Source organism: Streptomyces sp. NPDC006207 (assembly GCF_040613835.1).
In the GTDB taxonomy this organism is placed as follows: Bacteria; Actinomycetota; Actinomycetes; order Streptomycetales; family Streptomycetaceae; genus Actinacidiphila.
Genome location: NZ_JBEXSX010000059.1, coordinates 1 through 56,595 on the forward strand (window position 1 = coordinate 1; position 56,595 = coordinate 56,595).

General features: G+C 74.0%; 51 protein-coding genes (1 of these 51 only partly in view). 20 read left to right on the top strand and 31 right to left on the bottom strand.

Annotated features, from left to right (window positions below; translation table 11 throughout):
• Positions 1-170 precede the first annotated feature (170 nt).
• The gene (locus tag ABZ312_RS34440; protein ID WP_500439439.1) at positions 171-1,430 is read right to left on the bottom strand and encodes an IS110 family RNA-guided transposase; all 1,260 of its coding nucleotides are present in this window, start codon (positions 1,428-1,430) and stop codon (positions 171-173) included.
• Between the two features lie 329 nt (positions 1,431-1,759).
• On the opposite strand from ABZ312_RS34440, the gene ABZ312_RS34445 reads away from it, so the two are divergent.
• Positions 1,760-2,314 carry an FHA domain-containing protein gene (locus ABZ312_RS34445; RefSeq protein ID WP_499514617.1) on the top strand — a complete coding sequence of 185 codons (555 nt, stop codon included), beginning with the start codon at positions 1,760-1,762 and terminating at the stop codon, positions 2,312-2,314.
• Between the two features lie 28 nt (positions 2,315-2,342).
• On the opposite strand, the gene ABZ312_RS34450 is transcribed toward ABZ312_RS34445, so the two are convergent.
• The 5 genes from ABZ312_RS34450 to glgX form a co-directional block, all read right to left on the bottom strand.
• Positions 2,343-2,879 (bottom strand): hypothetical protein, encoded by a 537-nt coding sequence (locus tag ABZ312_RS34450; protein WP_500439440.1) that lies wholly within the window; start codon positions 2,877-2,879, stop codon positions 2,343-2,345.
• 44 nt (positions 2,880-2,923) lie between these two features.
• Positions 2,924-3,406, bottom strand: a complete 483-nt coding sequence (locus ABZ312_RS34455; protein WP_500321787.1) for a VOC family protein — start codon at positions 3,404-3,406, stop codon at positions 2,924-2,926.
• Between the two features lie 76 nt (positions 3,407-3,482).
• Positions 3,483-3,854: a hypothetical protein gene (locus ABZ312_RS34460; RefSeq protein ID WP_500439441.1), complete on the bottom strand. Its 372-nt coding sequence runs from the start codon at positions 3,852-3,854 to the stop codon at positions 3,483-3,485.
• A 475-nt stretch (positions 3,855-4,329) separates the two neighbouring features.
• Positions 4,330-6,726: a malto-oligosyltrehalose synthase gene (gene treY / locus ABZ312_RS34465; RefSeq protein ID WP_500321786.1), complete on the bottom strand. Its 2,397-nt coding sequence runs from the start codon at positions 6,724-6,726 to the stop codon at positions 4,330-4,332.
• Positions 6,727-6,777: 51 nt separating this feature from the next.
• A complete protein-coding gene (gene glgX / locus ABZ312_RS34470; RefSeq protein ID WP_500358450.1) occupies positions 6,778-8,898 on the bottom strand; it encodes a glycogen debranching protein GlgX in 2,121 nt (706 codons plus the stop codon).
• Positions 8,899-9,241: 343 nt separating this feature from the next.
• Here glgX and ABZ312_RS34475 point away from each other — a divergent pair, with 343 nt between their 5' ends.
• From ABZ312_RS34475 to ABZ312_RS34490, 4 genes are all read left to right on the top strand, one after another.
• Positions 9,242-9,973, top strand: coding sequence for a Tat pathway signal sequence domain protein (locus ABZ312_RS34475; protein ID WP_500321784.1), 732 nt, complete (start codon positions 9,242-9,244; stop codon positions 9,971-9,973).
• Positions 9,974-9,992: 19 nt separating this feature from the next.
• Entirely contained in the window at positions 9,993-11,285 is a 1,293-nt protein-coding gene (locus ABZ312_RS34480; RefSeq protein WP_500321783.1) for a copper amine oxidase, read from the top strand.
• 124 nt (positions 11,286-11,409) lie between these two features.
• Entirely contained in the window at positions 11,410-12,657 is a 1,248-nt protein-coding gene (locus ABZ312_RS34485; RefSeq protein ID WP_499514625.1) for an SAV2148 family HEPN domain-containing protein, read from the top strand.
• 221 nt (positions 12,658-12,878) lie between these two features.
• A complete protein-coding gene (locus ABZ312_RS34490; RefSeq protein ID WP_500321782.1) occupies positions 12,879-13,592 on the top strand; it encodes a 3'-5' exonuclease in 714 nt (237 codons plus the stop codon).
• On the opposite strand, the gene ABZ312_RS34495 is transcribed toward ABZ312_RS34490, so the two are convergent.
• A complete protein-coding gene (locus ABZ312_RS34495; protein WP_500321781.1) occupies positions 13,573-15,204 on the bottom strand; it encodes a PQQ-binding-like beta-propeller repeat protein in 1,632 nt (543 codons plus the stop codon). The two genes, ABZ312_RS34490 and ABZ312_RS34495, sit on opposite strands and share 20 nt — an antisense overlap.
• A gap of 66 nt (positions 15,205-15,270) precedes the next feature.
• On the bottom strand, positions 15,271-16,131 hold the full coding sequence (locus ABZ312_RS34500; RefSeq protein ID WP_500321780.1) for a phosphotransferase enzyme family protein: 861 nt from the start codon (positions 16,129-16,131) through the stop codon (positions 15,271-15,273).
• Between the two features lie 33 nt (positions 16,132-16,164).
• On the opposite strand from ABZ312_RS34500, the gene ABZ312_RS34505 reads away from it, so the two are divergent.
• The 3 genes from ABZ312_RS34505 (at position 16,165) to ABZ312_RS34515 (ending at position 17,948) form a co-directional block, all read left to right on the top strand.
• Complete coding sequence (locus ABZ312_RS34505; protein WP_500321778.1) at positions 16,165-16,518, top strand: hypothetical protein; 354 nt, start codon at positions 16,165-16,167, stop codon at positions 16,516-16,518.
• Between the two features lie 165 nt (positions 16,519-16,683).
• Complete coding sequence (locus ABZ312_RS34510; RefSeq protein ID WP_500321777.1) at positions 16,684-17,583, top strand: hypothetical protein; 900 nt, start codon at positions 16,684-16,686, stop codon at positions 17,581-17,583.
• Positions 17,584-17,648: 65 nt separating this feature from the next.
• Entirely contained in the window at positions 17,649-17,948 is a 300-nt protein-coding gene (locus ABZ312_RS34515; RefSeq protein WP_500321776.1) for a YciI family protein, read from the top strand.
• A gap of 16 nt (positions 17,949-17,964) precedes the next feature.
• On the opposite strand, the gene ABZ312_RS34520 is transcribed toward ABZ312_RS34515, so the two are convergent.
• Positions 17,965-21,669 (bottom strand): CHAT domain-containing protein, encoded by a 3,705-nt coding sequence (locus ABZ312_RS34520; RefSeq protein ID WP_500439442.1) that lies wholly within the window; start codon positions 21,667-21,669, stop codon positions 17,965-17,967.
• Positions 21,670-21,889: 220 nt separating this feature from the next.
• On the opposite strand from ABZ312_RS34520, the gene ABZ312_RS34525 reads away from it, so the two are divergent.
• Positions 21,890-22,276, top strand: a complete 387-nt coding sequence (locus ABZ312_RS34525; protein WP_500359328.1) for a nuclear transport factor 2 family protein — start codon at positions 21,890-21,892, stop codon at positions 22,274-22,276.
• Between the two features lie 43 nt (positions 22,277-22,319).
• On the opposite strand, the gene ABZ312_RS34530 is transcribed toward ABZ312_RS34525, so the two are convergent.
• The 6 genes from ABZ312_RS34530 to ABZ312_RS34555 are packed head-to-tail and all read right to left on the bottom strand — an operon-like array spanning position 22,320 to position 29,330.
• Positions 22,320-23,396, bottom strand: a complete 1,077-nt coding sequence (locus tag ABZ312_RS34530; RefSeq protein WP_500321771.1) for a carboxylate-amine ligase — start codon at positions 23,394-23,396, stop codon at positions 22,320-22,322.
• A 45-nt stretch (positions 23,397-23,441) separates the two neighbouring features.
• Positions 23,442-24,734 carry a condensation domain-containing protein gene (locus ABZ312_RS34535; protein WP_500321769.1) on the bottom strand — a complete coding sequence of 431 codons (1,293 nt, stop codon included), beginning with the start codon at positions 24,732-24,734 and terminating at the stop codon, positions 23,442-23,444.
• A gap of 49 nt (positions 24,735-24,783) precedes the next feature.
• Positions 24,784-25,695: an NAD-dependent epimerase/dehydratase family protein gene (locus ABZ312_RS34540; RefSeq protein WP_500321767.1), complete on the bottom strand. Its 912-nt coding sequence runs from the start codon at positions 25,693-25,695 to the stop codon at positions 24,784-24,786.
• Entirely contained in the window at positions 25,692-26,840 is a 1,149-nt protein-coding gene (locus ABZ312_RS34545) for a GNAT family N-acetyltransferase (RefSeq protein ID WP_500439443.1), read from the bottom strand. Before ABZ312_RS34545 ends, ABZ312_RS34540 begins: the two co-directional genes overlap by 4 nt.
• Entirely contained in the window at positions 26,837-28,078 is a 1,242-nt protein-coding gene (locus tag ABZ312_RS34550; protein WP_500321763.1) for an aminotransferase class I/II-fold pyridoxal phosphate-dependent enzyme, read from the bottom strand. The genes ABZ312_RS34545 and ABZ312_RS34550 overlap by 4 nt, the downstream gene beginning before the upstream one ends.
• A gap of 16 nt (positions 28,079-28,094) precedes the next feature.
• Positions 28,095-29,330 carry a cytochrome P450 gene (locus ABZ312_RS34555; RefSeq protein WP_500321761.1) on the bottom strand — a complete coding sequence of 412 codons (1,236 nt, stop codon included), beginning with the start codon at positions 29,328-29,330 and terminating at the stop codon, positions 28,095-28,097.
• A 580-nt stretch (positions 29,331-29,910) separates the two neighbouring features.
• Here ABZ312_RS34555 and ABZ312_RS34560 point away from each other — a divergent pair.
• The 7 genes from ABZ312_RS34560 to ABZ312_RS34590 all read left to right on the top strand — a co-directional run bounded on the left by ABZ312_RS34560 (position 29,911) and on the right by ABZ312_RS34590 (position 35,867).
• On the top strand, positions 29,911-31,023 hold the full coding sequence (locus tag ABZ312_RS34560) for an LLM class flavin-dependent oxidoreductase (RefSeq protein ID WP_500439444.1): 1,113 nt from the start codon (positions 29,911-29,913) through the stop codon (positions 31,021-31,023).
• Positions 31,020-31,652, top strand: a complete 633-nt coding sequence (locus tag ABZ312_RS34565; RefSeq protein WP_500321759.1) for an FMN reductase — start codon at positions 31,020-31,022, stop codon at positions 31,650-31,652. The genes ABZ312_RS34560 and ABZ312_RS34565 overlap by 4 nt, the downstream gene beginning before the upstream one ends.
• A gap of 8 nt (positions 31,653-31,660) precedes the next feature.
• On the top strand, positions 31,661-31,984 hold the full coding sequence (locus ABZ312_RS34570) for a GNAT family N-acetyltransferase (RefSeq protein WP_500321757.1): 324 nt from the start codon (positions 31,661-31,663) through the stop codon (positions 31,982-31,984).
• 128 nt (positions 31,985-32,112) lie between these two features.
• A complete protein-coding gene (locus ABZ312_RS34575) occupies positions 32,113-33,102 on the top strand; it encodes a pirin family protein (protein ID WP_500321755.1) in 990 nt (329 codons plus the stop codon).
• Entirely contained in the window at positions 33,099-33,467 is a 369-nt protein-coding gene (locus ABZ312_RS34580) for a tetratricopeptide repeat protein (RefSeq protein ID WP_500321754.1), read from the top strand. Before ABZ312_RS34575 ends, ABZ312_RS34580 begins: the two co-directional genes overlap by 4 nt.
• Before the next feature lie 151 nt (positions 33,468-33,618).
• Positions 33,619-34,341, top strand: coding sequence for a VC0807 family protein (locus tag ABZ312_RS34585; RefSeq protein WP_500321753.1), 723 nt, complete (start codon positions 33,619-33,621; stop codon positions 34,339-34,341).
• Positions 34,342-34,460: 119 nt separating this feature from the next.
• Complete coding sequence (locus tag ABZ312_RS34590; protein ID WP_500439445.1) at positions 34,461-35,867, top strand: carboxylesterase family protein; 1,407 nt, start codon at positions 34,461-34,463, stop codon at positions 35,865-35,867.
• Positions 35,868-36,788: 921 nt separating this feature from the next.
• Here ABZ312_RS34590 and ABZ312_RS34595 read toward each other — a convergent pair.
• Positions 36,789-39,011, bottom strand: coding sequence for an MMPL family transporter (locus ABZ312_RS34595; RefSeq protein WP_500439454.1), 2,223 nt, complete (start codon positions 39,009-39,011; stop codon positions 36,789-36,791).
• 309 nt (positions 39,012-39,320) lie between these two features.
• Entirely contained in the window at positions 39,321-40,532 is a 1,212-nt protein-coding gene (locus tag ABZ312_RS34600; RefSeq protein ID WP_500321748.1) for a pyridoxal phosphate-dependent aminotransferase, read from the bottom strand.
• 104 nt (positions 40,533-40,636) lie between these two features.
• Between ABZ312_RS34600 and ABZ312_RS34605 the strand changes: the two genes are divergently transcribed.
• Both ABZ312_RS34605 and ABZ312_RS34610 read left to right on the top strand, forming a co-directional pair.
• Positions 40,637-41,251, top strand: coding sequence for a winged helix-turn-helix transcriptional regulator (locus ABZ312_RS34605; RefSeq protein ID WP_500321994.1), 615 nt, complete (start codon positions 40,637-40,639; stop codon positions 41,249-41,251).
• Between the two features lie 18 nt (positions 41,252-41,269).
• A complete protein-coding gene (locus ABZ312_RS34610) occupies positions 41,270-42,061 on the top strand; it encodes a class I SAM-dependent methyltransferase (protein ID WP_500439446.1) in 792 nt (263 codons plus the stop codon).
• On the opposite strand, the gene lepB is transcribed toward ABZ312_RS34610, so the two are convergent.
• Positions 42,058-42,729 carry a signal peptidase I gene (lepB, locus tag ABZ312_RS34615; RefSeq protein WP_500439448.1) on the bottom strand — a complete coding sequence of 224 codons (672 nt, stop codon included), beginning with the start codon at positions 42,727-42,729 and terminating at the stop codon, positions 42,058-42,060. The genes ABZ312_RS34610 and lepB overlap by 4 nt on opposite strands.
• Positions 42,730-42,840: 111 nt before the next feature.
• Here lepB and ABZ312_RS34620 point away from each other — a divergent pair, with 111 nt between their 5' ends.
• Both ABZ312_RS34620 and ABZ312_RS34625 read left to right on the top strand, forming a co-directional pair.
• Entirely contained in the window at positions 42,841-44,316 is a 1,476-nt protein-coding gene (locus ABZ312_RS34620; RefSeq protein WP_500439449.1) for a glycosyltransferase family 39 protein, read from the top strand.
• A 175-nt stretch (positions 44,317-44,491) separates the two neighbouring features.
• Positions 44,492-45,343, top strand: coding sequence for an LLM class flavin-dependent oxidoreductase (locus ABZ312_RS34625; protein WP_500321741.1), 852 nt, complete (start codon positions 44,492-44,494; stop codon positions 45,341-45,343).
• A 14-nt stretch (positions 45,344-45,357) separates the two neighbouring features.
• Here ABZ312_RS34625 and ABZ312_RS34630 read toward each other — a convergent pair whose 3' ends face one another.
• The 13 genes from ABZ312_RS34630 to ABZ312_RS34690 all read right to left on the bottom strand — a co-directional run.
• Positions 45,358-46,113 carry a sirohydrochlorin chelatase gene (locus ABZ312_RS34630; RefSeq protein WP_500321740.1) on the bottom strand — a complete coding sequence of 252 codons (756 nt, stop codon included), beginning with the start codon at positions 46,111-46,113 and terminating at the stop codon, positions 45,358-45,360.
• Position 46,114: 1 nt separating this feature from the next.
• Positions 46,115-47,008: an ABC transporter permease gene (locus ABZ312_RS34635; RefSeq protein ID WP_500439450.1), complete on the bottom strand. Its 894-nt coding sequence runs from the start codon at positions 47,006-47,008 to the stop codon at positions 46,115-46,117.
• Positions 46,995-47,789 carry an ABC transporter ATP-binding protein gene (locus ABZ312_RS34640; RefSeq protein ID WP_500321738.1) on the bottom strand — a complete coding sequence of 265 codons (795 nt, stop codon included), beginning with the start codon at positions 47,787-47,789 and terminating at the stop codon, positions 46,995-46,997. The genes ABZ312_RS34635 and ABZ312_RS34640 overlap by 14 nt, the downstream gene beginning before the upstream one ends.
• A 52-nt stretch (positions 47,790-47,841) precedes the next feature.
• A complete protein-coding gene (locus tag ABZ312_RS34645) occupies positions 47,842-48,969 on the bottom strand; it encodes an ABC transporter substrate-binding protein (RefSeq protein ID WP_500321737.1) in 1,128 nt (375 codons plus the stop codon).
• Between the two features lie 224 nt (positions 48,970-49,193).
• On the bottom strand, positions 49,194-50,543 hold the full coding sequence (locus ABZ312_RS34650; RefSeq protein ID WP_500321736.1) for a sulfate adenylyltransferase subunit 1: 1,350 nt from the start codon (positions 50,541-50,543) through the stop codon (positions 49,194-49,196).
• A 2-nt stretch (positions 50,544-50,545) separates the two neighbouring features.
• Positions 50,546-51,481 carry a sulfate adenylyltransferase subunit CysD gene (gene cysD, locus ABZ312_RS34655; protein WP_500321735.1) on the bottom strand — a complete coding sequence of 312 codons (936 nt, stop codon included), beginning with the start codon at positions 51,479-51,481 and terminating at the stop codon, positions 50,546-50,548.
• 118 nt (positions 51,482-51,599) lie between these two features.
• Positions 51,600-52,145, bottom strand: a complete 546-nt coding sequence (cysC, locus tag ABZ312_RS34660; protein ID WP_500321734.1) for an adenylyl-sulfate kinase — start codon at positions 52,143-52,145, stop codon at positions 51,600-51,602.
• 32 nt (positions 52,146-52,177) lie between these two features.
• Positions 52,178-52,885, bottom strand: a complete 708-nt coding sequence (locus ABZ312_RS34665; protein ID WP_500321733.1) for a phosphoadenylyl-sulfate reductase — start codon at positions 52,883-52,885, stop codon at positions 52,178-52,180.
• Positions 52,882-53,061 carry a hypothetical protein gene (locus ABZ312_RS34670; RefSeq protein WP_500321732.1) on the bottom strand — a complete coding sequence of 60 codons (180 nt, stop codon included), beginning with the start codon at positions 53,059-53,061 and terminating at the stop codon, positions 52,882-52,884. Before ABZ312_RS34670 ends, ABZ312_RS34665 begins: the two co-directional genes overlap by 4 nt.
• Complete coding sequence (locus tag ABZ312_RS34675) at positions 53,058-54,755, bottom strand: nitrite/sulfite reductase (RefSeq protein WP_500321730.1); 1,698 nt, start codon at positions 54,753-54,755, stop codon at positions 53,058-53,060. The genes ABZ312_RS34670 and ABZ312_RS34675 overlap by 4 nt, the downstream gene beginning before the upstream one ends.
• 169 nt (positions 54,756-54,924) lie before the next feature.
• Positions 54,925-55,008 carry a putative leader peptide gene (locus ABZ312_RS34680; RefSeq protein WP_322975673.1) on the bottom strand — a complete coding sequence of 28 codons (84 nt, stop codon included), beginning with the start codon at positions 55,006-55,008 and terminating at the stop codon, positions 54,925-54,927.
• A gap of 93 nt (positions 55,009-55,101) precedes the next feature.
• Complete coding sequence (locus ABZ312_RS34685) at positions 55,102-56,139, bottom strand: carbohydrate kinase family protein (RefSeq protein ID WP_500321729.1); 1,038 nt, start codon at positions 56,137-56,139, stop codon at positions 55,102-55,104.
• Positions 56,140-56,165: 26 nt separating this feature from the next.
• Positions 56,166-56,595, bottom strand: partial view of a GNAT family N-acetyltransferase gene (locus ABZ312_RS34690; protein ID WP_500321728.1) — the 3' portion only. It continues 149 nt past the right edge of the window; the window shows 430 of its 579 coding nt (coding positions 150-579); its start codon lies beyond the right edge, outside the window; its stop codon occupies positions 56,166-56,168.

Here is a 56,595-nt window from a genome sequence, read left to right on the forward strand (position 1 = left end):
GCCGTGATCCGCCTGGTCGGCGCGGTCCTAGCCGAGCAGAACGACGAGTGGACCGAGGCCCGCCGCTACATGGGCCGCGACCTGCTGGCCAAAGCGACCCCGGCTTGTGGCAACGTCATCCGTTCCCCAGCCGCTGCGCTACTGACACGAAAAGTTCAGAGTGTGTGAGGTCAGACTGCTGAGATGGGTTCAAAGCGGAGGGTTAGGCCGAGGCTGTTGGCTTCCTTGACCATGCGGCGCATGGCTCGTTCGGGGTTGCGCTTGGTGAAGTAGTCGGCGCCCAGTTCGCGGTAGGGAGCCTGGTCGTGGAGCACGTGCCAGATCGCGATGGCGAGCTTGTGCATGACGGCGACCAGGGCGCGTTTCGCGCCGGGGCGGGAGGCGACGCGGCGGTAGAACACGGCGAGGTAGGAGTCCTTGTTGCGGACTGCTGCCATGGCGGCGACTCCGAGCAGTCGCTTGAGGTTGGTGTTGCCGTGCCGGGTGCGCCCGGAGCGGTTCACGCCAGCGGACTCGCTCTGCCCCGGGCAGACCCCGATCCAGGAGGCGAGGTGGTGGGCGGTGGCGAACTGGGTCATGTCCCCGCCGGTCTCGGCGATGACGATCTCGGCCGCGAGGCGGCTGATGCCGGGGATGGTGTCCAGCAGGTCGAGGTCGCGCTCTTGGGCGGCCAGCAGTTCGGCGATCCGCACGTCGAACATCGCGACCGTCGCATTGAGGTGGTCGATCTGGTCGAGGTAGTGGCGGACCATGAACGCGTGGTGGGGCGTGAAGTCTCCGTCCAGGGCCTCGACCAGTTGTGGAATCTTGGTGCGGGCCTGGCGGACGGTGAGGTCAGCCAGCCGCTCCGGGTCGCGCTCGCCGGCGACCAGGGCTTCGAGGATCGCCCGGCCCGAGACGCCCACAACGTTCGACAGGACCGAGGTCAGCTTGAAGCCGGTGTCCTCCAGCTCCTTCTCCAGCCGCTGGGCCTCCGCGCCCGCCCGGACGACTTCGGTCCGACGGCGGGTCAGATCCCGCAGTTCCCGGACGGTGCGGGGCGGAACGAAGGAGCCCATCACCATGCCCGAGGCCCCCGCGCGGGCCAGGAACGCCGCGTCGCTCGGATCGGTCTTGCGGCCCCGGATGCCCTTCAGGTGGGAGGGGTTGACCAGCATCAGGTTCAGGTGCGGCTGCAGCAGGTAGTAGACGCTGCGCCAGTAGTCCGAGGTCGCTTCCATCACCACGACCTCGACCCGGCGTTCGACCAGCCAGGCCAGCAGGCGACGGATCTCGGCCTGGGTGGTGCCGAACCGTTCGGTCTCCAGGCTCCACCGGCCCGCATGCGTGGTGCTGGGGGTGCGCACGCAGGCGAGCAGGAACCGCTTGCCCAGGTCCACCCCTGCCGACCGCAGATGGATGATCTCGTCCTTCACGTCCAGCCGGGCCATGACCGGCTCCCTCCCACGCAGTGACACATGAACGCGACGGGTGGCCCGGAGGGGTCAACGGGACGGAACGGAGACTGACACACGTGCTCCGGGCGCCGGACGGCGGCCCTGGCACAAACCGTGGTTCCCTCAGCGACCCCCAAAACCATCCTGACTTACGAGCTCACCGGCATCGAAGTAGCACCGGTCTGGCCGGGACACCCAGGCCCATTTTCCCAGCCACGGGGTGATCAGTCAGTGACTCTGGGTTCCTGACTTGCACTGACAGCCGCGTCGCACGGGCCGCACCTTCTGGACACCCCGGCCTCCGCGGCCCGACAATCACGCAGGTGAGCTATGAGTTCCCCACGCACCCGGCGCGTCCCACGGACGCCGAACGCGAGCGCGCCATCGAGGTACTCCGTGAGGGGGCCGTCGACGGGCGGCTGTCGCACGACACCTTCGTGCGCCGCATGGGACTCGCGCTCAAGGCGCGCCACTCCGACGAGTTGGCCGCCCTCGTCGCCGACCTGCCGCCCGCACAGGGACGTTGGGCCCGGCTGACCGGTTCGATCGTCCGCGCCGTCACCAAGACGTCGGCCTTCCGCGCCCGTATGCGGCAGGCCTGGGCCGTCCAGCAGCTGCCGCCCCTGCTGCTGCCCGCCCCCGGGCCCTTCCCGGTGCGGATCGGCCGGGACCTGTCGTGCACCTTCCGGCTCAGCCACTCCTCGACGTCCCGTTTCCACGCCGAGCTCAGCCACGAGGGCGGGCTGTGGGTCCTGCGCGACCTCGGTTCGATGAACGGCACGTGGGTCAACGGCCACCGCGTCATGGGTGCCGCGGCCGTCCGCCCCGGTGACCAGGTCACCTTCGGCGCGATGAGCTTCCGCCTCACCACCGCCTGAGGCCGCGCCGGCTTCGGGCTTCCGGGCCTCAGGGCCGGAACAGCGGCTCGTACGGCTCGTGATCGTCGTCGTCCACGTACGGCAGGAAGTCCGGCGCCGTGCGCGCAGCCGTCGCCTGCAGCCGGGCGACGACCTCCTCGACCGGAGGGAGCGTCAGCCCGAGGGCCGCAGCCACCTCTTCGCGCTGCCGGTCCAGGTCCGGGTGGTCCTCGCGCACCTCGGCCTCCAGCTCCTCCAGGGGGAGTCCCGAGTCCACCTCCCGCCACCACATCGGGCAGGACATGATCAGCTCGACCGCTTCCGCCAGGTCCTCGCCGATCAGCGCCGCCTGCCCCTCGGAGTCCGCGTACACCACGGGCCGCCCGGCGTCGCCGGGCTCACCGCAGAGGAAGAACGTGCCGCCGGCGCCGTCGCCGGCTATGGGGCGCATCACGAGGCCCGAGGGCAGGCGCACGTCCTCGACCGGGTCGCGGCGGGTGATGTCGAAGTCACCGGGCCAGGCGAGGTGCTGTGCCGCGACCGGGTCGTTCTCGATGCGGATGAGCAGGGCTTCCGAGGCGTCCATGGCAGGACGTTAACAGCGGGGTCCGACAGTGAGGCCCGCGTCGCTCAGGCGGTGCGGGACCGGAGCAGCGGCTCGCGGCCGCCCGCGAGGCGCAGGACCTGCCCGCGGCACGGCGGCGGCCCCTCGTCGGCGGTCGCGAAGCGCAACTCGTGGCCGTCCGGGTCGTGCAGCTGCGCCAGGAGCCAGCCGCGGGCGGTGCGGACGACGGCGCCGCGCGGCTCGCCGAGCGCGTCCAGACGGGCGGCCAGCGCCTCCAGCGCGGGGAGGTCGGGGACGCCCAGCGAGAACCACGCGAAGCCCGCGGAGGCGGCGGCGAGGGCGGGGTCGTGGCGCAGGCACAGCACGGGTCCGCCGCCGGGGTGGGCCATGGCGATGCCGGCGAAGGCGCCGCCCTCCGTGAACTCCGCGATCCGGTGGTGGCCCAGCACCCGTTCGTACCACGCCTCCGAACGGGCCGGATCGCCGACGGGCAGCGTGACGTGGTGCACCCCGGCGAGACGCGGGATGAAGGGAATATCGGTATACATGCCGCATACCGTACAGCGCGCCCGGTCGTGCGACTCGGGGTCAGCAACGGCGTGCCGCACGGCGGTTGACGGCCCGTCAGTGGCTAGCGGCCGTGCCGCCGGGGTCGACGACGACGTCGTAGGCCGGCGTGGTCAGCGAGTGCAGGGGCGAGTCGAGCTTCTCCGTGCGCAGGATGCAGGTGCCCGGCGTCAGGTCGGCGATCGGCTGGTACCGGCCCGTGAACCAGGGCTCCGTCCCCGTCCAGTAGCCGGACCCCAGGCTGTGCTTGAGGACCCACCCGCCGGGCAGGACGACGGCCGGGTACACCGGTCCCAGCGCGTCCTGGGTGAGGGCGAACGACGGTCCGGCGTGCGCGTCCGCGCCGGGCGCGGCGGGCAGGGTGAACGAGAAGTACCGGACGTTGAAGGGCGAGCCCGGGGTCAGCGGCGCGCAGCCCTCGGCGACCACGGGACCGTCGACGACGCCGAGCTGCAGCGGGTCGGTGAAGGTGCCGCTGCCTGGCAGGGCGTCGCAGCTCGTCGCCCGGGGCCGCCCGCCGGCGCCCCGTCCGGGTCGACGGACGGACCGGCGCCGTCGGAGGGGGTTCCGGCCGGCGTGCCGTCCTCGGTGACCACCGCGTCGGACGGCTCCACGGCGGACGGCGACGGCGCGGTGCTCTCCGGGACGGGCGGGGTGCCGTCCGGAGCGTTCACGGAGGATCCCGTCGACGGTGGTTCCGCGGCAGCCGTGCGGACGGGGGCGGACCCGCCGCCGCAGCCGCCCGCCAGCAGCACGGCGGCGAGCGCCGGCACGCACTTCCGGAGCATGGACGTCCCTTCCCCCGCGCCGCCGGGGGGTGCCCCGACGGCGCTCAATGGGCGGGACATTACCAGCTTTCGTGCTCCGTATCCGTCTGTACCGGAAATCTCCCGCCCCCGGGACCTCACTCGTCGACGTCACGCACCAGCAGGCCCACCGGGAGGCGGTCCAGCAGCTCCGCCAGCGGCACCACGGCCTGGAACGGACGGCCCGTCAGCACCTCCGTCCAGGCCCCCTCCGGCAGCACCAGCTCCGTTCCGCGCCAGCCCCCGGCGTGCGCGAGCCGCCGGGACAGCCGGGTGACGACCGTGAGCGCCCGCCCGCCGCGGACGAAGGCCACGCAGTGCTCCCCGGCCGGGCCGCGCGCGTACAGCGGCTCGTACGAGGCCTCCGGGCCGGTGAACCACTGCGGGCGGGCCCGGCGCAGGCGCAGCGCGAACTCGGTCACCCGCCGCTTCTCGCTCGGGTCGCCCTCCGCGGTGCCCGGGTCGTACGGGTGGCGGTTGGCGGGGTCGACGAGCAGCAACTGCCGTTCCTCGTCGCCCTGGTAGACGTCGGGCACGCCCGGCATCGTCAGGTGCGCCAGGTGCGCGCCGAGGACGTTGACGCGTTCGGGCCCGCGCAGGGCGCGGTCGATGCGCCCGGTGGCGAAGGCGGCCGGTCCGCCGACCAGTTCACGGACGAAGCCGGTCAGCTCCTGCTCGTACTCCGGACGCTGGTCGGTCCACGAGGTGCGCAGGCCCGCCTCGCGCTCCGACTTGAGCATGGTGGCGGTCACCGGCTCCGCGGCACCGGGGTCACAGAAGACCGCCGCGTACTGCCAGGCCTGGTACTCCGCATGACGCGCCGGGAGCGGTACCCCGCGGTGCTCCAGGTACTCCCGCAGGTCCGCCGAGACCTCGCCCAGCCAGCCGGACCACTCGCCGGGCAGCTCGCTCAGCGCGGCGAGCCGGGCGCGGACGTCGGCGCTGCGCTTGGTGTCGTGGGTGGAGCGCACCGTCCCGGTCAGCGGCCAGTCGCGCCGCAGCCGCTCGCAGAAGGCGTGGAAGTCCTCGGGCGAGGTGGCGGGACGGTCCGGCTCGCGGCCGACCTCGTTGAGGCTGAGCAGGGGGTGGTAGCGGTAGAAGGCGGTGTCCTCGGCGGACTTGGCGCGCAGCGCCGAACAGACCTGGGCGAAGCGCACCACGAAGTCCGCGGCGGCCTCCCCGCCGCCCGGGTGCCGGCCCAGGGCCAGGTCGCACACCGTCCCGGCCGCCGGGTGCCCGGCGGCACCGGCCGCGGCCTCCAGCAGGGCGGTGTCCTCCGCGTCCGCGGGCTCGCCGGGGACGACGTACGGGCGGTAGCGCGGCAGCCGGACGAGCGTCGCCTCGATCGCCTCGCGCAGTGCGGCGGGCTCCAGCCCGGTGGCGCGGACCGCGGAGCGGGTCAGCCGGTCCACCTCCGCGGCCAGGTCGTGCGTGACGATGCGTTCGGCGGCGGCCCGTACGGTCGGCTGCCACTCGCCGCCCGCGTCGGCGGGGGCGGCGGTGAACGCGCGGTAGAAGCGGGTGATCTCCTCGACGCCCGCCGGGTCGGTGAACAGCCCGTCGAGGCGGTCCAGGGCGTCGTAGCCGGTCGTGCCGGAGCAGGCCCAGTCGGCCGGCAGCCGTTCGTCGCCGGTGAGGATCTTCTCCACGACCGTCCAGCGGCCGCCGGAGGCGTCCGCCAGCCGCCGCAGGTAGCCGGCGGGGTCGGCGAGGCCGTCCGGGTGGTCGATGCGCAGTCCGTCGGCGACACCTTCGTCCAGCAGGCGCAGCAAGGTGGCGTGGGTGGCGGCGAAGACCTCGTCGTCCTCGACGCGGACCGCGATGAGCTCGGAGATGGTGAAGAAGCGCCGGTAGTTCAGCTCGGTGCGGGCCTGCCGCCACCAGGCGAGCCGGTACCACTGGGCGTCGACCAGCGCGCGCAGCGGCAGCTCCTCGGTGCCGGGGCGCAGCGGGAAGGCGTGGTCGTGGTAGCGCAGCACCCGCTCGCCGGCGGCGCGGTCGCGTTCGACGCGCAGGTCGGGCAGTACTTCCTCCAGCGGGCCGCCCAGAACCGGCAGCAGCAGCCGGTCGCCCTGCGCCGCCCAGTCGACGTCGAACCAGCGCGCGTACGGGGACCGCGGCCCGTCCCGCAGCACCTCCCACAGCGGCCGGGCCAGATGCTCGGGCGCCGGCACCGCCATGTGGTTGGGGACCACGTCCAGGACGAGCCCGAGGCCGTGCGCCCGGGCGGTGCGTGCCAGCGCGCGCAGCCCCTTCTCGCCGCCGAGTTCCTCGCGCACCCGGGTGTGGTCGACGACGTCGTAGCCGTGCGTGGAGCCGGGCACGGCCTGCAGCACGGGGGAGAGGTGCAGGTGGGAGACGCCGAGCGCCGCCAGATGGGGGACGACGGCCTCGGCCGCGGCGAAGGGGAAGTCGGGCTGGAGCTGGAGCCGGTAGGTGGCGCTCGGCACGGAGGGGACGACAGCGGTCGGCGGGGTCGCGGCGCTTTCTGTCATGGTGGACTGACTACCCCGCCGACCGGTGCGCCCATCACATCGGGCGGCCGGTTACGCCGGGCGCTGCAGGACCATCATGCTGCGGTCGGCCAGCCGCAGCCGGTCGCCCTGGGTCACCTTGCGCCCCGAGCCGGGGGGCACGCCCTCCGGCCGCTGGGTGTCCACGACCACCTGCCACTCCTTGCCGTGGTTCACCGGGACCACGAAGTCCAGCGGTTCGTACCAGGCGTTGAACATCAGCAGGAAGGAGTCGTCGCCGATCCGTTCCCCGCGGTCGCCGGGCTCGGAGATCGCGCTGCCGTTGAGGAAGACCACCAGGGCGTTGGCCTGGGTCTCCTGCCAGTCGTCCTGGGCCATCTCCTCACCCTCAGGGGTGAACCAGGCGATGTCCGAGAGGTCGTCGTGCGTGCCCTCGACCGGCCGCCCGTGGAAGAAGCGGCGGCGGCGGAAGACGGGGTGGTCGCGGCGGAGCCAGACCATCTGGCGGGTGAAGTCGTGCAGCCGCTCGGTGTCCGCGTCGCCCTCCTTGGGCCACGGTACCCAGGCCAGCTCGTTGTCCTGGCAGTAGGCGTTGTTGTTGCCCTGCTGGGTGCGGCCGAACTCGTCGCCGTGGGCGAGCATCGGCACCCCCTGGGAGAGCATCAGGGTGGCGATGAAGTTGCGCATCTGGCGCTCGCGCAGGGCGAGCACGTCCTCGTCCTCGGTCTCGCCCTCGGCGCCGCAGTTCCACGAGCGGTTGTGGCTCTCGCCGTCCCGGTTGTTCTCCCCGTTGGCCTCGTTGTGCTTGTCGTTGTACGACACCAGGTCGCGCAGGGTGAAGCCGTCGTGGCAGGTCACGAAGTTGATGGAGGCGAGCGGCCGGCGGCCGTCGTCCTGGTAGAGGTCGGAGGAACCGGTCAGCCGGGAGCCGAACTCGGCCAGCGTGGCCGGTTCGCCGCGCCACAGGTCGCGCACCGTGTCGCGGAACTTGCCGTTCCACTCCGTCCACAGCGGCGGGAAGTTGCCCACCTGGTAGCCGCCCTCGCCGACGTCCCAGGGCTCGGCGATCAGCTTCACCTGGCTGACCACCGGGTCCTGCTGCACGAGGTCGAAGAACGAGGACAGCCGGTCCACCTCGTGGAACTGCCGGGCGAGGGTCGCCGCGAGGTCGAAGCGGAAGCCGTCGACGTGCATCTCGGTGACCCAGTAGCGCAGTGAGTCCATGATCATCTGCAGCACGTGGGGGCTGCGCATCAGCAGCGAGTTCCCGGTGCCGGTGGTGTCCGTGTAGTAGCGCGGGTCGTCGGCCAGCCGGTAGTACGAGGCGTTGTCGATGCCCCGGAAGCACAGCGTCGGCCCCAGGTGGCTGCCCTCGGCCGTGTGGTTGTAGACCACGTCGAGGATCACCTCGATGCCCGCCCGGTGCAGCTCGCGCACGGCCGTCTTGAACTCCAGCACCTGCTGGCCGCGGTCGCCCATCGAGGCGTAGGCGTTGTGCGGGGCGAAGAAGCCGATCGTGTTGTAGCCCCAGTAGTTGCGCATCCCCGCGTCCACCAGCCGGTGGTCGTGGACGAACTGGTGGACCGGCATCAGCTCCAGCGTCGTGACGCCCAGCTCCGTCAGGTGCGAGATCACCGCGGGGTGGGCGAGCGCGGCGTAGGTGCCGCGGATCTCCTCCGGGAGCTCCGGGTGGAGCATCGTCAGGCCCTTGACGTGCGCCTCGTAGATGACCGTGCGGTGGTAGTCGATGCGGGGGCTGCGGTCCTCGGCCCAGTCGAAGTACGGGTTCACCACCACCGAGGTCATGGTGTGGGGCGCCGAGTCCAGGTCGTTGCGGGACTCGGGCTCCCCGAAGCGGTAGCCGTACACCGCCTCGTCCCAGTCGATCGTCCCGCTTATCGCCTTCGCGTACGGGTCCAGCAGCAGCTTCGCGGAGTTGCAGCGGTGGCCCCGGGTCGGCTCGTGGGGGCCGTGGACCCGGAAGCCGTAGCGCTGACCGGGCATGATGCCCGGGAGGTACGCGTGGCGGACGAAGGCGTCCGCCTCCCGCAGCTCGACGGCGGTCTCCGAGCCGTCGTCGTGCAGCAGACACAGCTCGATCCGTTCCGCGGTCTCCGAGAAGACCGCGAAGTTGGTGCCGGCGCCGTCGTACGTGGCGCCGAGGGGATATGCCTGACCCGGCCAGACCTGCATGTCGTCGACTCTTCCACTTGTCCGCCGGGCGCCGGTAGGCCGCACCCCGGCCACTTCGGTGCCGAAAAGGGCATCGTCACGCAATTGGGCCCCTCCGGGCGTGGAATCGCCAAGATCTTCCCCGTTACGGGTGTCCCAATTCCCCTGCCTGCCGCAAGAATCCACCGTCCCGGGGCAACCTGTGCCGTCGAGGTCCCGTCGATAAGAGTGACAGTACGACACAGGGGAGATCTAAGTGACAGATCAGGGGGAAAGCCGCTCCTTACCGCGAAAGGGAGGGGCCGGGCGCGGTCTCAGGCGCGCCCTGTGGGGTGGCGGCGTCGCCGTCGCCGCCACCACGGTGATGATCGCCGTCACCCTGCCGCGTGACGCCGCCGGCGACGACCACTCCACGACGGGCGGCCCCGCCGCCGCGTCGGGAGCGCCGGGGCAGCAGGACGCGGGCAGCGGTGGGGTGATCGAGGACGACGCGCCCCAGGGTGGACAGCAGACCGGTCGCGGGCCTCTGACCAAGGCCGAGGTCGACCGGGCGAAGTCCATAGCCCTGCAGCGCGACGCGCTGCGCAGCGCGCAGGACGTGGACGGGGAGCGTGGACCGGAGTACCTCGACACCGACCTCGCCGAACCGGCCGACGCCACGCAGGCGTCCGCGGACCAGGCCCGCCGGGTCGAGGTGCTCTTCTACGACTACGGGCACGACCGGCTCGTGAAGAAGACCGTCAACCTCACCGCCGGCACCGTCGAGCACACCGACACCGCCACCGGCATGCAGCCGCCGCCCTCGAACGACGAGACCCGGGAGGCCGCGGAACTGCTCATCCGGGACGCCCTCGGCAAGGGCCTCCGCGCCGACTTCACGGCCGCCACCAAGGGCCGGGAGCTCACCTCGCCCGACCAGCTGCGGCTGCGCGGCATCTCGTTCAACACCGCCGAGCAGTCCGCCCCGGCCGGTTTGGCCAAGTGTGGCGAGCACCGGTGCGTACGGCTGTTCACACAGGTGAAGGACGGGCCGTGGATCGATACGACCCATCTGGTCGTCGACCTCAGCGATCGCACCGTCGGCCGAATCCACTAAGAGCGGAGACCCAGCAACCATGCGCACCACCAACGTGCGCCGGGCCATCGGTACGGCCTCGGCGCTCCTGCTCCTGCCCGCGCTCTTCGCGGGCTCCACGGCCGGCGAGGCCGGCGCGGCCCCCCGGGCCGGCACCGCGGCCGCGGTGGACTGCGGCACCGCCACCGCCATCACCAAGGCCCTGCCGAACGGCACCAGCTGGAGCATGTGCTGGCGCATCAGCGGAACCAAGGGCCTGGTCCTGGAGAAGATCGCGTACAAGCCGAAGAGGGAACCGCAGCCGCTCAAGGTGCTGACCTCGGCCACGCTCGCGCAGGTCAACGTCCCGTACGACTCGGGGCTGACCGAGTACAACGATCTGTCCGACATCGGCTTCGGCAACACCGCGGTCGACATCGGCCCCGAGGAGTGCCCCGGCGGGACGATCAGCTCCGCCTACGTCCCGCAGCAGCAGCGGAACGTCAAGGCGCTGTGCACCACCACCGCCCCGCACGGCTACGCCTACCGCAGCGACGTGTACGACGACCAGGGCAACTCCACGAAGTACACCAAGCAGGGCAGCGACCTGGTGGTCTTCTCCGTCTCCCAGCTCGGCTGGTACGAGTACGTCACCCAGTGGAACTTCTCCGACGACGGCACCATCACTGCCAAGATGGGCGCCACCGGTGACCTGTCGCCCGGCGACTACAGCGGAGAGGGCACCGGCTGGCCCATCGGCACCGGCGACCACGACCACTCCACCAGCCACTACCACTCGGTCTTCTGGCGGCTGAACTTCGGCCTGGACGGCTCCACGCAGGCCAAGGTCGAGCAGTTCGACACCAAGAAGGCCGGCCAGGGCTCCGGCTCCGCCGTCCTGAAGACCACCAGGACCCCGGTCACCAAGGAGCTGGCCGCCTCCTCCGCGCTGCGCCGCTGGTGGCGCGTGGTCTCCACGGCCGGCAAGAACGCCGACCGGCATCCGCGTTCCTGGGAGCTGGTCCAGCAGCACTCCGACCACTACGACGCCCACGCCTACACCTCGAAGGACGTGTACTTCACCCAGTACCGCGCCTGCGAGCAGCTGGCCAGCGGGAACAGCGACCCGGCCTGCAACGGGCGGGGGACCTCGGTGGACAAGTGGGCGGACGGGGAGGCCCTCAAGCACCCGGTGGTGTGGGTCAACGTCGGGTTCCACCACGTCCCGCGCGACGAGGACCAGAGCCCCATGCCGATCCACTGGCAGGGGTTCCAGCTCGCGCCACGCGACGTGACGGCCATGAGCCCGCTCACACCGGACGAGCTCTCGGGCCACAACGGGCAGGGACACTGAGCGTCCCGCCGCGCCGGACCCGGTAAGCATGTGGTGAAGTAGCGTCGTTACGGCTGCACCGCCTCCCGCCCCGCAGTACCCTTCCTTGATCGTGGACGGGGGCGGGAAGGCGGGTGCAGTCGTGATGTCGGGAGGTCTGGTGCTCCCCGGTGGTGGTGATCAGGGGGACCCGGGCGGCGGCATCGGCGAGGGAACCACCGGCACCACCTCCCTGGCACTGCCGTTGGAGATCGGAGCGGAACTGGACTGGGGCGCCGACGAGTGGTCCGAGGTGCGTACCCGCGCCCGGCGCGCCGGACGGGCCTACGTGTGGCTCAACCTCGTCGAACAGCGCCTGCGCGCCGTCGTCAACGCCGTGCTGCGCCCGATCTACGAACCCGTGCACGGCGACGAGTGGGTGGTCGCGGCCGCCGGCCCGGCCGGCCACGAGTGGGTGCAGCGGGCCGCCGCCGTGCGCGAGGTCAGCCGCCGCAAGGGGTTCCTGCTCGACCCGGCCGACGACAACATCCTCAGCTTTCTGACGCTGCCGCAGCTGCGTGAACTCGTCGTCCAGCACTGGCCGTGCTTCGAGCCGTACCTTGACGACCGCCGGGAACTCGAACTCGCCCTGGACGAGCTGGAGGTGGCCCGGCACGTCGTCTCCCGCAACCGTGCCCTGTCCCGCACCGTGCTGGACCAGGCCGAGCGGGCCGCCGCCCGGCTGCTGGACATGCTCGGCTCCGGACCCGGCTACCCCTCCGCCGAGCGGCTGCCGGTGGACGCCGTAGAAGAGCTCGTGGCCGACCGCTACGCCGACGTCGTCGGCGTCTACCCCGACCGGGTGCGGCTGCAGCGCCAGCTGCCCGCCGAGGACCTGTTCGGGGGCGCGCGACGCCTCGACGCCGTGGGCATCGGCCTCAACCTGCTGGTGCAGAACTACTCGGGCAAGCGGCTGGTGCGGCTGGCGGAGTCCGGCTGCCGGGTGCGGCTGCTCTTCCTCAACCCGGCGAGCAGCGCCGTCCGCCGCCGTGAACGCGAACTCGGCCTCGGCCGCGGCGAGCTCAGCCGCTCCGTGGAGATGAACATCATGCACATGCGGCGGGTCCGGGCCCGGCTGCGGGACACCGCCGCGTTCGAGATCCGGGTCTTCGACGAGACCCCGCGCTTCACCGCCTACCTCGTGGACGGCGACACCTCGGACGGCATCGCGGTCGTCCAGCCCTACCTGCGCAAGGCCCGCGGCATGGAGGCGCCGGTCCTCATCCTGCGCGGCGGGCCGCGGGAACTCGTGCAGATCAGGGCCGGCGAGGCCCCCGAGGCCGAGCACGGGCTGTTCGAGATCTACCGCGAGGAGTTCGAGGGCGTCTGGGCCGACTCCCGGCCGGTCTCCTGACGGCCCGGCGGCCGCCGCGGCCGGACCTCCCCCGCAGCCCGGCCGCAGGAGTGTCAGTGGCGCGCGGGATGATGGAGCGGCACACGGGGGAACTGCGGGAAGGACATACGCCACATGGGCATGGGACGACGCCGGGCATGGCGGGCCGGCTCCGGACGGGGGAGGACCGCGGGCGACCGCCCGCGCGGCGCGGTGAGCGCCACGGTCACGGGGGGCGCGCGATGAGCTGGATCAGCGACGCGCTGGTCGCGTTCGACCTGGAGACCACCGGCACCGACGTCGAGACCGACCACATCGTCACCGCCGCCGTCGTACGGCTGGAGGCCGACGGGGCCGTCTCGCGGGAGTGGACCTGGCTGCTCGACCCGGGCGTGGCCATACCCGAGCAGGCCTCCGCGATCCACGGCATCTCGACCGCCCACGCCCGTGCGCACGGCGCCCCGGCCGGTGCGGCGGTCGAGGAGATCGCCCGCACCGTGGCCGAGGTACTGCGCTCGGGCACACCGCTGGTGGTGATGAACGCACGCTACGACCTGTCGTTGCTGGACCGCGAGTGCCGGCGGCACGGCGTCGCGTCGGTCAGCGAACGGCTGGGCGGCGTGCCGTCGCCGGTCATCGACCCGCTGGTCATCGACAAGCACGTCGACAAGTACCGCAAGGGCAGGCGGGCGCTGCAGGCGCTGTGCGCCCACTACGGCGTGCAACTGGAGGGCGCCCACGACGCGCGGGCCGACGCGGTGGCCGCGGCCCGCGTGGTGCGCCGCATGGGGGAGCGGCACGAGCCCGTCGGCCTGATGCCGCTGGCGGACCTGCACGCCCTTCAGGTCCGGGCGGCGGCCGAGCAGTCGGCCTCCCTCCAGGCGTACCTGCGGCGCACCGCCGACCCGGCGGCCGTCGTCGAGCAGGCCTGGCCGGTCATCCCCCGGCCGAGGTGACCTGGGGGTCCGCCGGCGCGACCGGGGCGCAGTCGAGGATCCGCCCGTCCACGGTCCCGACCAGGAACCTGCCGGCACCGGCCGCCGCGAGGGACAGGGGCACGACCACCTGACCGTCGACGCGCAGCCGGTGCCGTCGGCGCGGGCTGCCGGTGCGTGCGTCGAGCGCCACGACCTCCCCGGACCGGTGCGCGGCGTAGACGGTGTCCTCGTCGGCGTCCAGGGCCGTGACCGGCTCGTCGGCGGCGAACACCCACTCCGGCGTGCCGTCCGGGAACCGGCGCCGCACCACGAAGGCGTTCCGTGCCGGGGCCTCGCCCGCGTCGCGGACCACGGCGGCCTGGACCAGCGCGTCGCCGTCCAGCCGGACGGCCGGTCCGGGGAAGAGGTGGGAGCCGCGCCCGGGTTCCCAGTCGAGGGGGAAGAGCCTGCGCAGCTCCGGCTCGGCGTCCGCTGCCCCGCCGTCGAGCGCGCCGACCCACGCCCGGCCCCGCGGCACACCGTGGAGGTCCCGCACGAAGAGCAGTTCAGCGCCGCGCCGCAGACGGAAGTCGCTCGCCGTCAGCGTGAAGCGCGCCGCCTCGGTGCCGTCGGGGGCCAGCAGCCGGGTCGCGCCGCCCCCCTGATCCGGCCCTCCCTGCCGGACGGCGAGCCGGCCGTCACGGCTGCCGGTGAACGTCACCGCGTGACCGGGCTCGAAGGCCTCCAGCAACCGCCCGTCCGCCAGGGACACCCGCTGCACCAGCGTGCCGGAGCGCTGCCACCCCTGCCCCGACGGGCGCAGGGTGTGCCGGACGTTGACCCAGGCCGACCGCTGGTCGGCGGCCACGTGGATCTGCTGCCCGCCGTCCGGGTCGGGCACCGACCACTGGAGCTGCCCCGTCGGCAGCCGGCACTCCAGCAGCGCGCCCTCGGCCGTCGCCAGCACCCGGCCGTCGGCGAGCACCTCGACGGCCCGCACCTGACGGCGCGGCGCCCACGCCGTCCCCAGGGCGGTGCCACGCTCCGTCAGCAGGTCGCGGGCGTCGCCGCCCTCGGGGTACGCGTACGGCACCCGAGGGCCCATCACTTCGCGGTACCCGACGGAGCGGGCGGGCACCGCCCGCCAGTCCTCGCGCTCCAGGACGGACTCGAAGCCGTGGCTGAAGGCGTACTCGTGGTCCTTGTCCTCGGGGGTGACGACCAGCCGCAGGCGCCGCCCGTCCACCCACCGGACGGAGGTCACCTCGCGGCCGCCGTCCAGGACCGGCCGCACGTCGCCCGACTCCAGGTCCATCAGCAGCAGCTGGCCCTCGAAGTCCCAGCTGCCGTCGTAGCGGCCCACGCCCACGGCCACCAGCGGGAGGAGCGGATGGAAGGCGACGGAGTTCACCGGCCACGGGCACTCGTACACGTGCCGGCAGCGCAGGTCCCGGGCGTCGTAGACGCCGACGCGGTACCGGGGCCAGCGGTCGGTCCCCGCCCGCCCCGACTGCGGCCAGGAGATCCACCCCATGTCGCCGCCCACGACCAGGCGCCCCAGCCGCTCGTCCGCGACGGCGACGCGCGGTTCACCGACCTCCGCGAAGGGACGGTCGGCGAGGACACGACGCACGATCGAGGAATCTGACATGGACACCGCCCAGGCCGAAGGGGTGCCCATCCTCGCAGCCCGAGCCGGACGGCGAGGCAGGAAGGGTCAGAAGGGGTACCAGCGCACGGCCGGATCGCCGTCCCGCAACGAGGCCACCCGCCGGCGGAACTCCGCGAGCGCCGCCGGGTTGCCCGGCGCGTGCTGCGCCACCCAGGCACAGCTCGCCGTCTCCCGCGCCCCGCGCAGCACCGCGCAGCCGTCCCACTCGCGCACGTCCCAGCCGTAGGCGGCCGTGAAGGCGTCGTAGGCGTCCGTACCGAGGCCGTAGCGGTCACGGCTGAGCGCCATGACGACCAGGTCGTGCTCGCGCAGGTCGGCGGAGAAGGTCTCCAGGTCCACCAGGACCGGACCGTCCGGGCCGACGTGCACGTTGCGCGGCAGCGCGTCGCCGTGGATCGGCCCCGCGGGCAGGTGCGGGGTCAGTGCGGCCGCCGCGGCGGCGAAACCGTCCCGGCGTTCGCGCAGGTACGCCGCGTCCGCGGGGTCCACCGCCGGCCCGGCCAGCCGCAGCCACCGCTCCACCCCGTCCAGCAGGTCACGGCGCGGCAGGGCGAAGTCCGGCTCGGGCAGGGCGTGCACGAGCCGCAGCAGCGCGGCGAGGTCGGCGGGTTCCGCAGGCCGTACGGTGTCCGCAAGCCGCTCCCAGTACGTGACCGGGTGCCCCTCGACCAGCCGGGCCTGCGGCGCCGCCGCCCGTACCGCAGGAACGCCGTGCGCGGCCAGCCAGGACGCCGTGCGCACCTCGCGTGCGGCCCGGTCCAGCAGTTCGGGACCGCGGCCGACCTTCGCGACGGTCACGCCGTCCGCGAGTTCGAGCACCGCGTTCTCGCCGAGCGCGATCAGCTTCGCGCCGTCCTGTCCGTCCGCCGCGAGCACGGCCCGGGCGAGCTCTTCGGTGAACGCCATACGGCAATGATCGCAGATCAGTAGGCTGGTCCGGTGACCGAGGACGACGTCATGGCCTTCTGCGAGACGCTGCCGCGGCTGCGGCGCGCCGCGAGCGGCGACCCGGCCGAAGCGGCCGAGCTCGAGGCCGTCGCCGAGACCGTACGGCAGGGCGCCGGCGACATGGAGCTGGTCACCGACCTCGGGCTCCGGCTCGGCGTACGGTTCGACTCCCGCAAGGACGCGGGTGGTTACGCCCAGGTGCCCGGCATGACCGGCGGGGGCGGCGGCCTCCTGCGCCACCGCTGCCCGCGCGGCGTCTGCGCCCGCAGCGAGGACCCGACGGCGTCCGTCACCGCCCCGCACTGCGCGATGTTCGACGCCGAACTGCGGCCCGTCTGGTACTAGGCCTGTCGTCCCGGTCCCTGCGGGTGAAGGAGGAGCGTCCGGTGCGCGCAGTCCCACGGTGGAGGAAGCGTCCGGCACGGGCGGCCGGTCCCTGCGGGCGACGCGGCGGATGCGCCCGCCGGGCGGCGCGGGGCCGCAGCGGCCCGGAAGGCGGGTACTAGCGCGGTGGCGGGTCTGCTGGACGAGATCGGCGGGAAGCTCGCCGAGCGCTGGGTGTCCCTGCTCGCGCTGCCCGGATCGCTCTTCCTCGGCACCGCATGGGCCGCCCATGTGCTCGGCGGACGAGGGCCGTTCGACGCGGGCCGCCTGCTGCACGAGGTCGAGCGCTACGCGGACTGGACCGACGCCCACGGCGGCGCCGCGCTCTTCCTGGCCCTGGTGGCCGCGCTCCTGCTCGCCGTCGTACCGGGCCTGGCGGTGCAACTGCTGGCCCGCGCCGTCCAGGTGCTCTGGCTCGGGCCCTGGCCGGGAGGATCGGGGGAATGGCTCGTGCGCCGGCGCCGCGTCCGGCGCGAGCGCGCCGACGCGGACGTCGCGGCCCACCTGCGGAACCACGAACGCGACGGCGACGAGGCCGAACTGGCCGCCGCCCGGGCGGCCGAGGCACGCCGCGACCGGATCGCGCCCCTGCCCCCGGCCCGTCCCACCCGCATGGGCGACCGGATGCACGCCCTGGAGCACCGCGTCGGCGGGTACTACGCGGTGCCCTTCACGGCGGTCTGGCCGCGCCTGTGGCTGGCGGCCACGGAGGCCGACCGCGGGGAGATCCGCACGGCGGCCGGTGCCTTCGAGGCGTCCACCCGGCTGTGCGGATGGGGCCTGCTGTACGCGGCGCTGGCCTGCGTCACCGCGTGGTGGCCCGCGCTCGTCGTCGGCGCCGTGCTCGTGTCCGCCGCCTGGTGGCTCGGCCGCGAACGGCTCTTCGCCCTGGCGGACCTCGCCGACGCCGTCGTGGACCTGCGTCTGCGCTCCGTCGCCCGTGCGGTGGGGATCCCCGTCCCGCCGGGGCCCGTCGCCCCGGCGACCTGGCAGGAGCTCGACCTGGTGCTGCGCCGCCGCAGATGACCCCGCGGGAGCGGGCGCTGCCATGATGTGGCGGGCCGCCCGGCCCGCCACGAGATCGGACGAGCATGCTGCACCTGCTGTTCCTGACGTACACCGGATCGGAAGCGGACGCCGGGCCTTTCGTCGCCGCCCATGTCGCGTTCCTGGAACGCCACCACCGTGCCGGCACGTTCCTGCTCTCCGGGCAGACGGTGCCCTCGTCCGAGGGCGGCGTGATCCTCGCCCGGGGCACGGACCGGCGGACGATCGAGCGGATCGCGGCGGAGGACCCCCTGGTGACCTCGGGGGTCGCCGCGTACACCGTGACCACCGTCGACCCGGCCCGTGTGCACCCGGACCTGGCCGGACCGCTGGGCGGCGCCTGACGTCCCGTCGCGGGCCTCAGCGGCCGATGTGGACGAAGGGCGCCCAAACCGCCGGGGAGCGGGCGTAGCGGGTGCGCAGGGCGCGGATGACGTGGTTGAGGGCGCGGCCCGCGTCCGCGGGGGCGACGGCGCCGGGCGCCGGGCCGCGGAGCGCTGCGTACAGGCGGGCGGCCAGGAGGGCGCAGACCGCGTCGTCGGCCTCCCAAAGGGCGCCGACGACCTGGGGGTAGCCGGCGGTCTGGAAGGCGGAGGCGAGGTGGACGGCCTCGTCCGGCAGCTGCCCGGTGTGCGCGGTGTGGCAGGCGAGCAGCACCGCCAGCTCGGCGTAGAGCAGTTCCTGCCGGGAGACGTCCGCGGCGCTGAGCGGCCCGCCGTGCAGGAGCAGGTGACTGGCGGACGGGTCCCGCGGGTCGCTGACGCCGTGGCAGGCGAAGTGCACCCAGCGGGCCGTGCGCAGGGCCGACAGGACCCGTTCCGGCGTGGCCGCCTCGCCCTCGACGGCGCGTACGCCGCCCAGCGCGTCCGCGATCGCGGCGACCTCACGGGCCGAGGCGCCCGCCGAGCCCGCCGTGCCGGTGGGCCGGCCGACGGCGAGCAGCCGTCCGCCGGTGCGGCCGGAGGAGACCTGCCGGGCGTGCCGCAGGGCGCGCAGGGTGGGGGTGTAGGAGGAGGCCACCCGGTCCAGGACGGTGCTCCCGTCGCGCAGTTGGTGCCGCCGCTGCAGTCCGGCCGCGTGCAGCGGCAGGTACGCCAGCGGCCCGGAGGCCGACCACCACAGCCGGGGCGCGGCCGACGCGGGGGCGTCCGCGGGGAGCGGCCGGGTGAGGCCGAGGGCGGTGAGCACCGGCTCGGCCACGGTGCGCCAGAGCCAGGCGAGGGTGTCCAGGACGAGTTCGCGGGCGCGGTCGTGCTCCTCGTCGGGCGCGGTCCGCGGCAGGCTGACCGCGCCGAGGAACTCCTGTGCCCGCAGGGCCAGCTGTCCTTCCGTCAGCTCACGCAGCGGAACGGAGAAGATGCGCTCCTGCGTGACGATGAGCGCGTCGCACCGGAGCCGGTCCACGTTGACCGCGACGACCGGTCCCTGCGCCGCCACGGCGCGCATCTCTCGTTCCGTGGGCGGCATCAGGAACCGCTCGAAGCCCGGCTTGCCGCGGACGCGCATCAGCAGCGCCTCCCACTCGGCGGCCGGCACGTGCCGTTCCATGAAGTCCTCGCCCGCCTCGGCCCGCCGCAGGCGTCCCCCGAGCCCGGCGAACTCCCGAGCCAGCAAGGGGTGCGCCGCGGACAGGGCGGTCAGATCGGCGCGGGCCTCCAGGTCCTGGCCCATCAGGACGGCCCGGCCCCGCTCCAGCAGCGCCAGCGCCTGCGCGGGGCGCCCGGCGGCGAGCGCTGCTGCGCAGCCGGTGCGGCCGAGGCTCGTACCGGTCAGGGGATCGGGCCGGCCCGCCCCCGACGGGTCGGCGCCGTCCACCCCCAGGTGCGCCATGGGGTAGCGGCGGCCGAGCAGCGCCCCGCCGACGGTGGCCCGGCGGTCCTCCCGCGCCAGGGCCCGCGAGGCCAGCGACGGCAGGGTCTCCAGGGCCCGTGCCGCCGCGTCGGCCGCGGCCGCCCAGTCGTGGTGCTCCAGGGCGTCGGCCATCGCGATGCGCGCCACTTCGAACCGCAGCGCCGGCATCTCGCCCGCGGGCGACGCCACGAACGCGACCTCGGCCGCCCGCGCCGCCCGCCGGTCCCCGCGGACCGTGGCGTCGGTGTAGTCCGCCCAGTGGCCGTACGAGGTCACCATCCCGCCCAGCAGGTCCGTCAGGCCCGGGGTCCGTTCCACGCGCCGTGAGGCGTCGGCGATCCTGCGGCGCGCCTCGGCGGCCAGGACGGGGTCCTGGGTGAGCCCGGCGAGGTTGGTGAGCGCATTGGCGTACTCGACCTCCCCGGCGGCGCGCTCGGGCGCGTCCCCGGGCAGCAGGTCGAGCGCCGCGCGCAGCTCCCGGCAGCAGGCGCGCAGGGCGCCGGTGTCCATGGCGAGCACCGCCCGCATGTGCTGCCACGGCGCCGAGGCGAGGACCAGGCGGACGTGCTCCGCGCAGCCGTGGGGGAGTTCGGCCAGGACGCGGTCGCCGAGCGCGGCCGCCTCCTCGATCACGGCGGCGTCCTGGTCGGCCATGTAGCGCATCCCGATGACCGCCATCAGCAGGCCGGCCGTCCACGCGCGTTCGGCGCTGCCGGCCTCCGTCCGCTCCAGCGCCTCGCGCAACCGCCGCTCGGCGTCGGCGACGAAGGCGGGATCCATGCCCTGGGGCGTGCCGGGGCCCTTGGCCAGGGCGTCCAGCAGGGGCCGCATGTCGGGCGGGACGGGGAAGGCGGTGGTGAAGCGCGCGTACAGGTCGTCGGCTGCTCCTTCGCCCTCGCTCTCGGCCTCGCCGTCGCCCGTGCCCGTGCCCGCGCCCACGCCCGGTTCCGGTCCGGGCCCGGGTTCCGGGGCGGGGGTGGGGGCGGGGGTGACGGGGTCGGTGGGGAAGCCGTCCGGCGGCAGGGCCGACCGCAGCTGCACCGGCGGCAGCGCGGGCGCGAACCGCACCATCATCGGCAGGAACCGGGTCGCCACCGAGCCGAGGGCGCTCGGTACGAGCCGCATCCTGCCGCGGAGTTCGCCCACCGCGGCGGCCTTCTCGGCGACGTGCGGCAGCAGTGGATGGCCCGGTGGCAGCCGCTCCACGAGCGCGCGCAGCATTCGCTCGGCCTCGGCGGCGTCCGCGGCCTCCCAGTCCACGACCGCGCGGGCGGCCAGCAGCGAGGCCCGGTTCACCTCGTAGGTCCCGTTGTCGTCCGGCAGGCCCTCGGCCCGGTACGCCTCCAGGTGGCCCATCGCCTCGTCGATCGTCGCGCGGGCCGGCGCCCAGGGCAGCGTGCACATCAGCGCCGCCGCCAGCGCGAAGTGGACGCTGCGCATCTCGTGCCGGTCCCGGAGCCCGCCCATGGTGCGCCCGCTCGCCGCGGCCAGCGCCAGCCGCCCGCCCCGCACGGCGACGTCCACCGCCTCCCGGTCCCGCGGGTGGGCCCGGACCCAGGCGATCCCGGCGAGCACCGCCACCCGGCCCGCGTCCGGGGCGTCGACGTGCCCGGGGGTGACCGCGGCGAAGGCCTCCCGGGCACGCGCCCACAGCGCAGGCAACTCGTCCGTGGCCCCGCACTCGTAGCGGATCAGCGCGCAGTGCGCGAGCCGGGCGAGCAGCCCGGGACGGCACAGGTCGTCCGCAGGCAGCGTCGCCAGCAGCGCCGCCGCCCCGCCCTCCAAGGGGTCCGCGGGATGGAACGGCTGCTGGGCGGGGCCGGACGGGTAGCGGGCGGCGACGGCCACGAGGTCGTCGGGCGAGCGGTGCTGGGTCTGCGCCCCCAGGTGGTGGCGGACCTCGGGCGCGGTGCGGAAGTCGCCGTGCAGGTGCGCCAGGGTGCGGTCGGCCAGTTGCAGGTGCAGGACGAGCCGGGCGCGCAGCGGATGGTCGCGGGGCGCCGTGTCCAGGCCCAGCACGATCAGCGCGAGGGCGGCGGCGGCCGGGGCGCGGCCGTCCTCGCCCCGCCAGGACTCCCGCAACAGGTCCTCCGCCGCCCGCAGCAGGCTCCCGGGCGCCGGTCCGGCGCCGTCGACGAGGCGGCCGGTGCCCGGCGGCTCCGCCAGCGCGAAGCGCCTCAGCATGCGGTCCACGGCCGCGCGCGCGTCCGTCATCAGCCGCCCCCGATCCCCGTTGCCGGCGTCGCGGCAGGATAGCGCGCCGCCCGTGACCGGCCGCTCACTCCGGGGTACGGCGGAGCAGGCTTCGCGGCCGATGAGAACCGGCGCCCCAGGCCGCTTACGATCGGTGCAGAGCCCACACCTCGTGGCGGCCTCGGGGCCTCGTCGAGGCCGTCCATGGATCATCCGACGATTCCGCAGCCGGAGGGGCGCGATGGAAGACCGCGGTATCCGACAGGCGCTGGACCGGCACTGGGCAGCGTCCGCCGCCGGGGACCAGGACATCGAGCACGAGATCTATCACGACGACGTGATCACGGACTATCCCCAGTCGGGTGAGCGCATCCACGGCCGGCGCAATCTCCAGGCTCTGCGCTCGGGTCACCCCGCCAAGCTCGACTTCACCATCCGCCGGATCCTCGGCAGCGGGGATCTTTGGATCACCGAGTACGAGATCGCCTACGACGGGAAACCGACACCGACCATCAGCATCATGGAATTCCGCGACGGCAAGGTCGCGCACGAGACCCAGTACTTCGCGGACGCGTTCGCCCCGCCCGCCTGGCGGGCCCGATGGGTGGAGCCGATGCCCCGCTCCTGAGTCCGCGGCGATCCGCCCGCGTGGTGCGCTCGCCGGTGCGTGGTCACGCCGCGGTGCGGCGGACCGCGTCCCGCAGGACCGCGGCGGCGCCGCCGTGCGCGTACACCTGGCGCTGCCGGCGGGCGCCGGAGCCCTGGGAGGTCAGGCGGTCCACGCCGGCGCGGACGGTGTACAGGTCGCCAGCGTCCTTCAGGGCGTCCTCGACGTGGGCGACCAGGGACTCGACGACGTCGTGCGCGCTCGCCGGACGGAAGGTACGCGGATGGAGCAGGGCGCCGTCCAGCCCGGAGCGGCTGGCCCGCCATGAGGCGAGCCGGAGCAGGGACACGTCGTCGCCGGGCGCGGGGCACCCGTCGGCCCACTCGCGGGCGGCGGTCTCGACCAGGCCGCGCACCAGCGCGGCCAGCACCACCGCGTCCTGGTACTCCGGGCACACGTCGCAGACGCGCACCTCCACCGTGGGGAACTTCGCCGACAGCCGGGCGTCGAAGTAGAGCATGCCCTGGTCGAGCAGGATCCCCGTGGCCAGCAGCCGCGACACCGCGGCGCGGTACCCCTCGGCGGAGCCGAAGCCGCGGGTCGGCCCGGCGGTGGGCCAGCGGCCGAAGACCTGGTAGCGGTAGCTCGCGTACCCCGTGTCGGCGCCCTGCCAGAGCGGCGAGTTGGAGCTGAGCGCCAGCAACGGCGGCAGCCAGGGGCGGATGCGGTCGACGACGGCCACGCCCTCCTCGTCCGACTCGACCCCCACGTGGACGTGACAGCCGCAGGTCAGGGTCTCCTGCGCGGTGAGGCCGAAGGACTGGGCCATCCTGCGGTAGCGGCCCCTGGGGGTGAGCCGGGGCGGCACCGCCATCGGGGAGGTCCCCAGCGCCGCCACCGCGACGCCCTCCGAGCGGGCGAGCCCGGCCGCCCGGCGGCGCCAGGAGCGCAGCTCCTCCCGGAGCTGGTCCAGGGTGACGCAGGGGGAGCTGTTCAGTTCGAGCTGCTGTTGCTGCAGCTCGGCCACCAGTTCCCGGGGCCAGGGGCCGCCGTCCAGCACCGCGTCGGCCACCGCGCGCGGTTCCCCGGACCGCGCGTCCACCAGGAGAAGCTCTTCTTCCACTCCCACGGTGCGTGCCACGTCCTTCCGATACCCGCTGAGCCCGCGGCTATCCGTCGGCGGGCCTCACCCGGCGGACAGGAGGTGGTCCATGGCGCGCCGGCACAGGTCGGCGGCCTCCTCGCCCACCGTGGACGTCACGCTCAGGAACAGCCGCCCGCCCAGCCCCACCACGATCACCAGCGGCGCCCCGGACAGGCTGGTGTGCGCGGCCCCGTGGACGGCGGCCAGCCGCAGCGGCCCGTACGTCCCGGGAAGGTCCAGGCGCGTGTTGCTCACCGACACGTCGAACCGGGGGCCGCGCGTCTCGCCGCGCCGCAGGAGGGCGCCGACGGCGCGGTGCGGCAGGAACGAGGTCAGCCGGAAGACGCGCACGAGCGGCCGCAGCTCCTCCGGGGTGAGCCGGGCGTGGATCCCGGCCCGCGCGGCGCGCGCGGCAGCCCACAGGTCGTCGGTGCCGCCGTCCACGGGAACCACGAAGCTCGCCGCGTACAGGCCCATGGCCTCACCGGGCGACGGTTCCAGCACCCGGCGCAGGTCCGCCGCGACCGCGATCCGCGCCGGGCGGCCGGGCGCGGCGGCCCGTGCGAAGGCCGCGCACAGGGCGGCCTGCAGCGTCGCGCCCTGCGCCCGGCACCGCTTGAGCAGCAGCTCCGTCTCCTCGCGCTCCAGTGACCACGCGTGGTAGGCGAGCCGCCCGTCCGAGGGGTAGGGCGGCCGTACGGGCCCGCCCAGCGCGCGGGCGGTCTTCAGCAGGTCCCCGGGGTGGGCGCGGGGGCCGGGGATCAGCTCGTCCGCGGGTGCCGCCAGCACCGGCACCGGGCCCGCGTCCGACGCGTCCGACGCTTCCGCCGCGGCCCTCCGGTGTGCGCCGGGCGGCCGTGCCGGGCCGGGCAGGGGGGTGCCCGCCGGATCGGGCCCCCCGAGGTGGGTCAGCAGGTCGCGCATGACGACGCCAGCGGAGACGGCGTCGGCCACCAGGTGGTGGTAGACGGTGACGAGGTCGAAGGCCTCGCCCGCGTCGACGAGCACGAAGCGGGCGAGGGGACCCGTACGGGTGTCGAAGGGCCGCTGGAGCTCCTCCTCCACCACGCGGGACCAGGCGCCCGCACCGGCGTCCGGGACCACCCGCACCCCCGGGTCCGGCACCCCGGCCGTGGTGAGCCGCCCCTGCCACGGCCCCGGGTCGGCGATGCGGACGCCGAGCAGGGGGTGGCGGCGGCGCACGGACGCCACGGCCGCGCGCACGCGCCCGGGCGTGGTGCGGCCCTCCACCCGGGCCACGGCGGCGATGTTGACCGGGAGCCGCTCGCCCGCGGCCCAGATGACGCGTTCGTACGGGGACAGTCGGCGGCGCATGGGGGTGCTCCCCCTTCCGGGGTTCCTGGTGGGGTTCCTGGCGGGGCGGTCAGCGCTTCAGGGCGCCGCGCAGCCCCTCGGGCAGCGTGACGGCGGGCCGGTACGGGAGGCGGCCGCCGGGGGCGCAGGTCCACGCGGGGTGCAGCGCTTCGGCGACCTTGTCGGGGTTGAGCGCCGACGAGCTGCCGAACAGCCGTGCCGCGGCCATGGCCAGCGGCCCGGGGATGTGCACCACCCGCGGCGCCCGGCGCCCGAGCGCGGCCGCCACGGCGGCGCCGATGTCCTCCCAGCGGTGCTCGGTGCCGTCGCAGACGTGGTACGTGCCCACGTCCGTCGTGCCGGGGTCGGAGGCGGTGATCAGCGCCCTGCACAGGTCGTCGACGTGGATCAGCGAGTAGTGCCGCGGCCCGGGCCGGCCGACCGCGGGCAGCAGGCCCGTACGCACCGCCGCCACCAGCCGCGGCAGGAACTCCGGGTCACCCGGGCCGTAGACGATCGGCGGCCGGACCACGACGGCCGGCAGCCGGTCCGCCGCGTCCCGCACCGCCCACTCGCCGCCGAGCTTGCTGCGCCCGTACGCGGAGACCGGCTCCGGCGGCGCGTCCTCGTGACGCCGCCGCCCGGGGCCGGAGGCGGCCAGCGACGAGCAGTACACCAGGCGCGGCGGCACGGCGGCGACCGCGGCCGCCTCGCACAGCCGCCGTGTGCCGGCGGCGTTGACGGCGGCGTAGGCGCGGGGGTCCCCGGCCTTGGTGACCCCCGCCAGGTGGACGACCCGGTCCACGCCCCGCAGTGCGACGGCCAGCCCCTCCCCGGTGGCCAGGTCACCGGGCACGCTGCGGGCGCCGGGCACGTCGCGGCCGCCGCGCACCAGCGCGGTCACCTCGTGGCCGCGGGCGGTGAGGTGGCGTACGAGGTGGCCGCCGATGAAGCCGGTGGCGCCGGTCACGAGGTACCTCACCGCAGGCCCCCGCCGTCGCGCTCGTACAGCCGGTGCGTCCTGAAGTGCACCCCGCCCATGGCCTGCGCGTGCCGGTTGGAGCCGCGGTTGTCCTCCAGGATCCAGGACAGGTCGGTCTCGGTGTAGCCGAGCCGGAACGCGGCGCGCTGCGCGTCGGCGAGCAGCACCGCCACCAGCCCCCGGCTGCGGTGCTCCTTGCGCACGCCCGAGGTGCCGCCCCTGACACGGGTGATGCGCCCCATGGCGCGGCTGATCCGCAGCATGCCGACCGGCAGTCCCCAGGTGGTGAGCCTGCCCCGCGCGGTGCGCAGCGCCTGGTTCACGTCCGGCACCCACAGCGTGAAGGCGGCCGGCTCGCCGTCCACCTCGGCGATCCGCACCAGCTCCGGGTGGACGACCGATTTCAACTGTGCGGCCATGTGCAGGAACTCGGCGTCGGTCAGCGGCACGGAGGCGTAGTTCTCGGCCCAGGCGTCGTTGTAGATGTCCTTGATGACGGCCATGTCGGCCTCGTAGCGGTCCGGGTCGAGCGGCCGCACCCGCACGGCCGGGTCGGCCAGGGTGCGCGCGGCGACCCGGGCGATCGCGGCGGGCGGCTCGCCGTCGGGGGGCATCGGCACCAGCCAGGACAGCAGATCCTTGGCCTTGCCGAAGCCGCAGCCGGTCAGCAGGTCCGCGTAGTACGGCGGGTTGTAAGGGATGCCCACGCTCGGCGGCCCGTCGAAGCCGTCCACGAGCAGTCCGCACTCGTCGTTGACGGAGAAGCTGAGCGGGCCCAGCATCCGGGTCAGCCCGCGCCCGGCCAGCCAGTCGGCCACCGCGTCGAACAGGGCCCCGGCGGCCTCCAGGTCGTCGGCGCACTCGAAGAGCCCGAAGTGACCGCACTTGTAGTCGTGCCGCTCGTGGAAGCGGGGGTCGGTGACGGCCGCGATCCGGCCGACGGTGCGGCGCCCCCGGCGGGCGAGGAAGAGCCGCGCCTCGGCCGTCTCGAAGAAGGGGTTGCGGCGCGGGTCGAGGAAGGCGCGCACCTCGCGCTCCAGCGGCGCGACCCAGTGCGGTTCGTCGCGGTAGAGCGCGTACGGCAGCCTGATGAAGGCCGTCGTGGCGGCGCGGTCCTCGACGGGGGTGACGGTGACGGCGTTCACCGGGCCACCGCCTGGGCGGGCAGGTCCGGGACGAGGCCGACCCGGCGGCCGGCGGCCGCGAAGGCGCCCAAGATCCGCTCCAGATGGGCGTCGGAGTGCGTGGCCTGCACGGTCACCCGGATCACGCAGCGGCCCTCGGGGACGGCGGGGGCACCGACCGCGTTGGTGAACACGCCCTCGTCGAGCAGGGCCTGCCACATGCGGGCGCACACGGTCGCGTCCCCGATGAGGACGGGCACGACCGGGGTGACCGAGTCGCCCGTGTCGTAGCCGAGCGCGCGCAGCCCCGCCCGCAGCGCCTCCGCGAGGGCGAGCACGCGCCGGCGCCGCCAGGGCTCGGCCGCGGCGATGCCAAGCGCGGCGATCCCGGCGGCGAGGGCGGCCGGCGGCATCGACGCGGAGAAGAGGATGGAGCGGGCGCTGTAGCGCAGGTAGTCGATGACGTGCGCGGGACCGGCGAGGAACCCCCCGGTGGAGCCGAAGCACTTGGACAGGGTCCCGGTGAACAGGTCGACCCGGTCCATGAGGCCGAAGTGGTCCGCGACACCGCGCCCGCCAGGGCCGAGCAGCCCGATGTCGTGGGCGCCGTCGACGACGAGGCGGGCGCCGTGCCGGGCGGCGAGCTCCGTCAGCTCGGGGAGCCGGCACAGGTCGCCGTCCATGGAGAACATCCCGTCGGTGACGACGACCTTGCCCGCGGCCGGTTCCGCGGCCGTGGCCTGCTCCAGGAGCGTGTCCAGCCGCACGGTGTCCGAGTGCGGGTACAGGACGCGGCGGGCCGCGCCGAGCCGGATGCCGTCGACCAGCGAGGCGTGGTTGGACATGTCGCTGAAGGCGATGTCGCCGCGGCCGAGCAGGGCGGCCACGGCGAGGTTCGCCTGGAAGCCGGTGGTGACCACGGCGGCCGCCTCGGTGCCCAGGAAGTCCGCGATCCGCTCCTCCAGTTCGCCGTGGAGGGGGAGGGTGCCGTTGAGGGTGCGCGCACCGGAGCAGGAGGCGCCGTAGCGGGTCAGCGCCTCGGCCGCGGCCGCCGTCACCCGGGGGTCCGTGGACAGGCCCAGGTAGTCGTTGCAGCCCGCCATGACGACGTCCCGCCCCTCGACGACGGCCTCCCCGTCGCCCGCCATGTGCAGGGATCGGTAGAAGGGCCGGACGCCCGTCTCCACCATGGCCCGCACGAAGGTCGACGACGACAGGTCCTTGCGGAACGCGTCGGTGGCGTCCTGGATTTCGGTCACTGGCCTTCGGTCTCCCTTAGGTGAGGGGCGAGTGGATGGTGAGCCGGGCGATGTCGGCCATGCTCGGCCCGGTGTGCCGCACCGGCGGGGCGGCGGCCCGGGCGCCGGGCAGCTCGCGGGCGAAGGCCCGGGCGAAGGCGAGCGCCTGCGCGCGGGCCAGATGGGACCCGAGGCAGTAGTGCAGGCCGCCGCCGAAGGCCAGCAGCCGCTGCGCCGGCCGGTCCGCGTCGAAGACGTGCGGGGCGGGGAAGCGCGCCGGGTCGCGGTGCGCCGCGCCGATGAGCGCGTGGACGACGCGTCCGGCGGGCACCGGGCGGCCGCCCAGCTCGGTGTCCGCGTCCGCCACGCGGGTCACGACCCGTCCCGGCGGGTCCCAGCGCAGCAGTTCGTCCGTGAGCGGCCCGGCGAACCCCGGGTCCTGGCGGATCCTTTCGGCAGACGCGGGGTCGGTGATCAGCGTCAGCGCCGTGCCGGCCAGCAGGGCGGCCGTGGTGGGCACCCCCGCGGAGAACAGCGTCAGCAGCAGATAGCGGGCCCCTGCCGGGTCCTCGGCGGCCCACCGGGACAGCAGGTCCCCCGTGGGGTGCCGGCGGCGCTCGGCCAGCGCGCGGTCGTACGCGTCGAGCAGGGACAGCGCGGCGGCGTCCGCCCGCCGTACGACGCTGGGCGGTGCGGCGAGCTCCTCCACGCGCACCATGGCGGCGCTCTCGGCGGCGAGCCACCCCCGGTCGATCCACTCCGGCAGCCCGGCCATCTCCGCCAGGACCGCGGTGGGCAGCGGCCGGCAGACCCGGGCGACGACGTCGGCGGCGCCGTCACGGCGCACGGCCGCGGCGAACTCCCGCACATGGCGGTCGGTGAGCGGCTCCACGAGCCGCTCCGCCGCCTCCCGCACGACCCGCGGGGCCAGCACCGCGTTGAGCGGACGCCGGCGCGCGGTGTGCTCCGGCGGATCCTGCTGCAGGGGCGTCTCGCACAGCCCGACCGTGCTCTCGCTCTCCCGCCACCCGGGGCGGTGGGCGTCGCGCCACCGGGCCCCGAGGGTGAGCCACTCCCGCCCGGTCAGCACCTGCCGGCACTCCTCGTACCCCGTGACCAGGAGCGCGCCCCACGGCGTCGGCACGAGCGGGCCTGCCGCGGCGAGTGCGTCGTACGCCGTTGCGAGCGCCTGCGGCTCCACGGCTCTGCGCCACTGCCGGACGAGGCCCGCCGCGGAACGCGCGTCAAGGGCGGTGGGCTTCGGGGACAGCATCACGTGGCTCATGTGTCAGGAAACGGACTTCGGCTCGGAGGCAGGAGGGGGAGCGTCGCGGGGCGCACGGGGCGGCGTACGCCGGACTGGCGCCCCTGAGAGTGCTCTGCCGGAGGTGTTCCGATCCAGTCACATAGGCACTTTTCACCCACCCGTGAACGTAATTCGCCTTTCCCCCGCGCGGTCCGCTACGGTCGACCGTCCGTGTCCGGACCGCCCCGTGTCCCCCGCAGGTGCCATGGGCGCGGATGCGTGTACGGCGTATCCGTGACGGGGATCGCCGGCGGTGCCCCCGCCGGCGGGGAAGCGATGTGCCGGGCGGACCGTGGGGCCGGTGCCCGTGGTCAGCGCCCGATGGGGCCGCTCGCATCCGTCGAGGCCGCGCCGCCCGCTCGCGACCCCCTTGCGCTGCGATCGGGGCCTCCCGCGCCCCGCACGTCTGCCGTGCTGGTCACCGCCACCTGTCGCACCGCCGCCCGGGGTGGCGCCGGGGGAGGAATAGCCCGATGAGGCATCTCGTTGGAAGGGGTGGTTGAATAATCAACAACATATCGTGAGACGACGGAGGAGGGTGAAGCCGGTGCAGTTCGGGATCTTCACTGTGGGTGACGTGACCATGGACCCCACGACCGGCAGGGCGCCGACCGAGCACGAGCGGATCAAGGCCATGACGGCGATCGCGCTCAAGGCCGAGGAGGTGGGCCTCGACGTCTTCGCGACCGGTGAGCACCACAACCCGCCGTTCGTGCCCTCGTCCCCGACGACCATGCTCGGCTGGATAGCCGCCCGCACGGAGAGGCTGATCCTCTCCACCTCGACCACGCTGATCACCACGAACGACCCGGTGAAGATCGCCGAGGACTTCGCGATGCTGCAGCACCTGGCCGACGGCCGCGTCGACCTGATGATGGGCCGCGGCAACACCGGACCGGTCTACCCCTGGTTCGGGCAGGACATCCGGCAGGGCATCCCGCTGGCGGTCGAGAACTACGCGCTCCTGCACAAGCTGTGGCGCGAGGACGTCGTCGACTGGGCCGGCCGCTTCCGCAGCCCGCTGCAGGGCTTCACCTCCACGCCCCGCCCGCTGGACGACGTGGCCCCCTTCGTCTGGCACGGCTCCATCCGCTCGCCGGAGATCGCCGAGCAGGCCGCGTACTACGGCGACGGCTTCTTCCACAACAACATCTTCTGGCCGGCCGACCACACCAAGCGGATGGTCGAGCTGTACCGCGCGCGCTACGCGCACTACGGCCACGGCACCCCGGAGCAGGCCATCGTCGGCCTCGGCGGCCAGGTGTTCATGCGGAAGAACTCGCAGGACGCCGTCCGCGAGTTCCGGCCGTACTTCGACAACGCGCCGGTGTACGGGCACGGTCCGTCGCTGGAGGACTTCACCGAGCAGACCCCGCTGACCGTCGGTTCGCCGCAGCAGGTGATCGAGAAGACGCTGGGCTTCCGCGAGTACGCCGGCGACTACCAGCGCCAGCTGTTCCTGATGGACCACGCGGGACTGCCGCTGAAGACCGTGCTGGAGCAGCTCGACATGCTCGGCGAGGAGGTCGTGCCGGTGCTGCGCGAGGAGTTCGCCAAGGGCCGTCCCGCGGACGTGCCCGAGGCCCCGACGCACGCCTCGCTGGTCGCCCGCCGTGACGCGAAGGTCCTGGAGGAGAAGGAGAAGGAGGCCGCGAAGTGACCGCCGCACCCCTCAAGCTCGTGGTCGTCTCGGCCGGCCTGAGCACGCCGTCGTCCACGCGGCTGCTCGGCGACCGGCTCGCCGAGGCCGTACGCCGGGCCGTCGCGGACGGCGGCCGCACCCTCGACGTGCGGGTGGTCGAACTGCGCGACCTGGCCGTGGACATCGCCCACAACATGGTCACCGGTTTCCCCGGTCGCGCCCTGGCGGACGCCGTCGCCGCCGTCACGGAGGCGGACGGCCTGATCGCGGTGACGCCGGTCTTCTCGGCCTCGTACAGCGGGCTGTTCAAGTCGTTCTTCGACGTCATCGACAACGACGCGCTGGCCGGCAAGCCCGTGCTGATCGCCGCCACCGGCGGTACGGCCCGGCACTCGCTCGCGCTGGAGCACGCCCTGCGGCCGCTCTTCGCCTACCTGCGGGCCGTGGTCGTCCCGACCGCCGTGTACGCGGCCTCGGAGGACTGGGGCGGCAGCGGCGACGCGCTCACCGACACCCTGCCGACCCGTATCGTGCGCGCGGCGGGCGAGCTGGCGGCGCTGCTGGTGACGCGGCCCCCGGCCCCGGTGACCGCGGCCGATACGGTCGTTCCGTTCGCACAGCAACTGGCCGCCCTGCGGCCCGAGTAGGAGAGACGATGGCACTGCGCGTCGCCGACAACCCCGGCAAGTCCCGTTTCGAGATCTTCGACGCGGCGGAGGAGGGCGGTGCCGAGGAGGTGGCCGGCTTCGCCGAGTACCACCTGTACCGGGACCAGATAGCGTTCATTCACACCGAGGTGGACCCCCGTTTCGGCGGTCGCGGGCTCGGCGGCGCCCTCGCCCGGGCTGCGCTGGACGCGGCCCGCGAGCGGAAGCTCGCGGTGCTGCCGTTCTGCCCCTTCATCCGTGCGTGGATCGGCAAGCACCCTGAGTACGTGGACCTGGTGCCGGAGGGCGAGCGCCCGCGCTTCGGCTTCTGAGGCCGGCGGGGTCTCCGGGGGCCTCCACGGCAGACGGCGGGCGGGCCGGAATGGATTCGGTTGGTTGAATGTTAAACCGACCGTGCGAGGCCCGGACCGGGCCCGCCGAGACTGCCGAGGAGGGCGTCATGCCTGCCGTGACCGTGGAGAACACCCTGCTGCTGCCCCGTGTCGCCGGGCCCGACCCGCTGACCGCCGAGCAGCGCCCGGTGCGCAGGGTGACCGCCGCCCCTCAGGGCTTCGAGGGCGAGGGCTTCCCGGTGCACCGCGCCTTCGCCGGTGTGCCGACGCGGGAGCTCGACCCCTTCATCCATATGGACCAGATGGGTGAGGTCGAGTACGCGCCGGGCGAGCCCAAGGGCACGTCGTGGCACCCGCACCGCGGCTTCGAGACCGTCACGTACATGATCGACGGCCGCATGGAGCACCAGGACTCGCACGGCGGCGGAGGCACGATCACCGACGGCGCCACGCAGTGGATGACGGCCGGCAGCGGCATCCTCCACATCGAGGCGCCGCCGGAGGAACTGGTCGTCTCCGGCGGGCTGTTCCACGGCGTCCAGCTGTGGGTGAACCTGCCGCGGGCGAACAAGTGGAACGCGCCCCGCTACCAGAGCATCGAGGGCCCGGAGGCGGCGCTGCTGTCCTCGCCCGACGGCGGCGCGCTGGTCCGCGTCATCGCCGGCGAGGTCGCGGGCCACGCGGGACCGGGGAGCACCTTCACCCCGATCACGCTGGTCCACGCCACCGTCAGTCCCGGCGCGCGCCTGGTCCTGCCCTGGCGGCCGGACTTCAACGCCCTGGCCTACGTGCTGTCCGGGCGCGGTACCGCCGGAGCCGAACGGCGCCCGCTGGACGCGCACCAGCTGGCCGTGTTCGGCAGCGGCGACACCCTGACCCTGGAGGCGACCGACCACCCCGACAGCCGCACCCCCGCCCTGGACGTCCTGATCCTGGGCGGCCGCCCGATCCGCGAACCGGTCGCGCACTTCGGCCCGTTCGTCATGAACACCAAGGCCGAGGTCATGCAGGCCGTCGAGGACTTCGAACGGGGCCGGTTCGGACGGGAGCCGGCCGGTCACATGCCGCACACCGCACCCGGAGAGGAGCTCGCGTGAACACCACCACCAACCACGGGTCCTACGCCGCCTACGAGGAGACCACGGCGGAGCGCTGGGCGCGCGCCGGGCTCTACTTCGAGGCCAAGGAGTACACCGAGGCGGCCCGGCTGCTCACGGCCGTCGTCGACGAGGTGCCCGAGCAGGTCGCCCCGCGCCTCCTGCTCGCCCGCGCCTACTACCACTCCGCCCAGCTCGGCCGTGCCGAGGAGCAGTTGCGCGTGGTCGTCGAGCGCGACCCGGTCGAGCACTACGCGCACCTGATGCTGGGCCGGACCCTCCAGCGGCAGGGGCGCGAGGCCGAGGCCGCGCCCTGGCTGCGGCTCGCCGCGGCCTTCGCCGGGGAGCTGCCCCCGGAGGACTGACCGGTGCCGGGCCCCGGACCGGGCCCCGGACCGGGGCCCGGTGGCACACGCGGCGCCGCCGCCCTAAAGCCTGGGCAAAGAGCCTGGCCGGGGCGGCGGCGCCGGGCGTATGTTCCCCTGCGGCTTCGGCAACTACTACGGGGGGAAAGCCGTGTCCGCACGTTCCGGCACGTCGTCCGCGCTCGGCTGGGCGCTCACCATCACCTTCAACATCGTCCTGCCCATCCTCACCTACGGCCGGCTCACCGACGCCGGCTGGAGCGAGTTCTCCGCCCTGCTCGTCTCCGGCGTGTGGCCGGTGCTCGACACCGCCATCACGCTCGCCTGGCGCCGCAAGGTGGACGAGTTCGCCGTCATCACCCTCGTGTTCCTGGTGATCACCGTCGTCGTCACCGTCGTGGGCCCGCACTCCACGCGCCTGCTGCTGGTCAAGGACTCCGCGGTCACCGGCCTGTTCGGAGTGGTCTGCCTGGCCAGCCTGCTCGCGCCCCGGCCGCTGATGTTCTACTTCGGGCGCAAGTTCGGCACCAACGGCACCAAGGAGGACGCCGAGCGGTTCGACGGCCTGTGGCAGTACGAGGGCTTCCGCCACGTCATCCGCACCATGACCGTCGCCTGGGGGGTCGGCTACATCCTCGAGGCACTCGCCAGGATCGGCCTCTCGTACAAGCTGTCGACCGCCACCATGGTGACGGTCAACTCGGTGATGGCGTACGCCGTCACCGGTGTCCTCATCGCGTGGACGATCCTCTACGGCCGGCGCGCCGCCGCCCGTGGCAAGGAGCGGGAACGGCAGGCCGCGGAGGCGGCGGCGGAGGCGGAGGCCGTCCGGGCCGGCGAGGCCGCCGGGGCGCCAGGCGCACCCGGGGCCTGACGGTAACCGCCGCGCATCGCGCACGTCCGGCGGTCCGGGCGGCATCGGGGGCACGTGCCGCCACGTCGGCCGGGGCAGGTCGTGGCCACCGGCCGGTCGTTGCCGGTAGACCGGCTGCCATGGACAGTGAGACCGAAGGACAGCGGCGGCCGGTGGTGGTCACGGAGCGCGGCTCCGTGCGCGGGGTGACCGGGGAGGGGGGCGTGGCGGCCTTCCGCGGGATCCCCTACGCGGCGTCGCCGGTGGACGCGTTGAGGTTCGCCCCGCCCGCACCGCACCCCGGCTGGGCCGGCGTGCGCGACGCGGCCCACGCCGGCCCCGAGGTGCCGCAGGCGCCGTCCCGGCTGGCGGTCGTCATGGGCCCGCGCGAGCCGCACGGGGACGAGGACGGCTGCCTCACCCTCAACGTGTGGGCGCCCGAGGGGGCGCTCGAGGCCGGTGCCGATCCCCGGGCGGTGCTGGTGTGGTTCCACGGCGGCGGCTTCACCACCGGCTCGGGCGGCTGGGACTGGTACGACGGCACGCGGCTCGCCGCCCTCGGCGGCATCGTCGTCGTCACCGCCAACTACCGCGTCGGCCCGCTGGGCTGGCTGTACCTGCCGGAACTCGGCGCGGACAACCTCGGCAGCCGGGACCAGGCCGCGGTGCTGCGCTGGGTCCGCGACAACATCGCGTCCTTCGGCGGTGACCCCGCGCTGGTCACGGTGGGCGGGCAGTCGGCCGGCGCGTATTGCGCGCTCTGCCTCGCCGTCGACCCGGGCACGCACGGACTCGTCCGGCGGATGCTCGCCGAGAGCGGGCCGTGGGGGCTCGCACCGCGGGAGCCCGCCGAGGCGGCCGAGGTCACCGCCGCCTATCTGCGGCTCCTGGGCGTCACGCACCCGCCGGAACTGCGGGAACTGCCCGCGGAGCGGCTCGTGTCGGCGTACGGGCGGCTGTCGGCCGAGCGCGCCCGGCCCGGCGACGTCGCCCCACCGATGCACCCGGTGCTCGGCGGGGCGGGCCTGCCCCGCGCCCCGATGGCGGCGGTGGCCGCGGGCGGCCTGGACGGCACGGACGTCCTGCTGGGCAGCACGCAGGACGAGATGACGGCCTTCCGTGCCGCCTCGCCCGCCGGCTTCCCCGACGCGGCCGGGACCGAGCGGGTCTTCGGGGCCGGGGTCACCGCGATCGCGGCCCACTGCGCCGAGCGGGGCCGGCCCGCGTACGCCTACCGCTTCACGCGGCGCCCGCCCGGGGACGACGGCACCCTGGGCGCCACGCACTGCGCCGAACTCCCCTTCCTCTTCGGCGATTTCGCGGCGTACGCCGACGCCCCGATGCTGGGCCCGGTGGACGACGCCGACCGCGCCCTCGCCCGGGCCTTCGGCGGGGCGCTCGCCGCGTTCGTGGCGACCGGCCGCCCGGACGGCGGGGAGGACGGGGAGGACGGGGACGGGGACGGCGGGGAGGGGCGCGGGCCGTGGCGGCCGTACGAGCCGGGGACGGCCGCCACGGTGAGGCGGTTCGGGCCGCCGGTTCATTAACTCTTCCGGGGGATCGCACAAATATTCGAACACGGGATACGCTGCGGGCATGTCGACTTCAGGCGATGAGCGAGACCTCTTCTCGGATCCCGACCGGACCGCGCCCCTCACGGCGCGCGGTCCGGCGCCCGCCCTCGACCCGTTCCGGACCCCTGGCTCCGCGGGCGCGTCCACGGCCCCGGCCGCGCGCGCGGTGGACGGCCCGGGGCGCGGGGCCATAACCCCGCGCCCCGGCGCCGAGCGCTGAGCCCGACCCCGCTGGGCGGCCTTGCGCGGACTTTCGGTGGGGAGTGGCCGCCCTGGTCACGCCGCCTCCGACAGGACGGTGAGGTACATGGGCGAGGCTCCGGCCGTCGGCCCGGCGCCGCGGCGCACGGTGCGGGACGAGTTGTCCGGCTCGCTAAACATCACCCTGCCGGGCGTTCACGCGGCCCTGGCCCGGGTGGAGGGCCCGGGGCTGCCGACCGCGACGATCGTCCGCGAAGGGGAGGCACGGGACCACGCCCAGGCCCCGGTGGGCACCCGCGCCGCGGGACGGCTGACCTTGACGGTCGGCGGCGACGCGGCCGGGCTGCACCTCGGGCCGAGGGGGCTGACCCGCTCCTCGTCCGGCGTCCGTGCCGAGCTTCCGGGCGGGGCCTGCCGTTTCGAACCGGTCAGCTCCCACAGCAGTGTGGTGTGGCGCGACGGGCAGCAGGTGGCCGCGTTCGGGAGAGCTCCCCGTCGCCGCAGGACGCCGCCGTGGGCTACCTGCCGGCGACCGCCTTCGGCACGGGTGCCGCGAGCACGGGCACGCTCATCGTCGAGGCCCTGATGGGGATGTTCGGCGCCTGCGGGCCCTGAGCCGGGTGGGGGTACGCCGGGGCCCGGCCCCCGTGGCGACGGGGGCCGGGCCGGAGCGTCCTCGTGGCGTCCGCCGGTTCAGCGGCCCACGCCGGAGGGTTCGACCGGTGCCGGGGCGGTGACCGGCCGCACCGGGGTGGGCTCGACGCCGGCCTCGTCGTGGGTCATGTCCGGCAGCCAGCCGAGCCACTTGGGCAGGTACCAGTTGCGCTCGCCCAGCAGGGCCATCACCGCGGGGAGCAGCACACCGCGGATGACGGTGGCGTCGATGAGCACCGCCGCGGCCAGGCCCACGCCCATCTGCTTCATGCTCTGCATGGACAGCGTGCCGAAGATCGCGAAGACCGCCACCATGATGACCGCGGCGCTGGTCACCACACCGGCCGTCGTCGTGATGCCGTGCCGGATCGCGCCCTGCGTGGTCAGCCCCCGCACCCGCGCTTCCCGGATCCGGGAGACCACGAAGACGTGGTAGTCCATGCTCAGCCCGAAGAGGATCACGAACAGGAACAGCGGCAGCCAGGCCACGATCGCACCCACGCCCTCGGCGCCCACCAGGCCGGCGCCCCAGCCGTGCTGGAAGACGATGGTGAGGATGCCGTAGGCGGCGCCCACCGACAGCAGGTTGAGCACGATCGAGGTGACCGCGATGGTCAGCGACCGGAAGGAGAGCAGCATCAGCAGGAAGGCGAAGGCCACGACGAAGGCGAAGACCGGGGGAACCGCGTCGCCGATCTTGTCGGTGAAGTCCATCGAGGCCGCGGTCGAGCCGCCGATGGGCGCCGTGACGCCGGCCACCTCGCCCAGGGTGCCCGGGCGCACCTCGTCGCGCAGGACCTTCAGCGAGGCCTCGGCCCTCTCCTCGTCCGTGCCGCCCGTCAGCGGCACCTTGAGGACGGCGACGCCCGCCTTCTCGTGGAGCTCCGTCTCCACCGGCCCGGGGGAGGCGCCCTTGGCCACGGCCTCCCGGGAGAAGGCGTCGATGGCCTGACGGACCTCGGGCGAGGTGATGTCCGAGGCCTTGACGACCACCTGGGCCGGGTCCGGGCCGCCCGGGAACGCCTTGTTGATGTCCTCGTACGCCCGCACGACCGGCAGGCCGTCGCCCAGTTCCTGGCTCAGCGTCAGGTTCGCGGTGTTCAGGCCGACCGCCGGGACGGCCAGCGCGACCAGTGCCCCACCGGCGACCGCCGCCGCCACCACCGGGCGGCGCAGCACGCCCGCGAGGACCGCCCGCCAGATGCGGGACTCCCCGCTCGGCCCCTTGCCCCGGCGGCGCAGGAAGGGGATCCGGCCCTTCTCGACCCGTTCGCCCAGCAGGGACAGCAGCGCGGGCAGCACCGTCACCGAGCCGAACATCGCCACGGCCACCACCATCATCGTGGCCAGGCCCATCGCCTTGAAGTCGCCGATGCCGGTGAAGAGCATGCCCGCCATCGCCACGATCACCGTCACGCCGGAGACCAGCACCGCCCGGCCGCTGGTGGCCGCCGCGATCCGCAGCGCGGTCTGCGCGTCGTGTCCCGCCTCCCGCTCCTCACGCTCACGCCGCAGGTAGAACAGGCAGTAGTCGACGCCGACCGCCAGGCCGACCAGCAGCATCACGGAGTTGGCGGTGTCGCTCATGTGCACCCCGTGGCTGACGACGGCCACCAGGCCGGTCGTCGCGAGGAAGGCCGTCATCGCCAGCGCCACCGGAAGCAGCGCCGCCACCAGCGCGCCGAAGGCGATCAGCAGGATGCCGAGCGCGACCGGCAGAGCCGAGTACTCGGCGCGCTGGAAGTCGCTGCCGAAGGCGTCGTTGAAGACCTTCTCCGAGCTGGCCTCGCCGAACTGCTCGACCTTCAGGTCGCGGTGCCGGTCCTGGACGCCCTGGACGGCGTCGACGACCGGCTCGACCCGGTCGGGCGCCGTCTGCGGGTCGCCGCGCAGGTCGAACCTCACCAGTGCGGACCGGCCGTCCTCGGAGACCGCTCCGACGTCGTACGGCGACTGGACGGAGGCGACCTCGCCGGTGCCCTTCACCGCGGCGACGACCTCCCCGACCACGGCCCGGAACGCCGGGTCGGTGGCCTTCAGGGAGCCCCCGGCCGCCTGGACCAGCACCATCTCACCGGCCGGCCCGTCGTTCAGCCCGGCGTCGTCCAGGATGGCCACCGCCTGCCCGAACTCCCCGGGCACCTCCTCCCGGTCCGTCAGGTCGACCCGCCCGGCCATCGAGCCGATGACCAGCGCGAGTACGACGAAGAGCAGCCAGCTCCCGACCGCCGTCCAGCGGTGCCGGGCGCTCCAGCCGCCCATGGCGGCGGCGATGCCCTGCCCGCGTACCGTCCCCGCGGTACGTGCCCTGCCGTGTGCGCTTGCCACGGTTGCGAACCCCCTCGAAGCCGGGCGGTGGAACCTCACCACCGCCTCGCCCTCGACGCTATGGGTCCACGGGACGGCACCCCATCCGGCTGACAGGTGAACCGGCGGAGGGTTTCTCCTCCCCAGGGAGTGGGGAAAACCCCCGCCCACGGGAGTGTTGCCTCCTACAACGACCGCCGTCGCGGTGCCCGGCCGCACGCTAACGGGATGCGACGGCCCCGGGGTGCGGCGCCCGGCCCCGGGCTACTGCCGGTAGCCCGCGAGGAAGCGGCCGATGCGGCTGATGGCGGCGTCCAGGTCGTCGGCGCGGGGGAGGGTCAGGATGCGGAAGTGGTCCGGGCGCGGCCAGCTGAAGCCGGTGCCCTGGACGACCTGGATCTTCTCGCGGAGCAGCAGGTCGAGCACGAACTTCTCGTCGTCGTGGATCCGGTGCACCTTCGGGTCCAGCCGGGGGAAGGCGTAGAGCGCGCCCTTGGGCTTGACGCAGCTGACGCCGGGGATCTCGTTCAGCTTCTCCCAGGCCTTGTCGCGCTGCTCGTGCAGCCGTCCGCCGGGCAGGATCAGGTCCTTGATGCTCTGCCGGCCGCCGAGCGCGGCCTGGATCGCCTGCTGGGCCGGGACGTTGGGGCACAGCCGCATTGAGGCCAGCATCGTCAGCCCCTCCAGGTAGCTCCTGGCGTGCTGCCGGGGCCCGGTGACGACCAGCCAGCCGGAGCGGAAGCCCGCCACGCGGTAGGCCTTGGACAGCCCGCTGAAGGTCAGGCACAGCACGTCGGGGGCGAGCTGGGCGGCCGAGTGGTGGACGGAGTCGTCGTAGAGGATCTTGTCGTAGACCTCGTCGGCGAAGACGACCAGGTGGTGCCGGCGCGCCAGGTCGAGCATGCCTTCGAGCAGTTCGCGCGGGTAGACCGCGCCCGTGGGGTTGTTGGGGTTGATGATGACCAGCGCCCGCGTACGGCTGGTGATCTTGGAGGCGATGTCGTCGAGGTCGGGGAACCAGTCCGCCTGCTCGTCGCAGAGGTAGTGCACGGCCTTGCCGCCGGCCAGGTTCGTCACGGCCGTCCACAGCGGGAAGTCGGGGGCAGGGATCAGCACCTCGTCGCCGTCGTCCACGAGGGCCTGGACGGCCATCTGCACCAGCTCGGACACCCCGTTGCCGAGGAAGACGTCGTCCACGCCGACGTCGGCGAGCCCGCGCTCCTGGTAGTGCTGGGCCACCGCCCGGCGGGCCGACAGGATGCCGCGCGAGTCGCTGTAGCCGTGCGACGTGGGGAGCGTGCGGATGATGTCCTGCAGGATCTCCTCGGGCGCCTCGAAGCCGAACAGCGCAGGGTTGCCCGTGTTGAGACGCAGGACGCTGTGCCCGGCCTCCTCCAGCGCGTTGGCGTGCTCGATCACCGGCCCGCGGATCTCGTAGCAGACGTCCGCCAGCTTGCCCGACTGCTTGTACTCCATGCGACGGCCTCCCGACCCGGTCCCGCGATCCTGCGCGGTACGCTGCTCTCCTTGGTTTTACCAAGTACGCGCTTGGAAAGTCCAACCACTTGTCTACACTGGGGATCATGCCGCGCCGAAGTTACGACCAGTACTGCGCCGTCGCCCGCGCCCTGGACACCGTCGGGGAGCGCTGGACGCTCCTGATCGTCCGGGAGCTGCTGGCGGGTCCCCGCCGGTACACCGACCTCCACGCCGACCTGCCCGGCGTCAGCACCGACGTCCTCGCCTCCCGGCTCAAGGAGATGGAGCGCGACGGCCTGGTCACCCGCCGCCGCCTCGCGCCGCCCGGTGCCGCGTACGTCTACGAACTCACCCGGCGCGGAGAGGAACTGCTCCCCGTGCTCGGCGCCCTCGCCGAATGGGGCGCGCCGGAACTGCAGGACCCGCGGCCCACCGACGCCGTCCGCGCGCACTGGGCGGCCGTGCCCCTCATGCGGCACCTCGCCGCGCTCCCCGGGGTCCCCGCCGGAGTGGTCGAGGTCCGCCTCGACGAGGGCGCCTTCCACATCGAACTCGGCGGTGGGACCCCCTCGTACGCCGACGGCCCGGCCAAGCGCCCCGACGCGGTGCTCGCCGTGCCCGCGGGCGCCGTCCGCGGCATCGCGGAGTCCCTGCGCGACGGCGGCGCCGAGGTCACCGGCGACGGGCCCCTCGCCGACGCCCTGCGCGGTGCCTGACCGCTGTACGGTGCGGGCATGGAACGTCGGCGCGTCGAACTCGGCCCGGTGCAGGAGACCCTGCTCATACCGCTGCACGCGAGGGCGGCCGAGACGCGCCGCAGGCGGCCGCTGACCCGCGACCCGCGGTCGGTCGAACTGGCCGGCGCCCTCGACTACGACATCTCGCGCATCGGCGGCCGGCTGAGGCTGCTCGGCCCGGTCTTCCGGGGCGTCGTCCTCGACGACTGGGTGCGCGAGTTCCTGGACGAGCACCCGTCCGGCACCGTCGTCGAGATCGGCGCCGGCCTGAACACCCGTTACGAGCGGGTCGACAACGGCACCGCCACCTGGGTCGAGGTCGACCTGCCGGACGTCATCGCGCTGCGCCGCGAGCTCTTCGCCGAGCACGCGCGCCGCCGCATGGTCGCCGGTTCGGCCGCGGAACCGGACTGGGCGGCCGCCGTCGTGGCGGCGCCCGGCCCCTACCTCTTCGTCTCCGAGGCCGTGCTCATCTACCTCACCGAGGCCGGGGCCCGTTCCGCCGTGGACGTCGTCCGCGACCGGTTCCCCGGATCGGTCCTCCTGATGGACACCGTCGGCTCCGCCGAGGCGCGCCGACCGCGCGCCGTCAACGTCGGCTGGAGCTGTGACGATCCCCGTGAACTGGCCGCGTGGGGCCTGCGGTTGCGCGACTCCCGCACGCTGTGGGACCTCCCGCCGCAGGCCCGCGCCCGGCTCACCCCGGGCCGCCGCGTCCTGAGTGCGCTGCTCGACCGCGCCTCGCGCGCCGGCGGTTCCCGGCTCAACCGCTTCGACGTCGGGGCCTAGGGCACCGGCGGAGCGGCGCCCCAGACCGGTGGTACGGCCGGGTGCCGTTCGCGGAGCCGGGCGACCCGGGCGGTGATCCCCAGGACGAGGCCCGTGATCGCCAGCGTGAGGCCGAGCAGCGCCGCCAGGGCCGGCAGCAGCGCGCTGCCGCGGTCCTCCAGAACCCGGGCCCGCACCCCGGCGGCGGGGAGGGTGCCCGACTGCTCGCGGAGGAACCAGCGGGAGTCCCTGGAGTCCGCGCGATGGTCGCCGAGCAGGAAGAGCCGCCCCTCGGGCACCGTGACGTCGAACGCGGGCGCGCCGCCCGACGGATCCCCGTCCTTCACGTACGGCTCGGACAGCTCCTTGCCGTTCACCGTCACCGGCCCGCCGCTGCGCTCCGCGACGCGGTCGCCGCCCGTGCCGATCACGCGCTCCAGCACCAGCCCGCCGTACCGGTCCTGCCCGTCGATCAGCACCACGTCGCCGCGCCGGACCTCGTCCCCGCCCACCCGCTCGAACAGGAGCCGCTCACCGGGGGAGTAGGTCGGCTCCATGGCCGCGCTCGAGACGGTGCCCGTCGTGTAGCCGGTCCGGGCCGTCACCACCGCACCGACCGCGAGCACCAGCCCCACCGGTCCGAGCACCCACGCCGCGATGCGCCGCCGTCTTCCCGCCGCCTCTGCCATGACCCCTCCCGAATCCGTGCACGGCACACTAGACGACCGCCGTCCGGCCGGAACCGTGGCCCCCCGGGCACCGCCCCGGTACCGTCGTCCGGGAACACCGGGGGGTGGGGGTTGTCCGCTACGCACGTCCGCGCGCAGGTGGCGTCCTTCGCCGCGGCGCCCGTTCTGGCGGTCGCGGCCGCGGTCGCCGCCGTGCTGACCGCGCTGTCCGGCCGTTACGGCTTCCACCGCGACGAGCTGTACTTCCTCGTCGCCGGCGACCACCCCGCCTGGGGATACGTCGACCAGCCCCCGCTCACCCCGCTCGCCGCCCGCCTGTCCACCGCGGTCTTCGGCGAGACGCCCGCCGGGCTGCGGGTGGTGGCCACCCTCGCCTGCGCCGCGACGGTCGTGGTCGTCGCCCTCGTCGCCAGGGAACTGGGCGGCGGGCGTCCGGCGCAGGTGCTCGCGGCGGTGTGCACGGCGGTCTCCGGCTTCGTCCTCGCCGTCGGCCACCTGGTCTCCACCGCCACCTTCGACGTGCTCGCCTGGATGGTCGTCTGCTGGATCCTGCTGAGGCTGCTGCGCACCGGGGACGGCCGGCTGTGGCTCGCGGTGGGTGCGGCCCTGGGCGTCGGCCTGGAGAACAAGTACCTGGTCGCCCTGCTGGCCGTCGCGCTCCTCGCGGCGCTGCTCGCCACCGGCCCCCGGCACGTGCTGCGCGGTTGGTGGCCGGTCGCCGGAGCCGCGGTGGCGCTCGCGGTGGCCCTGCCCGGCCTGTGGTGGCAGGCGGCGCACGGCTGGCCCCAGCTGACCGTCGCGGGCGGCATCAGCGCGGACGACGGCGCCGAGAACCGCGTCCTGTTCGTGCCCCAGCAGATCCTCTTCCTCTCACCGGTGTTCCTGCCGGTGTGGATCGCGGGCGGGCTGCGGCTGTGGCGCGATCCCGCGCTGCGCTGGGCCCGTGCCTTCGCCCCGGCCTACGTCCTGCTCGCCGTCCTGGTCGTCGCTTCCGGCGGCAAGCCGTACTACTGCCTGCCGTTGCTGCTCGTGCTGCTCGCCGCGGGCTGCGTCACGTCCGTCTCCCGGCCGCGCGCCATGTGGCCGGCCGTCGCGGTCACGGCGGTCATCAGCGCCCTGATCTCGCTGCCGGTGCTCCCGCCGCGCGGTGTGGCCGTCGTGAACGCCGTCAACAAGGAGCAGGGCGAGCAGATCGGCTGGCCGCAGCTCGCCGCCGCCGTCGCCGACGCCTGGTCGGACCTGCCCGCCGCCGACCGCTCCCGTGCCGTCGTCCTCGCGCAGAACTACGGCGAGGCCGGCGCCCTCGCCCATTACGGCCCCGCCCGGGGCCTGCCCGCCCCCTACTCCCCCCACATGAGCTTCGCCGCCTGGGGCCCGCCACCGGACTCCGCCACCGGACCGGTGCTGCTGGTGCGTCAGGAGGACGCCGACGGCGTCGAACGCCACTTCGCCGGCTGCCGCCAGGTCGGCCGCGTCGACAACGGACAGCACGTCGACAACGAGGAGCAGCACGCAGCGATCGTCCTGTGCACCGGCCCGGACGAACCGTGGTCGCGGCTGTGGCCGTCGCTGCGCCACTACTACTAGGCCGGTCCGACACGGGAGAAATGAAGGGGCGAGGCGGGGGCGCCGGGTTACGGTGGCAGCACTCGACGAACAGGCTCCCTGAAGGACGCCGCAGAACGGGAGCGGCCCGCACGGTCGGTCGTGCGGTCACGGAGGGGCGGCACCACTTGCCCCTGCCCTTCCGGAGGAGTTCCCCATGAAGATCGGTCTCGGCCTTCCCGTCGACGACCCCGCCGTGCTGACGACCTGGGCCCGCAGCGCCGACGACGGTCCGTTCAGCACCCTCGGCCTGCTCGACCGTCTCGTGTACGACAACCCCGAACCGCTGGTCACCCTCGCCGTGCTCGCCGGGGCGACCCGCCGGATCCGGCTGCAGACCGAGGTGCTCATCACCCCGTTCCGCGACGGCGCCGTCCTGGCCAAGCAGGCCGCGACGCTGGACCGGCTGTCCGCAGGCCGCTTCACCCTCGGCATCGGCGTGGGCGCCCGCGAGGACGACTTCCGCGCGGCGGGAGCCGACTTCCACCGCCGCGGCCGCCTGCTCGACGAGCAGATGACCGTGTTGCGCCGCCTCTGGGCTGGTGACCCGTACGGCGACGGGGCCGGGCCGATCGGTCCCGCCCCCGCGACCCCGGGCGGGCCCGAGGTGCTCTTCGGCGGCTTCGCCCACGCGGCCATCGACCGGGTCGGCCGCCACGGCGACGGCTTCCTCGGCGCCGGGCTGCCGCCCAAGGCGATGGACCGGCTCTTCCGGGAGGCGGAACGGAGCTGGGAACGGCACGCACGGCCCGGCCGGCCCCGCCTGGTCGCCCAGGCCAACGTCGCGCTCGGTCCGGACGCGGTGGTCACCGCCGCCCGCGCCAACGTCCGCGCCTACTACGCCTTCACCGACTTCGCCGACCGCGTGGCGGAGGGCCTCCTGGCCACTGCGGAGCAGATCCGCGACGCGGTCGCCGGGTACGCCGGCATCGGCGCCGACGAAGTGGTGCTCTACTGCTGGTCGTCGGACCCCGCCCAGGTCGAACGCCTGGCGGACGTCGTGTCCTGACGGCGCGCCGCGCCTCAGGCCAGCGCCAGCGCGAACCGGGGTCGCAGCGCCTCGTCGAAGCGGCGCAGCAGCAGCCGGGCGACCTCCGGGGCGTCGCCGAGGACGTCGGCGAGGACGTCCGCCCCGGAGGCCACGGCGCCACGGGCGATGCGGTCGGGCAGGAAGCCCGGCGCGATGACGTACGGCGCGACGGCGACGTGCCGTACGCCCTCGGCGCGCAGCGCGCGCACCGCCTCGTCCGTCGTGGGAAGGGATGCGGAGGCGAACGCAGGCCGCACGGCGCACCAACCGGTACGCCGCCACTCCCGCGCGATTTCTGCGATCACTGCGATCGCCTCCGGGTCCGAGGAGCCCGCCGACGCCAGGACGATCCCGGTCGAGGGGCGGTCGCCGGGGCCGAGCCCGGCCTCGCGCAGCCGCCGCTCCAGCGCGGCGAGCAGCAGCGGTGAGGGGCCGAGCACGTCGGCCCGGCGCACGCGCATCCGGGCGTGCCGTGCCGCGGACTCGCGCAGCACGGCCGGGATGTCGGCCTTGGCGTGGAAGGCCCGGGTGAGCAGCAGCGGCAGCGCCACCACCTCGCGCACGCCCGCCGCGGCCAGCCGGTCCAGGACCCGCGGCACGTTGGGCGCGCAGTGGTCGAGGAAGGCCGTCTCCACGCGCAGCCCGGGACGGGCCGCCCGGACCCGTTCGGTCAGCGCGTGGACGGTCGCGGCGTGCCGCGGGTTGCGGCTGCCGTGGGCGATGACGAGGAGGACGGGGTGCGCGGTCATGTCAGCCCCGTGCGAACAGGCCGCGGCTGCGCAGCACCGAACGCTCCAGCGGCGCGAACACCAGCAGTTCGATGCCGATGCCGACGATCAGGATCAGCAGGATCGCCGCCAGCACGCTCGGCATGTCGGACAGTTCGCGCCCCTGCTCCAGCAGCTGGCCCAGGCCCACGCCGAGGTCGGGGGAGGTGGCGATGAGCTCGGCGGCCATCAGGGAGCGCCAGGAGAAGGCCCAGCCCTGCTTGAGGCCGGCGAGGTAACCCGGCAGGGCGGCCGGCAGCAGCACGTGCCGCACCGCGTGGATGCCGGTGGCGCCGATGGTGCGGCCGGCCCGCAGGAACAGCGGCGGGATCTGGTCGACGCCCGCGACCAGGCCGTTGGCGATCGAGGGCACCGCGCCCAGCAGCACCACGCAGTAGATCGTGGCGTCCGACAGGCCGAACCAGATGATCGACGCGGGCACCCACGCCACCGACGGCAGGGACTGCAGGCCCGACAGGATCGGCCCGATCGCGGCCCGCACCACCCGGACCCGCGCCACGAGCAGGCCGAGCGGTGTGCCGATCGCGACGGAGGCCACGAAGCCCAGCGCGCCGCGCGACAGGCTCGTCCAGACGTAGCCGAGCAGGGTGCCGTCGAGCCACTTGTCCTGCAGGGCGCGCCCGACCTCCGCCGGACTGGGCAGCTGGTAGTGCGGCTTGAGCTCGAAGTGGTACGCGAGCTGCCACACCACCAGCACCAGCGCGATGGCGACGAGCGGGGGAACGGCCTTCTGCAGCAGCACACGGGCCAGCGGCACGCGGGTCGCGGACCGGATCTCCAGGGCGTCGAGCCCGGCCTCCAGCCCCGCGAGGTCGCCGCCCGGCCTGACGTCCGCCTTCGTCTCAGTGCTGGCCATGGCGCCGGATCTCCCCCCGGAGGTGTTCGGTGATCTCCACGGAGAGCTCGGCGACCGCCGAGTCCTCGATGCGGCGCGGCTGCGGGATGCCGACCGTCCACTCCCGGGCGATCCGTCCCGGCCGCGAGGAGAGCAGCACGACCCGCTGAGCGAGCCGCACCGCCTCGCGGACGTTGTGGGTCACGAAGAGCACCGACAGGCGGGTCTCGGCCCAGATGCGGGTGAGTTCCTCGTGCAGGACGTCACGGGTGATGGCGTCGAGCGCCGCGAACGGCTCGTCCATCAGCAGCAGCTGGCTGTCCTGCGCCAGCGCCCGGGCCAGCGCGACGCGCTGCCGCATGCCGCCGGACAGTTCGTGCACCCGCTTGCCGTACGCGCCCTTCAGGCGCACGAGCTCCAGCAGCCGCTCGGCCTCCGGGCGCCGCTCGGCGCGGGGTACGCCGCGCATGCGCAGGGCGAGTTCGATGTTCCTGCCCGCGGTGAGCCACGGGAACAGGGCGTGCTCCTGGAACATCAGGGCCGGACGGCCGCCGGGGGTCTGGATGCCCCCGGCGGACGGCCGGTCGAGTCCTGCGACCAGGTTGAGCAGCGTGGACTTGCCGCAGCCCGAGGCCCCCAGGAGGCAGACGAACTCGCCCGGCGCGACATCGATGCTGATGTCGTCCAGCACGTGCGTCTCCGCGCCGGGACGGCCGAAGGACTTCGAGACGTGCTCGAGCCGTGCGGCGTACGGGGCCGCGTCGACCGTCACGGCGGGCTGCTTGGTGAGTGCGGTGGCCATGGCGTCACCTCCTGAGGGCTGGGGCTGCGGTCTTCATCGGTGCTGCCGGGCCTCAGCCGCCGAGACCGGCGTCGTCGATCCCGGTCTTGCCCTCGCCCTTGAGGATCTTGTTGAGGATCGTCAGGTCGTAGATGCCCTTGAGCGAGGGCTTCTCCAGCAGGCCGGCGGTGACGGCGTGGTCGGCCTCGGTCTGCAGCGTGGACGCCAGCGGGTCGTCGATGACCTGGATGCTCTCCCAGGCCGGGTCGATGACGTCGGCGGGCAGCGGCTTGCCGGAGAGCTTCTCCAACTGCGCGTTGGCGTCGGCCTTGGCCTTGTCGGGGTTGGCGCTGATCCAGGCGTTGGTCTTCACCGAGCCGCGCAGGACGGCCTCGACGACGTCCGGGTGGTCCTTGAGGAACGCCTGGGAGACGATCACGTTCGTGATGACGAACTTCTTGTCCGGCCACAGGTCGCGCTCGTCCAGGAGCACCTTCGCGCCCTCGGCGACCAGCTTGGAGGCGGTGGGCTCGGGCACCCAGGCGCCGTCGATGGAGCCGGTCTTGTAGGCGTCGGGGGTGACCTTGTTGTCCGTGCGGACCACGGAGACGTCGCCCTTGCCGCTGGTCGCGTCGACCTTCCAGCCCTGCTCGGCGATCCAGTTGAGGAACGCCACGTCCTGGGTGTTGCCGAGCTGCGGGGTGGCGATCTTCTTGCCCTTGACGTCCTTCAGGGTCTTGATCTTGTCCGGGTTGACGACCAGCTTGACGCCGCCGGAGGCCGAACCGGAGATGATCTTCAGGCTCTTGCCGCCGGACTTCGTCCAGCCGTTGACCGCGGGGGAGGGGCCGATCCAGCCGATGTCGATGGAACCGGCGTTGAGGGCCTCGATCTCGGCGGGCCCGGCGTTGAACACCGACTCCTTGATCGTGGTGCCCGAGCCCAGCGCGTCGGCGAAGAAGCCCTCCTTCAGGCCCACCAGCGGGGTGGCGTGGGTGAGGTTCGCGAAGTAGCCGATCTTCACCGTCGAGGCGGACAGCTTCTTGCTGGTGCCGCTGCTCGCGGCCGCGTTGGTGGTGTCGTCCTTCTTGTCGGAGCCGTAGCCGCAGGCGGCCAGGGCCAGCAGCGGCAGAAGGGCGGCGCCGGCTATGAGGCGGCGACGGGCGGACGTTCTCGGGGCGGTGGTGCGATCGGCAGTCACGGGAGGCGGTCCTCTCGATGGCCCCGGCTCGCGCTCTCTATGGCGCGCCGGGGTGGTGGCTGTCTGGTGGTCGGTGGTGCGGTGCCGCGTACGCGGCGCGGGTGCGGTGCTCGGACGGGGTCAGCGCGCACATCGCGTGACACCGCCCGTGCCGCTGCCCAGACAGCCGCTGCCGACGCGACCGCCCTCCTTGGCGAATCCGGCGAAGGCGTCGTCGAACGCCATCAGAAATCCCACCCCTCGTCGTCACCGGCCGCGTCGCCCGCGGCCGTGGCGGTGCGGGCGGCGAAGGCCTCGCCCGCCATGCCGGCGGTCAGCGTGGTGCCGTCCGCCGGGTCGATCAGCAGGAAGGAGCCGGTGAGCCGCGAGTCGGCGTACGCGTCCAGCGGCAGCGGCTCCGAGGTGCGCAGCACCACCGTGCCGATGTCGTTGACGCGCAGCTCGCCCGGCTCGTCCTCGTGCTCCAGCCCCCGGGTCAGGTCGATCCGGTACGGCAGCCGCTTCACGACCGCCTTGACCGTGCGCGTGCTGTGCTTGAGCAGCACGCGCGCGCCGACCTTCAGCGGCCGCTCGTGCAGGTGGCACACGGTCGCCTCGACGTCCTGGGTGGTCGCCGGGGCGGCGTCGGACGGCGCGATCAGGTCGCCGCGCGAGATGTCCAGGTCGTCGCCGAGCAGCAGCGTCACCGACTGCGGGGCCCACGCCACGTCGACCGGGGTGCCGAGCGCGTCGATGCCGCTGATCGTGCTGGTCAGCCCGGACGGCAGGACCGTCACGGGGTCGCCGACGCGCAGCACGCCCGAGGCGATCTGCCCCGCGTAGCCGCGGTAGTCGGGGTGCTCCGCGGTCTGCGGGCGGATGACGTACTGCACGGGGAAGCGCGCCGGGTACGCGCCCGGGTCGCTGCCGACGGGGACGGTCTCCAGGTGCTCCAGGATCGTCGGGCCGCCGTACCAGTCCATGTTCGCCGACGGCGACACGACGTTGTCGCCGGCCAGGGCCGAGATGGGGATCGTGGTGATCTCCGGGACGCCGATGGAGGCCGCGTAGGCGGTGAACTCCTCGGCGATGGCCGCGAAGACCGGCTCCGACCAGTCGGCCAGGTCCATCTTGTTGACCGCGAGCACCACGTGCGGCACCCGCAGCAGCGCCGCCAGCGCCGCGTGCCGGCGGGTCTGCTCCACGACGCCGTTGCGGGCGTCCACCAGGATCACGGTCAGCTCGGCGGTCGAGGCGCCGGTCACCATGTTCCGCGTGTACTGCACGTGCCCCGGCGTGTCCGCCAGGATGAACCGCCGCCGCGGCGTGGCGAAGTAGCGGTACGCCACGTCGATGGTGATGCCCTGCTCGCGCTCGGCGCGCAGGCCGTCGGTGAGCAGTGCCAGGTCCGGCGCATCCTGCCCGCGGCGGGCGGAGGCCAGCTCGACGGCCTCCAGCTGGTCGGCGAGCACCGACTTGGAGTCGTGCAGCAGCCGGCCGACCAGCGTGGACTTGCCGTCGTCGACGGAACCCGCGGTGGCGAAGCGCAGCAGGGAGGTGGCCGAGAGCTGCTCGGCGGTGGTGCCGGTGGTCATGGCTAGAAGTACCCCTCGCGCTTGCGGTCTTCCATCGCGGCCTCGGAGAGCTTGTCGTCCGCCCGGGTGGCGCCCCGCTCGGTGAGCCGGGACGCGGCGATCTCGGCGATGACGGCGTCGATGGTGGCGGCGTCGGAGTCCACCGCGCCGGTGCAGGACATGTCGCCCACCGTGCGGTAGCGGATCAGCCGGGTCTCCACCGACTCGCCGTCCTTCGGCCCGCCCCAGTCGCCCGCGGTCAGCCACATGCCGCTGCGCCGGAACACCTCGCGCTCGTGGGCGTAGTAGATCTCCGGCAGCTCGATGCCCTCGCGGGCGATGTACTGCCACACGTCCAGCTCGGTCCAGTTGGACAGCGGAAAGACGCGCACGTGCTCGCCGGGGGCGTGCCGGCCGTTGTAGAGCTGCCACAGCTCGGGCCGCTGGCGGCGCGGGTCCCACTGGGAGAACTCGTCGCGCAGCGAGAACACCCGCTCCTTGGCGCGGGCCTTCTCCTCGTCACGGCGGCCGCCGCCGAAGACCGCGTCGAAGCGCAGCTCCTGGATGGCCTCGGTCAGCGGCACCGTCTGCAGCGGGTTGCGGGTGCCGTCGGGGCGCTCGCGCAGCCGGCCGTCGTCGATGTAGTCCTGCACCGAGGCGACGTGCAGCCGCAGGGAGTGCTCCGCCACGGTGCGGTCCCGGTACTCCAGCACCTCGGGGAAGTTGTGGCCCGTGTCGACGTGCAGCAGCGAGAAGGGGACCGCGGCGGGGGCGAAGGCCTTCAGCGCCAGGTGGAGCATGACGATGGAGTCCTTGCCGCCGGAGAAGAGGATCACCGGCCGCTCGAACTCCCCCGCCACTTCACGGAAGATGTGCACCGCCTCGGACTCCAGTGCGTCCAGGTGCGACAGCACGAAGGGATTGCCGGTGCTCTCGTCGACTGCGACTACCGTGGTCACGCTGTGCCCCCTTCGTTCTCCCCCAGAGCTCGCGCCTGGGTGGTGCCCCCATCTCCGCCCGCGCGGCGAACGCGCTGCTGGCCGGTCGGGTGCGGCCCGGTGGCCGCGCGCACGTCGCTCACAGGAGTCCCCTCTCCACCAGCAGCGCCGTCAGCAGCGCCGCCGAGTCCTCGACGGTGTGGTCCTGGGTCTCGATCCGCAGATCGGGGGTCTCGGGTGCCTCGTACGGGTCGTCGACGCCGGTCAGCCCGGATATCTCGCCCGCGGCCTGCTTGGCGTACAGGCCCTTCACGTCACGCACGGTGCAGACCTCCACCGGGGTGGCGACGTGCACCTCCAGGTACGTCGTGCCCCGCGCCTCGTGGCGCTTGCGGACGGCCTCCCGGCTGTCGGCGTACGGCGCGATGACCGGGACCAGCACCTTGACCCCGTTGGCGGCCAGGAGTTCGGCGACGAAACCGATCCGCTGCACATTGGTGTGCCGGTCCTCGCGGCCGAAGCCGAGGCCCGCGGAGAGGAACTCGCGGATCTCGTCGCCGTCCAGGACCTCCACCCGGTGCCCGTCGCCGCGCAGCCGCCCGGCAAGCGCCCGGGCGATCGTGGTCTTGCCCGCGCTCGGCAGACCCGTGAGCCACACCGTGGCCCCTGTGCCCGTCCCGCCCATCCGCCCCTCCCGGGAAGTCCGTTCCGTCGTCATCAGCCGTGCAGCCCGCACTCGGTCTTGGCCCGTCCCGCCCAGCGGCCGGCCCTGGCGTCCTCGCCCTGAAGCACCCGGCGGGTGCAGGGGGCGCAGCCGACCGAGGCGTAACCGTCCGTGAGCAGCGGATTGGTGAGCACCCCGTGCTCCGTGACGTAGGAGTCCACGTCGTCCTGCGTCCAGCGGGCGATGGGCGAGACCTTGACCTTCCCGCGCCGCGCGTCCCAGCCCACGACCGGGGTGTTCGCGCGGGTGGGGGACTCGTCGCGGCGCAGGCCGGTCGCCCAGGCGTCGTAGCCGGTCAGGCCCTCCTCCAGCGGCGTGACCTTGCGCAGCGCGCAGCACAGGTCGGGGTCGCGGTCGTGGAGCTTCGGCCCGTACTCCGCGTCCTGCTCGGCCACGCTCTGACGCGGCGTCAGCGTGATGAGCTGCACGTCCATGACGGCGGCGACCGCGTCACGGGTGCCGATGGTCTCCGGGAAGTGGTAGCCGGTGTCGAGGAAGACGACGTCGACGCCCGGGGCGACGCGCGAGGCCAGGTGCGCCACGACCGCGTCCTCCATCGAGGAGGTGACGCAGAACCGGGAACCGAAGGTGCCGGTGGCCCAGCGCAGGACGTCGAGCGCGGGGGCGTCCTCCAGGTCGCGGCCCGCCTGCTCGGCCAGCGCCCGCAGTTCGTCCGCGGTGTGCTGCTGCGCGGTGGTCACGAAGGGTCTCCCTCACGGTGCTCGGTCCGCAGCCCCCGGGCCAGCAGGCCCAGGAACTTCAGCTGGAACGCGCGGTTGCACGACCGGCACTCCCAGGCGCCGTGGCCCTGCTCCGCGGGGTGCAGGTCCTCGTCCCCGCAGTAGGGGCAGTAGAACGGTGCGGCGCGTTCGCTCACGACAGCGCCTCCTCGCTCGCCCGCGTCACCCACTGCGCGAAGCGCTCGCCGTCCGTACGCTCGGCCTGGAAGCGCTTCAGGACGCGCTCGACGTAGTCGGGCAGCTCGTCCGCGGTGACCTTCAGCCCGCGGACCTTGCGGCCGAAACCGGCCTCCAGGCCCAGCGCGCCTCCCAGGTGCACCTGGTAGCCCTCCACCTGGTTGCCCTCGTCGTCCAGCACGAGCTGGCCCTTGAGGCCGATGTCGGCGACCTGGATCCGGGCGCAGGCGTTCGGGCAGCCGTTGATGTTGATCGTGATCGGCTCCTCGAACTCCGGCAGCCGGCGTTCGAGTTCGTCGATCAGCGAGGAGCCGCGCGCCTTGGTCTCGACGATGGCCAGCTTGCAGAACTCGATGCCGGTGCAGGCCATCGTGCCGCGCCGGAACGGGGAGGGCTTCACCTGCAGGTCCAGCGCCTCCAGACCCGAGACGAGGGAGTCGACCCGGTCCTGCTCGACGTCCAGCACGATCATCTTCTGCTCGACGGTGGTCCGCAGCCGGCCGGAGCCGTGCGCCTCCGCCAGCTCGGCGATCTTGCTGAGCGTGGTGCCGTCCACCCGGCCGACGCGCGGCGCGAAGCCGACGTAGTAGCGGCCGTCCTTCTGGCGGTGCACGCCCACGTGGTCCCGCCACTGCTGGACCGGCTGGTCGGGGGCCGGGCCGTCGGCCAGCTTGCGCCCCAGGTACTCGTCCTCCAGCACCTGGCGGAACTTCTCCGCGCCCCAGTCGGCGACCAGGAACTTCAGCCGGGCGCGGGTGCGCAGCCGCCGGTAGCCGTAGTCGCGGAAGATCGAGATGACACCCTCGAAGACGTCCGGGACCTCCTCCAGCGGCACCCACGCGCCCAGCCGGACGCCGATCTTGGGGTTGGTGGACAGACCGCCGCCGACCCACACGTCGAAGCCCGGCCCGTGCTCGGGGTGGCGGACGCCGACGAAGGCGACGTCGTTGATCTCGTGGGCCACGTCCAGCAGCGGGGAGCCGGAGATCGCCGACTTGAACTTGCGCGGGAGGTTGGAGAACTCCTTGTTGCCGACGATGCGGCGGTGGGCCTCGTCCACGGCCCAGGTGCCGTCGAGGATCTCGTCCTCGGCGATCCCGGCGACGGGCGAGCCGAGGATGACGCGCGGGGTGTCGCCGCACGCCTCGGTGGTGGACAGGCCCACGGCCTCCAGGCGCTGCCAGATCTCGGCGACGTCCTCGATGCGGATCCAGTGCAGCTGGATGTTCTGCCGGTCGGTGATGTCGGCGGTGCCGCGGGCGAACTCCTGGGAGACCTCGCCGATGACGCGCAGCTGCTCGGTGGTGAGGCGGCCGCCGTCGATGCGGACCCGGAGCATGAAGTACTTGTCGTCCAGCTCCTCCGGCTCCAGGATCGCGGTCTTGCCGCCGTCGATCCCGGGCTTGCGCTGGGTGTACAGACCCCACCAGCGCATGCGGCCGCGCAGGTCGGCTCCGTCGATCGCGTCGAAGCCGCGGTACCGGTAGATCGTCTCAATGCGTGTCCGCACGTTGAGACCGTCGTCGTCCCGCTTGAACTGCTCGTTGGCGTTGAGCGGTGTCATGTGGCCGACCGCCCACTGGCCCTCGCCGCGGTGGCGGCTCACCTTGCGGCGCGGCGCGGCGGCGTTCGGCTGGTCAGGGGTGGAGGCCATGGCGATGCAGTCCTTCTGGCAGGCTGGACAGAGTCGGTCGTAGCGCGAAGAGTCCCCTTGGCCTGCGGATACGCCGCAGCGCTGGGAACAGCGCGGGACGTGGGCGCGTCATTGCGCCCGCGGGGCCGGGGACGGCCGGGTCAGTCCTGGACGGGGCGGCGGCGAGTGCTCAGCACGCCTGACAGATGGCGCTGGACATGCGTCCGAGGTCGACGTGCAGCCGACCTACCAAGGCGATTCCAGTGCGCGACATGTCGAAAGCGTGTCACGGGGATCTCGGGCCAGTCCACCGTTATCCAGAATGTGGACGCGTTCATCCCGCATGGCGAGATGCGTCGATTGTCCGTCACCTGACAGGACTCGCCGGGCGCAGGAAATCGGCCGCGATGGCCCGGAACCCACCGTGCCCGCGGGTCCCCACATGACGCAGCTTGTGGCCCGCCAGCGCCGAACCCAGCCGCACCCCCGCACCGAGCGGGGCGTGGTCCGCGACCAGCGCCGCCAGCAGCCCCGCCGCGAAGACGTCGCCCGCCCCCGTCGCGTCCTCCACCTCGCCGCCGGGGAGCGGCCGGTGCGCGTAGCGCTCCACGGTGCCGGGCCGGTGCACCTCCACGCGGTCCGGGTACTTCACCACGGCCGCGCCCTCCGCCCGGGTCCGCACCCGGACCAGCCGCTCGAACTCCCGCCCGTTGACCAGCAGGTAGTCGCTCATCGCCGCCATGGCCAGCACATCGGCGGTCGGCTCCGCCGACCAGACGTGCCCCGGGTCGAAGCTGATCAGCGTGCCCGGCGAACGCCGCCGCACCTCCACCAGCAGCCGGTGCAGCACCGCGCCGCCGTCCGGATCCAGGAACGAGGTGACGTGCACCGCCCGCGCCGCCGCCAGGTAGCCGGCGATCTCCTCGAACCGCTCCCGCACATGGGCGGCGATCCGCGTGTTCGCCCCGGTGTGGGTCAGCAGCGTGCGCTCCCCGCCGTCGTGCACGGACAGGCAGATCCCGCACAGCCGGTCCGGGTCCAGGGCCACCAGCCGCCGGTCGATGCCGAGCCCGTCCAGGACGGCGAGGGGGCCGGCCGCGCCCAGCGGGTCGCGGCCCGCCACGCCCACGTACCCGAGCCGCAGCCCGCGGCCCAGACGGCCCAGTGCATGGAGGGTGTTGAAGGCCGAGCCGCCCGGTTCCGGCGTGAGCGGCACCCCCTCGGCCCGCAGCCACTCCAGGCCCGCGCGGACGGCGGGCTCGTCGACCATGCGTTCGCCGCCGCTCTCCGGCGGCGGGCGCAGCCGCATGTGCGCGCCGAGCCGGGCCAGCACCGGGCCGCCGTTCAGGGCGGACGCGCCCGTGATGAGGTCCAGGTTGAGCGCCCCGACCCCGACGACGTCCATGCCCGCCCCTTCCCGTCCGCCGGTCCCTACCGGGCTCCGGGCCAGGGCCCGGTGACGGGCCTCTCCTCCTCTTCCCCCGTCTCGGTGCGGAAGATGCGGAAGCCACGGTTCTCGTAGTTGGCCAGCGCGTGCGGCCCGTCCAGGCTGCAGGTGTGCACCCACACCCGCTTCGTCGGGGTGCGGTCCGGCCGGCGCTCCGCCAGGTCCCAGGCGCGGGCGATGCCGACGGACAGCAGGTGCCCGCCGATCCGCCGCCCCCGGAAGGCGGGCAGAAGCCCGAAGTACGCGATCTCGACCTGGCCGTCGTCCTGCGGGTCCAGTTCGATGTAGCCGGCCGGGGTGTCCCGGTCGTACGCCACCCAGGTCTCCACGCCCGGGCGCTCCAGGAAGGTCCGCCACTGCTCGTACGACCACGGCAGGCGGTCCGTCCAGGCGCAGTCCGCGCCCACCGACGTG

What these genes read in the sequence shown, in the direction of transcription:
- ABZ312_RS34490 (WP_500321782.1), top strand. Translation starts at nt 12,879, where the DNA reads ATGAGCTGGATCAGCGACGCGCTGGTCGCGTTCGACCTGGAGACCACC.
- lepB (WP_500439448.1), bottom strand. Translation starts at nt 42,729, where the DNA reads ATGGCAGAGGCGGCGGGAAGACGGCGGCGCATCGCGGCGTGGGTGCTC.
- ABZ312_RS34680 (WP_322975673.1), bottom strand. Translation starts at nt 55,008, where the DNA reads ATGTCGCGCACTGGAATCGCCTTGGTAGGTCGGCTGCACGTCGACCTC.
- ABZ312_RS34440 (WP_500439439.1), bottom strand. Translation starts at nt 1,430, where the DNA reads ATGGCCCGGCTGGACGTGAAGGACGAGATCATCCATCTGCGGTCGGCA.
- treY (WP_500321786.1), bottom strand. Translation starts at nt 6,726, where the DNA reads ATGACAGAAAGCGCCGCGACCCCGCCGACCGCTGTCGTCCCCTCCGTG.
- ABZ312_RS34635 (WP_500439450.1), bottom strand. Translation starts at nt 47,008, where the DNA reads ATGGCCAGCACTGAGACGAAGGCGGACGTCAGGCCGGGCGGCGACCTC.
- ABZ312_RS34610 (WP_500439446.1), top strand. Translation starts at nt 41,270, where the DNA reads ATGGAACGTCGGCGCGTCGAACTCGGCCCGGTGCAGGAGACCCTGCTC.
- ABZ312_RS34600 (WP_500321748.1), bottom strand. Translation starts at nt 40,532, where the DNA reads ATGGAGTACAAGCAGTCGGGCAAGCTGGCGGACGTCTGCTACGAGATC.
- ABZ312_RS34575 (WP_500321755.1), top strand. Translation starts at nt 32,113, where the DNA reads ATGCCTGCCGTGACCGTGGAGAACACCCTGCTGCTGCCCCGTGTCGCC.
- cysC (WP_500321734.1), bottom strand. Translation starts at nt 52,145, where the DNA reads ATGGGCGGGACGGGCACAGGGGCCACGGTGTGGCTCACGGGTCTGCCG.
- ABZ312_RS34525 (WP_500359328.1), top strand. Translation starts at nt 21,890, where the DNA reads ATGGAAGACCGCGGTATCCGACAGGCGCTGGACCGGCACTGGGCAGCG.
- ABZ312_RS34535 (WP_500321769.1), bottom strand. Translation starts at nt 24,734, where the DNA reads ATGCGCCGCCGACTGTCCCCGTACGAACGCGTCATCTGGGCCGCGGGC.
- ABZ312_RS34480 (WP_500321783.1), top strand. Translation starts at nt 9,993, where the DNA reads ATGCGCACCACCAACGTGCGCCGGGCCATCGGTACGGCCTCGGCGCTC.
- ABZ312_RS34650 (WP_500321736.1), bottom strand. Translation starts at nt 50,543, where the DNA reads ATGACCACCGGCACCACCGCCGAGCAGCTCTCGGCCACCTCCCTGCTG.
- ABZ312_RS34500 (WP_500321780.1), bottom strand. Translation starts at nt 16,131, where the DNA reads ATGGCGTTCACCGAAGAGCTCGCCCGGGCCGTGCTCGCGGCGGACGGA.
- ABZ312_RS34455 (WP_500321787.1), bottom strand. Translation starts at nt 3,406, where the DNA reads ATGTATACCGATATTCCCTTCATCCCGCGTCTCGCCGGGGTGCACCAC.
- ABZ312_RS34685 (WP_500321729.1), bottom strand. Translation starts at nt 56,139, where the DNA reads ATGGACGTCGTCGGGGTCGGGGCGCTCAACCTGGACCTCATCACGGGC.
- ABZ312_RS34495 (WP_500321781.1), bottom strand. Translation starts at nt 15,204, where the DNA reads ATGTCAGATTCCTCGATCGTGCGTCGTGTCCTCGCCGACCGTCCCTTC.
- ABZ312_RS34515 (WP_500321776.1), top strand. Translation starts at nt 17,649, where the DNA reads ATGCTGCACCTGCTGTTCCTGACGTACACCGGATCGGAAGCGGACGCC.
- ABZ312_RS34590 (WP_500439445.1), top strand. Translation starts at nt 34,461, where the DNA reads ATGGACAGTGAGACCGAAGGACAGCGGCGGCCGGTGGTGGTCACGGAG.
- ABZ312_RS34520 (WP_500439442.1), bottom strand. Translation starts at nt 21,669, where the DNA reads ATGACGGACGCGCGCGCGGCCGTGGACCGCATGCTGAGGCGCTTCGCG.
- ABZ312_RS34625 (WP_500321741.1), top strand. Translation starts at nt 44,492, where the DNA reads ATGAAGATCGGTCTCGGCCTTCCCGTCGACGACCCCGCCGTGCTGACG.
- ABZ312_RS34570 (WP_500321757.1), top strand. Translation starts at nt 31,661, where the DNA reads ATGGCACTGCGCGTCGCCGACAACCCCGGCAAGTCCCGTTTCGAGATC.
- ABZ312_RS34485 (WP_499514625.1), top strand. Translation starts at nt 11,410, where the DNA reads ATGTCGGGAGGTCTGGTGCTCCCCGGTGGTGGTGATCAGGGGGACCCG.
- ABZ312_RS34450 (WP_500439440.1), bottom strand. Translation starts at nt 2,879, where the DNA reads ATGGACGCCTCGGAAGCCCTGCTCATCCGCATCGAGAACGACCCGGTC.
- ABZ312_RS34595 (WP_500439454.1), bottom strand. Translation starts at nt 39,011, where the DNA reads ATGGGCGGCTGGAGCGCCCGGCACCGCTGGACGGCGGTCGGGAGCTGG.
- glgX (WP_500358450.1), bottom strand. Translation starts at nt 8,898, where the DNA reads ATGCAGGTCTGGCCGGGTCAGGCATATCCCCTCGGCGCCACGTACGAC.
- ABZ312_RS34555 (WP_500321761.1), bottom strand. Translation starts at nt 29,330, where the DNA reads ATGCTGTCCCCGAAGCCCACCGCCCTTGACGCGCGTTCCGCGGCGGGC.
- ABZ312_RS34675 (WP_500321730.1), bottom strand. Translation starts at nt 54,755, where the DNA reads ATGGCCTCCACCCCTGACCAGCCGAACGCCGCCGCGCCGCGCCGCAAG.
- ABZ312_RS34640 (WP_500321738.1), bottom strand. Translation starts at nt 47,789, where the DNA reads ATGGCCACCGCACTCACCAAGCAGCCCGCCGTGACGGTCGACGCGGCC.
- ABZ312_RS34630 (WP_500321740.1), bottom strand. Translation starts at nt 46,113, where the DNA reads ATGACCGCGCACCCCGTCCTCCTCGTCATCGCCCACGGCAGCCGCAAC.
- ABZ312_RS34475 (WP_500321784.1), top strand. Translation starts at nt 9,242, where the DNA reads ATGATCGCCGTCACCCTGCCGCGTGACGCCGCCGGCGACGACCACTCC.